Genomic DNA, 57,671 nt, shown 5'->3' on the forward strand with positions numbered 1-57,671 from the left:
TACTCAGTGCCATAATATGCACCATGTTGTTTTTTATAAAAATAACCTTAGTACAATAACATCATCTACACAATGCATACTTACCAGTAAAGGTGGCTTGCAAAGTATTATTTATTGATCAAACTAACCACTATCGAAGTACAAGGTTTTAGCCATTAACCTAGCTTGATGATTTGCACATTTGAGTACCATCATCGTGTGGCAACATCATGATAGAATAGTGTTATTTCAATTAAAAAATAAATGGAAATAACCTTATCTTTCCACGCAAAAAAAAATCCGCCACCTGCCTACGCATCTAAAAAAAATAAAATAATATTTTTATTTTCACTAAAGATAAGCACTATTAACCGAGAAAAATCTAATTTATGGTGTTTTTTCTCTGTTTAATGGCAAAGATTCAATCGATTAAAAACTACTATGCTGCCAATGATTGTAAAGGATTCTCTCTGGACAGGAAAAATTGATGATTATAGCTATGATTTAAATCGTGAGTGCATAACGTTAGCCTTTAATAACACATAACTTATGACTGGGTGTCAGTAAGGAAAACCATGACAAGTTCATCAACGAATAAACTGTCCCTATGGTCTCTCACTGCTTTGGTGGTGGGTTCCATGATAGGTGCCGGGATATTTTCTTTACCGGCGACCTTTGGACGCGCAACGGGTGGGTTTGGTGCCATTATCGCTTGGTGTATTGCAGGCGGTGGTATGTTAATGCTGGCCTTTGTTTTCCAAACACTGGCTCAGCGTAAACCCAATCTGGATTCCGGTGTATTCATTTATGCCAAAGAGGGATTTGGTGATTATCTTGGGTTTGCTTCAGCCTTAGGATTCTGGGCTGGTACCTGTATTGGTAACGTCTCTTACTTTGTACTGATTAAATCAACATTAGGAGCCTTCTTCCCCATATTTGGTGACGGTAACACCATCCCTGCGGTACTGGTGGCCTCGGTCATTCTGTGGGGCTTTCATATTCTATTACTCCGTGGGGTAAAAAGCGCTGCCGCCATTAATACCATTGCCACTGTCGCCAAAATCCTGCCTATCATCTTATTCGTTATTGTCCTGATCTTTGCTTTCAAAGGTGACCTTTTCGCACTCAACTTCTGGGGTGCACCACAAGTGGCTGCAAACGTTGGCGATTTATCTCATCTTAATGACTACGGTTATGTCGGGCATGCAGCGGCAGCTATCGTACCCACTGTTGAGCCTGAATCCTTGTTCAGCCAGGTACGCAGCACCATGCTGGTCACGGTATTTGTGTTCCTGGGTATTGAGGGAGCCAGTGTCTACTCCCGCTATGCCAAAGAACGCAGCCATGTCGGTATTGCAACGGTAATGGGGTTTATCGGCGTACTGTGCCTACTGGTGATGATCACCATGCTGTCTTACGGTGTAATGTTGCGTCCTGATTTGGCCGCGTTACGCCAACCTTCCATGGCGGGTGTACTAGAAGCTATCGTGGGGCGTTGGGGTGCTATCTTTATCAGTGTGGGCTTGATCGTGTCTGTACTCGGTGCTTATCTCTCTTGGTCACTGTTGGCGGCAGAAGTGTTGTTCTCCGCAGCAAAAAGCAAAAGCATGCCAAAGGTTTTTGGTACAGAGAACAGTAATGCAGTCCCTTCTTCCGCGGTTTGGTTAACCAACGTCACCATTCAAGTGTTCTTGATCCTGACCCTATTCAGCCAATATGCATTCCAACTGGCTCTGGAACTGACCAGTTCACTGACCCTGATCCCTTACCTGCTGGTTGGGGCATACGGGTTGAAACTGGCCTGGACCGGTGAAACCTACGAAACCGATAAAACCGATCACAAGAAAGACCTGATTATTGCGGTGATCGCCACATTCTACTCACTACTGATGCTGTATGCCGGAGGTATGAAATATCTGCTGCTATCAGCCATTATCTATGGCCCAGGCACCTTGTTGTACATTATGGCCAAACGTGAACAGCACGCAAAACTGTTTACTCCGGCTGAAATGGGACTCTTCATTATCGTTATGGTCGCCGCAGTTGTTGCCATCTACAACATTGCAACAGGCGTTATTACTATCTGATTGAGGCAAGTCATTATGTCGACTAAAAAAAAGACACAGACCAAGTTTGGTGTACATTCAGAAGTAGGGAAATTACATAAAGTAATGGTTTGTGCGCCAGGCAAGGCGCATAACCGGCTGACGCCAAGCAATTGTGATGAACTGCTGTTTGATGATGTGCTGTGGGTTGAACGTGCCAAGCGTGACCATTTTGACTTTATGACCAAGATGCGCGAACACGGCGTTGATGTGGTTGAGATGCACAATCTGCTGACGGAAACGCTGGCGCTACCGGAGGCCAGAAAGTGGATTCTGGATCAGCAGATTGTGCCAAATGAAGTGTCGTTGGGTATCCTGCGTGAAACCCGCAGCTTCTTGGATGGCTTGGCACCGCGCGCTCTGGCAGAAGTGCTGATTGGTGGCCTCTCCACCACTGAACTGGCAAAAGAAGGCTATGCTGACCACGAAGAGCTGAAGCTGATCCGCGAAGCGGTTGGTATTACTGAATACCTGCTACCGCCGCTGCCAAACACCTTATATACCCGCGATACCACCTGCTGGATCTATGGTGGCGTCACGTTGAACCCGCTGTACTGGCCTGCCCGCCATGAAGAAACTATCTTGACGACGGCTATCTACAAATTTCACCCAGACTTTGGTTCTGCCAACGTCAATGTCTGGTGGGGAGATCCAACCGTACATCACGGTACTGCAACCCTGGAAGGGGGGGACGTGATGCCGATTGGTAATAAAACGGTGCTGATTGGTATGAGCGAACGCACTTCGCATCAAGCGATCACTCAATTGGCCGCAGCCCTGTTCGCCAACAAGCACTCCGGTGTTGAGCGAGTGATGATTGCCGCGATGCCGAAACTGCGTGCTGCCATGCACTTGGATACGGTATTCACCTTCTGCGATCGTGATGTGGTCACGCTCTACCCTGCGATCGTCGATCAGATCAAAACCTTCTCCTTGCGCCCAGATGATGGTCCAACTGGCATGAAACTGAGCCGTGATAAAGGCACCTTTGTCGAAGCGATTGCTGGAGCTCTGAATCTGAAGAAACTGCGCGTCGTAGAAACCGAAGGTAACGATTACGATACCGAGCGCCAACAATGGGACAGCGGTAACAACATGGTTGCCCTGTCTCCGGGCGTGGTGCTGGCTTACGATCGTAATACCAAAACCAATACTCAATTGCGTAAAGAAGGGGTTGAGGTGATTGAGATTGTAGGTAGTGAATTGGGGCGTGGGCGCGGCGGCGGCCACTGTATGACTTGTCCAATTATCCGTGATACTATTGATTATTGATTGAAATAAATCCGTAGCATCTAGGTTGAGCCAAAGCCGGATAGCCTGTCTATCCGGCTTTTCTTTTTGTCCATGCTCGATGGAGTCGCTGTTAACAAAAAGCCCCTTATCGGGGCTTCAGACTGGCGATTTTTTACAGCGGATAACGTAATATCGCATTGAGATCGGCACCAGATGGCAGATCTTCGCTACGCACTGCCAATACCCTTGCTCCGGTTGCTATCGCCCGTTTGGCAATCTCATCGATAATCCCGTAACTGGCTTCATCACCGCTACCGCTGAAAGAGATCAAGCCGTCGTCATCAATGGTTCCGTTCATGCTGCTGTCGATATTAATCAGCAACAGATCGATGGCACCAAAAGTTGCCGCACGAGCCGCATCGGACAGATCCTGCGTCACCCGCCGTTCGCCGGAGCGGACTTCGAAGCGTGACTTTAGGGCATTCAACTGCGCCTGATAATAGTTTTCCAACAGTGGACGAACCTGGGACACCAGCTCAGATGCGCCCAAATGCTCAGCATTGCTGAAAAGAGTTTCATCAATAAGATTCGGTAACGAGTTGGTTGCACGATAAATAGCCGCTAAAGGTTCGGTAGTAACCAAAATAAGCGGATAGTCATGGTTGGCAAATATTGGGCGCAAAGCTTGGTCTATTTTACGGGTGTATTGTGCCAGCCGTACCTTATGGTGAACCGCACCATGATGATGATCGTTTAATGCAGCATCCCCCATGGCATCTCGCTTGTGGGTTGGCATATTCGGCACCGTAACTTCCACTGGCGGTACATCGGCAAAAAACTCGATCAGGCGCGCCTGATTCTCAGACAAAGCCAGAACATAAGCTGAGTGTGGGAATGTAAGTGCTCGTAATAAAGGTTTAAGGTAGAAACGCTCACTCACTTCAAGCTGACTGGGCAGTTCATTCGCCAAACGATAAGTCGTAATGCTGTCCGGCGTGGCTAGAATAGCCAAGCTGCGGGCATGCAGATCCCAAAAATCTTCATCTTTCAACACCGAATAAAGTTCTTCCTCCAACAGGGCTAAGCGGCGTTTATCCAAACCTTTATTCGCAACTTGCTGTAATGCCTGTTTAATAAAGTTACCCAGCTGAATTTTGCTGGCTTCTAATTTTTGGTGCAGCGGAGAAGTTTCAAGGTAGATGGAAATACAGGCATCAGAGCGGACATCGGATAAACGGGAGAATTCTTCACGACTTGGAATATCAACATATAGCATGGACCACCTCGCGAACTTACAGTTTAGTTGGGCTGTGTGATGTTACTCAGTTCGTACCCATTGGAACGGCTATAATCTTACTGACTAGAACTATGCCACACAGGCTGTGTGCACTTTTAGTATAGGGGATTTGAGCGGCAATAATGTAAAAACCACGTTAAAGAGATAATTCATTGTTTGTGTTGAATCCCCTTGCATAATCTCCTCCATTAGTGCGGACGAACAACCGCATCAGTCATAATGGCGCCCATTAAATGAAGGTGTGTCACTCAAGGCCTTGGTTGAATTTTTTATCATGAAAAACATAAATAGATGTAAGCAATTGCGGGAATGAGTAACGAGAAAATATAATATTTTCATTTTTAATACCGTCACTTTAATTAACGGTGACGGATCTTAGATTTTACGACAAAGATAATTTGATTAAGCACTTCCGTATGTACTTTGGAGCCACACTGAGCACCCGCGCGGCGGCATCATGATAGATATTTTCGCTTTCAGAACGGGCTGCTATTACGGACTTTGATCCACTCTTCGCTAATGGGATGAACGAAATGCAGCTCACTGGCATGCAGCATCAGCCGCGGAGTCCGTTCGGTACCCGGTAGCAGGCGACCGCCATAAAGATCACAGCCCCAAATAGGATGGCCCAACTGCTGACAGTGGATACGGAGTTGATGAGTGCGCCCGGTTTCTGGAGTTAGCTGTACCCGCGTCAATGGCAGTAACGTCCCATCTTCCAACTCATGATAAAAACGCTCAACGACCCGATAGCCGGAGCGGGCGGGCTTGCCGTGAGTTGCACAAATCGACATCCGTGGGAACAACGCAGGATCTTTGGCAATCGCTGCATCTATCACTCCCTCGTTATCGTCCAGATGTCCGCAGAGCAGTGCGCTGTACACTTTAGTCACTGAGCGCTGACTGAACTGTTGGCAAAGGGCGGCATTGATAGCCTTATTGCGGGCAATCACCATTAGCCCTGAAGTACCGAAGTCAAGACGGTGAACCAAGGTGCAGCCGGGAAATATCTGTACCAGCCGATAATGCACCGAATCGAGATTTTGTGGGTTTTTCCCCGAGAGGCTGAGCAGTCCGGCGGGTTTATTGATAAGCACCAAGTGATCGTCCTGATAAAGATTCTCGATCTTGTCATGACACGGCGGGGCAATAAAGGTATCGATAATCTTAGACATCAGGCTACCCGGATGGAGAGTGGGAGCGGATGATAACGAATTCTAAGCCGACTGGCGAATCTGGCTATTGTCCTAGCAACCTTTCACACAAACTACTTGAGTGCTCGCGAGAAAATGATTAAAGAGAGATATGGGTAAATTGGCGAGTACGTCATACTTTTCATCTCACTGTAGGAACAAGTCGATATATCAATGTAAACCAAAATTAATCAATAAAAAATAGACAGGTAGTCAATATCACATGACCATAATCATGGTCAAAATCAATCTTCGATGAAACATCGATATGACACCGACCAGAGAAATATGCCAATAATTTACGCTCCGGAAAAATAAATTAATTTTTACTATTTTTAATATAAAATGTAATAACTTAACCATCAGAATCAATATCAAAAAACAGTCCCATTCAAATTCACACTCATTACTTAAACTAGCATTAGGTCTTTCACCCTAAAAGTCCTCCTAATGTCAGAAGCCATTTACAAGAATAAACTAGATTATTCCCGCTTATCACAGAAGTTAGAAAAAACACAAAAAAACAACATAATAGATTGATAAATAAGAATAAATACCCATCCATTAATCTAAGGTGAAATAGATCATTTAGTTATCAATGACTATCGAAAAATGGGTGTTCACTTATTTAAAATAAATCCAAACATAAAAAGAAACTATTTGTCACACAGTGGCTTTGTGCTTTACACCGTATTGATTAGTTGTATGATAATACTCTCTTCGAAGAGAAATCGCGGTATAGAATTATTATGTGGAAATATTGATCTAGAACATTAAATCCGTGTTCAACTTGCAACAATGGATTTAATGTTCTAGGTTTTAATAGGATATTGATATTTTTTAGGAATAAACAATGACTAAGAAAAATGATACCAATGATTTTCGCTCAACACTTCTAGACTCTCGCTTCGGTTCTGAATCTATTCGTCATATAGCTGAAAGCAAACGTTTCCCTGAAAAAGAGATACGCGAAGATGTGGCTTTTCAAATTATCAATGACGAATTATTTCTCGACGGAAATGCACGGCAGAACTTAGCGACGTTTTGCCAAACGTGGGATGACGATAACGTGCATAAGCTGATGGATCTCTCAATCAATAAAAACTGGATTGATAAAGAGGAATATCCTCAGTCTGCAGCCATTGATATGCGCTGTGTCAATATGGTCGCCGATCTGTGGAATGCACCAAAGCAGAAAAATGGTCAGGCCGTTGGTACTAACACCATCGGGTCTTCAGAAGCCTGCATGCTCGGTGGAATGGCGATGAAATGGCGTTGGCGTAAACGCATGGAAGCCGCCGGTAAACCGACCAATAAGCCAAACTTTGTTTGTGGCCCTGTTCAGGTTTGCTGGCATAAATTTGCACGCTATTGGGACGTCGAAATACGTGAACTTCCAATGGAGCCAGGCCAACTATTTATGGATCCTCAGCGAATGATTGAGGCTTGTGATGAAAATACCATCGGGGTAGTACCAACCTTTGGTGTAACTTACACGGGTAATTATGAGTTTCCTAAACCACTTCATGATGCGTTAGACAAATTGCAACGCGAGACGGGTTTAGACATTGATATGCATATCGATGCAGCCAGTGGTGGCTTTTTGGCACCTTTTGTTGCCCCGGATATCGAATGGGACTTCCGTTTACCGCGCGTGAAGTCTATCAGTACTTCAGGCCACAAGTTTGGTCTGGCACCTCTGGGCTGCGGTTGGGTTATTTGGCGTGATGAAGCATCACTACCTGAAGAGTTGGTATTCAAGGTCGATTATCTGGGTGGACAGGTGGGGACATTCGCTATCAATTTTTCTCGTCCAGCGGGACAAGTTATCGCTCAATATTATGAGTTTTTACGCTTGGGTCGTGAAGGTTATACCAAAGTACAAAGTGCCTCTTATCAGGTTGCCGCCTTCTTGGCAGAAGAAATTGCCAAATTAGGTTCTTATGAATTTATCTGTTCCGGTGGTGTCGAGGAAGGTATTCCTGCGGTTTGCTTCCGCGTAAAAGAAGGCGCAAAACCTGGTTACACCTTGTATGACCTATCTGAACGTTTAAGACTGCGCGGTTGGCAAGTACCCGCGTTTGCCCTAAACGGCGGAATGTCTGATGTCGTAGTGATGCGTATTATGTGCCGACGTGGCTTCGAAATGGACTTTGCCGAATTATTATTAGAAGACTTTAAATCCTCGCTGAACTACTTAAGCCAGCACCCATCGCTGGGTGGATTGGCGAGCCAAAATAGTTTTAAACATACATAAAATCGGACACTCTTTCTTTTATACATAATTGCCCTGAAATATCTGCGTTGCAGCCATATGGCTGTGGCGCGGATAACAGGCTATATATCACATTGTTTATACCAAAATTAGGATGAGCGATTATGTCTAGTAATGCTCCCAATACAACCAAGTCAGCAGCTCCCGTGAAAAAACTGGGTATTGCTACGCTTGCGATTATGAATATTGTCGCCGTTGTCAGCCTCAGAGGATTACCTGCTGAGGCAGAATATGGTTTGAGTTCTATATTTTACTATCTATTTGCTGCCGTATTCTTCCTGATCCCAGTGTCCTTGGTTGCAGCCGAGCTAGCTACGGGTTGGCCAGAGAAAGGGGGTGTATTCCGCTGGGTAGGTGAAGCATTCGGCCCGCGTTGGGCCTTTCTCGCCATGTTTATGCTGTGGATTGAAGTGACGGTTTGGTTTCCAACGGCATTGACTTTTTCTGCTGTTTCACTGGCTTTTCTTGGCCCTGACCAAAAATGGGATGAGGCTCTGTCAGCAGATAAATTCTTTGTATTAGGGATAGTCCTATTTGTTTATTGGCTGGCGACTTTTATTGCTTTTAAAGGGGTAGGAACCTTTGCCAAGGTCTCTAAATGGGGCGGGATTATTGGCACCATTATTCCCGCCATTATCTTAATTGTGTTGGGCTTTGCTTATTTGATTTTTGGTGGCGCACCACAAATCAAATTATCGTGGGGGGAGATAATACCTGATTTTACCAACTTCGATAATATCGTGTTAGCCGCAAGTATTTTCCTGTTTTATGCTGGGATGGAAATGAACGCGATTCACGTTAAAGATGTTGAAAATCCAAAGCGTAATTATCCCATTGCTATCATGCTGGCTGCACTCGGTACGGTACTCATTTTTGTGCTGGGTACGTTAGCTATCGCGTTTGTTATTCCACAGTCTGATATCAGCCTGACACAAAGCCTGCTGGTTGCTTATGACACTATTTTTAAATGGGCGGGTTTGGAATGGCTTGGACCTATCGTAGCATTCGCATTAGCGATCGGTGTGCTGGCAGGCGTAGTCACTTGGGTGGCCGGACCCTCATCAGGTTTACTGATTGTTGCGAAAGCAGGTTATCTGCCTCGTTGGTGGCAACACACCAACAAAAATGGTATGGCAACACACATTTTGCTGCTACAGGCCGTGCTCGTTTCTCTGTTGGCCATATTATTCGTGGTACTCCCATCGGTACAGGCTGCCTATCAAATCATGAGCCAGCTAACCGTTATTCTTTATTTAATCATGTACATGCTGATGTTTACCTCCGCTATTTATTTGCGCTATAGCCAGCCTAATCGCCCTCGCCCGTATCGTATTCCCGGTGGTGATATCGGTATGTGGATTATTGGTGGTGCCGGGCTATTAGGGTCAATTCTTGCGTTCTTATTCAGCTTTATTCCGCCCAGTCAGATTTCTGTGGGTAGCCCAACCGAATACGTCGGCATTCTGATAGCACTGACCGCATTCTTCGCTCTTCTGCCGTTCCTTATCTACCGGATACGCAAATCTCATTGGCGTGATGAGAACAGTGATTTTGCACCGTTCACATGGCAAGTTGAGAATGGACATCCCGGTATTCAAAACATCTCAACCACGCATACCAGCGATGTCGCGATGGGAGCCGTTAGAACCACTGAACCCACGATATTACCGGCGATAAACGTACCTACGCAAAAGCGCTAACTCTCTATTCTACTGACAAGGGAGCCATCGCTCCCTTGGCTCGTAACATTCACTTTGGAGCCAATATAATGACTGTTGACCTGCATCGTTTACAACAGGTTACGATGGATACCTATTCCCGCTACTCCACATTGCCCGGTGGCGAAAACGCCAGTTATATTCCTTATCTGGCTGGGGTACCCAGTCACTTGGCAGCGGTGGCAATTGTCACCGTAAACGGCGATATTATTTCTCAAGGCGATGCTGAATTTCGCTTTGCGCTGGAGTCAATCTCAAAAATATGTTCGCTTGCCTTAGCATTAGAAGATGTTGGATCGCAGGATGTCCAAAACAAGATTGGGGCAGATCCGACGGGTTTGCCATTCAACTCAGTGATTGCACTGGAGCTGCATAATGGTAAGCCATTATCTCCATTAGTGAATGCTGGAGCGATGTCTACCGTGAGTTTGATTAATGCCCATGACCGTGAGAATCGCTGGGCTCGAATTCTAGAGATGCAACAACAGTTGGCCGGTGCCCCTATTACTCTCTCAGAGGAAGTGAACCATTCCGAACAAACCACCAACTTCCATAATCGCGCCATTGCGTGGTTGTTGTATTCAGCTGGTGCGATGTATTGTGACCCAATGGAAGCTTGCGATGTTTATACCCGCCAATGTTCAACCCTGCTAAATACCGTTGAGTTAGCCACAATGGGTGCCACACTTGCCGCTGGAGGCATTAATCCTATCACCAAAAAGAAAGTATTAACCGAGTCTAACACGCCATTTATTTTGGCTGAAATGACAATGGAAGGTCTGTATGGCAGTTCTGGTGACTGGGCATATACCGTAGGTTTACCGGGTAAAAGTGGCGTCGGTGGGGGTATCTTAACCGTGGTACCTGGCATCATGGGTATTGCTGCGTTCTCTCCGCCTCTCGACGCTATCGGTAACAGCGTTCGAGGGCAAAAAATGGTGGCATCTATCGCTCAACAATTGGGATATAACCTGTATCGAGGTCGTTAATCATCGGCAACCTACAGATTTCAATAAGCTAAAATAGACGTCTAGATATCTTCAATTTTGCAGTGTTGGCAGGATAAACATATGGATGGATGTGGGGATGGATGTGCTGTTGCTCATAACTCAATACAGCGTTCAGCCGGTATAATCCTCACATTTTCCTGAGTAATTTTTCAATATTCCATTCCCATAAACACTTTCCCGCCTCATAATTACAGATAAATGAAGTATCACCAGGCTAGATTGAATGAATATAATATATAACCGAGCATTTTTCATGCGCACGCAATATGCCTTTTTATTTATCGCATTGTTTAGTGCTTTTTTTATTAATCTACTACCGACGAGCAACTATTTTTCTAACTCGATGTTGAGTTCGATATTTCAGGTCATTGCTGGGGTAAACCTTCTCGTCAGAAAAAATAAAATCCTACCACTCATACCCATTGTTATTGGTGTGATTATTGAGCTATTTTTTAATGATAATCCAACCGCTGCATCATTTGTAAAAATTCTCTATCTGTATTTTTTTATTCTTATCGCTATAGTGGTGCTCAGACAAGTTATCTTCACCCGCAAGGTCTGTAGTGAATTGGTTTTTGCCGCACTGAGTGGTTTTTTATTAATAGGATATATGGGATTCTTCCTATTTTCTAGCATCGAAATATATTCGCCAGGTTCTTTTAAAGGCGTTTCTAGCGAAATACCCTTTCTAATGAATGATCTTTTTTACTATTCATTTATCAGTATATTGACCGTAGGCTATGGCGATATCGTTGCTGTATCATGGCCAGCAAGGAATGCCACTATTCTCATAGTATTAATCGGTTATATTTACTCCTTGGTATTTATTGCGAGGATTGTCAGCGATTTTTCCTCTTACAGCTTAGAACGAAAAAAATAAATTAATTGTTATAGTTCATCCCCTATAACTCCATAGGGGATGTCTTGCACGGAAATAGTAAACACCGTATTTAACCGAACTATTGATCAGATAGAGACAAAAACACATCCACCAGCACGCCCCGTCAGTCCCTACCGAATTCGTGGCGTTAGCCGCTGAACTCTTTTCTTCTGCCGATTTTATCGAACTGACACTGATACCCCACCCTTTTTTCATATTCCCCAACGAACGCCTTTCAATGGCTAATCAACAAGCCCTGACAGGAAACTCTGAGCATACTGTCCGGATGAATTTTGGGCTGGGTTACTGCTTGTCGTCAAATCAACATGATTATAGGCCGAGGGGTTATCACGGTTAAATGACCACTCGCCGATATAGGATATATCGTTCTTTTTGGCAAACTCGCCCACCCGTTTAGCATCGTTAAGCGTAAACATGGACAAGTCGTCATTGAGACCAATCATCGGTGTTATACCGACCTTAGGATACAGTTCTGCAATACCCAAGGAGGGATAAAATGGTGCCAATTGCTGAGCGATTCGGGTTGCCGCATCAGTTGCTGCTTTACCCATTTGGGTAGCATAGTTGGGGTCGTAATAATCCATTGCCATTCCATTGATAACAAATTTCAAACCTGCATTGGCGGCCTTTTGCACGATACCAATCCCAACCTCAGTGAGACCTGAAGGTAATGTAGGTAATGTGAAACTTAAAGTCACGGACGGGTAGGATGCCTGAATACTTTTAAGCGCCTGACAAATGCTATCAATATTGTACAGTCCATTCTCCAAGTCGAAGTCCAGTCCTTGAGCACAATAATCCTCTATAACCAAAGTGTAGGTATTAATCAGCGCTTCAACAGAAAAATTATAGGATATGTCCGGGTTTGATGCGCCACCAAAGGAAACAATGACGCTCTTTCCAGCTGCATTCAGGTCGTCAGCCAGTGGTTTTGCCCAATTCAATGGCATGCTTGGCTGGGCTGCCCAGCAGGCAGTATTATTAGCTGCCGCCAGTGTGATAAAAGCAAGGATTAACCCATCGGTTTTCCATTCAATCGCATTCTGCGAATATAAAGGATTGGGGCGGCCATTGGGGTAATTCTCCCAGTCTCCCCAATCAGCATTAACAGATACATCTATAAATGGAGTATAGCGAGTGACCATTTTATTCCTCACTTTATCATTAATAAGTTAAATGAAAAAATATTAACCTAGAGTTAATCTTGTATTTCTGTAACTCTGCATTTATTTATAATGCCTATCCATAATCCTATTCATAATATTTACTCTCGAAAAAATCATAGCTCAGTTTAAAAAAGTAGCTTCAATCTTATTTAAAGATTATTTCCCTCAGAATAAATAGTGATGCTGAAGGCTTATACTTCAAATTAATGAAATAAATATTTAGGCTTGTTTACTGGCGTGACACGCTGTCGCTTATCTTCTTTTCCCGTTGATTTAGCAATCGGATCCGACCATTTGGACATACTCCACCCGCTTAGGCGTAGAATCCGGTTTAAAGCTAAAACTTTTATGTCGCCCCCTGCCTAACCGGGAAGGGTTCTACAGATAAAAAACGCAGCTAGCTTCCTGGCTGCGTTGCCATAAGGCGAAAGCCTGGGGTGTTACGGCTGTCCTAGTTTCGCCAGCAAGGTCTCCACTTCACGGTTCACACTTTGCTGATCCTCATCGAGGCTGGCGGAAAATTGTAAGTTCCGCCGACAAAGAGCGTTCAGTTCCTCCTCAAGCGCCGTCGCCAGCTTCAGATCAGGTGTGTTCACCAGTAGGCTGAGAACCCAATATTTCCAAATAATATCATCAGTCTTCAGCACTGCCGCCACAGGCTCTTTGAGGGGGGTGCCGATACTCGCCAGAAATGGCGTCAGCTCTTGTGCTACAGGCCAGTTGTAGTCCTGCAGCCAGCTCAAAAGTACAGGTAGTATGGGCTTTACAGCAGGATAACCTGCACGCATAGCATGCTGCACCGCTTGCGTATCTGCTTTATTTTTCGGGATCATTGACAGCAAATCTGGCGATAACACCCCAAAATCAAACTCCGGACACATCTTCTTCAACAGTTCCATAAATACCTCTGTCTGGCGTTAATTAACTTGGCCCGTGCGCGCATTGCGCACGCCCGAAGTGCAGGCGTAGATGTTAATGTTGTCCCAGTTATTATTGGCGGGAGTATCATACTGACCCCGACTCATCTGCCATGCCAAAAGCGTATTGGGAGCCAGCGGCTGAATGGAGTAATGAGTTGCTGCGCCAGTCTGCACAGCTTGCGTCGCCACCAATATCGTTGAATTTAACACCTGAGCCCGCTGAGCGGGAGCCGCAGAGTTGGTGGATAGCCCATCGGCATCTGCCGGGCGTGGGGTAAAGTTTGCTGGTGTGTAATTACCATAGCGATATAACGTCGTCATCGGTCACGCTCCACATCATGATGGAATAGTGAATAAATAAAACACAGTGTCTGGATTAACGTAAGTAACTACGCAGAGAATTAAATTTTTCTTTAACTCTGGAGGTATTTTATCTTTAAATTAAAAACAGAGATTAATACCCCTCGATTAACATTAGACTATGTTTATTTTTTTTCAAAAAAAATAAATTAATAAATTACATCATATTTATTAACCACTTACATATTGCCTGGTTATTTTATGAATGGTGGTGCGGGGCTATTAAATTTAGCGTAAACAACAAATTAGATGCTTTAAATGCATTTTCACTCGATTGGGGCACTCCCCTATTTATCTGTCAATTTCTGAAGATGCCCGCATGAAATAGCAGAAGTCGTTAGCACCACTTTTCGTTGATGGGGTTCCGCACACGCCTTAATATTTAACAGCTACATCATTGATAAATAACATAAAAACGACATTAATACTGAATGTCAGTTTATTATTCGACTAAGCTGTTTTACTTATTATTCTCATTTCTTGAAAATGCGGGTAATCTACTTTTAGTATCAACCGCCATATTGTCATCAAAGTGTCTGTGATCAAAAAATATTTAAGTTCTTCTTGATAATCAAAACACTTAGCTAAAAAAGTAAACGATAGCCATGATAACAACAAAAATAGAGCAGATTAATAAATTTCCGGAATAATCTTTTAATGAGTCTAAATAGTCACTGCTGTTTTTATTTAATTTATTAATAGCTTCACTTTCATTGTCAGCCTCTACTTCAACATGGTGCTGTCTAAATCCTTTCTGCTTCATCTCCTTAATGATTTCACGTGTAACCACTTCTTTTTTCAGTACTCTTGATTTATCACGCTTTATAAAAAAACATATCTACTCATCATATACTCCATAAAAGCACAGAGTTTTATTTCTATGCCAGGATGGTATTAGTTAAGCTAACTTGCCTACGCTCATGCGGCAGAACCCATCAACTTCATATCAATATGGGGAATGCCATCTTCCAGATAGGACTCTGAGGTCGCTATAAATCCATAGCGGCTATAAAATTCACTTAAGTATAATTGCGCACCAATTTCAATAGGCTCTTCTGGCCACAAACGTTGACAATGCATCAGTGCCACTTGCAATAGCTGATGGCCTAAACCGTTGCCGCGCGCGCTACATTGAGTGGCGACCCGACCGATACTGACACTGGGATAACTGACGCCTGCGGGTAATAATCGGGCGGTTGCGATCAGTTCATCACCTTGATAACCCAATAAATGATGCACATCGCTGACACGATCTTTATTATCCAACTCAGAATAAGGACAGCTCTGTTCGACGACAAACACATCAATACGCAGTTTAATCAAGTCATACAACTGGTTGATATTAAGCTGAGAAAATGGCACACATTGCCAAACGATCATGATCAGACTCCTTTTCTGTTATCGAAATTTATAACAGATTAAGTATCTGACCTGCAATTCATTGATGGTAAGGCGATCTCAAAGACTCGCTTCAATCTCCTCACCATGAACTTTTGTTTTGCCACAGAATACCGCGATATCGTCAGAAATGTGGGGGCTGATCCTGATAACGACCTAAAGCTCGATTTATTCAGCAACTCCCTATTTATGTTACGATTATTAAAATATTGGGACATTTTTAAGCGTAAGACTTTTGCTTCGGTGTGGGTTGATGGTGTTCATTTTAAGGAAACAATATGGGTATCACTCGTCGTGATTTTTTAAATGGTGTGGCGATTGCCGTGACCGCCGGTATGACGCCATTTGAGGCGCTGAAGGCATCGCCGCAAACGGCGGCGCAGACACTGTATTACCCACCTTCCCTGACCGGGCTGCGCGGGAATCATCAGGGATCTTACGAAGCCGCACATATTCTCGGGCGCGAAGATAAAAAGGTCGACCCCTCCAGTTTGCCGGTGGAGGATGAGTTTGATCTGGTGATTGTCGGTGCTGGGATCAGCGGTCTGGCAGCTGCGTGTTTCTGGCAGGAACAGCATGGCAAACAGCAGCGGATTTTGCTGCTGGATAACCATGATGATTTCGGCGGGCACGCCAAGCGTAATGAATTCCATGTTGAAGATAAAACCCTGCTCGGCTATGGCGGCAGCGAATCTTTCCAGTCACCGCGCACCAACTTCAGCCCGGTAGCGATGGGGCTGCTAAAAACGCTGAACGTTGATATCGAGACGATGGCGAAAGACTTCAACCAACCCTTCTACCCGGATCTGCATCTGAGCCGTGGCGTGTACTTTGATCGCAAAAACTTCGGCGTCGATAAACTCGTCAGCGGCGATCCGGGCCGTGCGGTGGCCGATGATATTCCACCGGATCGTCTCAACGGGCGCGATATCCGTGATTTCATCAATGATTTTCCACTGCCAGAATCTGACCGCAAGGCGCTTATCGCCCTGCACACCGAAGAAAAAGATTATCTGCACGGGATGAGTCAAGAAGAAAAAGTCGCTTGGGTGGACCGGCACAGTTATACGCAGTTCCTGCGCGAGAAAGTCGGGCTGAGTGGGATGGCAATCCGCTATTTCCAGCAGCGCACTAATGATTTTCAGGCGGTAGGCATTGATGCCACGTCGTGCAGCGATGCGCGCATCTGCGCACTGCCGGGGCTGGAAAGCATGGGATTACCACCGCTGGATGCCGAATCGCTGGAAGATCTTGAACAGCCTTATATCTTCCACTTCCCTGACGGTAACGCCGGTTTAGCACGCCTGATGGTACGTCATCTGATCCCGCCGGTCGCTCCGGGCAAGACGATGGAAGATATCGTGCTGGCGAAATTCGATTACAGCCAGTTGGATAAGAGCGGGCAGCCAGTACGTCTGCGCCTGAACAGCACCTGCATGCACGTCGCTAACGTAGATCATGAGGGGAAACCGGCGGTTGAGGTGACTTACATGACAGGCACGCACTTGCACCGCATACGCGCCGGGCAGGCAGTGATGGCCGGGTACAATATGATGATCCCGTATCTGGTGCCGGAAATTGCCGAAGAACAGAAAGCCGCGCTGAAGGAAAACGTCAAAGCGCCGCTGTTGTATACCAAAGTGGTGATCCGCAACTGGCAGCCGTTTATCAAACTCGGCGTCCACGAAATTTACTCCCCCGGCGCGCCCTACAGCCGTGTGAAACTGGATTATCCGGTGGATATGGGCGGTTATCAGCATCCGCGCGACCCAAATCAGCCGATTGGCCTGCACATGGTATATGTACCCACGCTGCCGGGAAGCGGTCTTAGCCCGCGTGAGCAATCCCGCAAAGGCCGTGCACTGTTGCTCGGTACCTCTTTTGATGCGCATGAAAAAATGATCCGCAATCAGTTGCAGGGTATGTTCGGCGAGGTCGGTTTTGATCATCAACACGATATTATGGCGATCACCATCAACCGCTGGTCGCACGGCTACTCCTACTTCCTCAGCGGGATGTTCGACGACGAAGAACAGTCACAGAAAACCATTCAGCTCGCCCGTCAGCCGGTCGGGCGCATCACTATCGCTAACTCAGACTCCGACTGGAGCCCGTACGCTAACTCGGCGATAGACCAGGCATGGCGTGCGGTGAACGAACTGACGGCCATGAAGAAGGTGAACGCATGAAACAACTGATGATTTTCGCCACGCTGATGGCAACGGCAGGCTCTGCGATGGCGATGTCAGACGGTGAATATATCGCCAAAACCGCTGACTGCGTGGCCTGCCATACATCATCGACAGGAGCGGATCTTACGGGTGGCGTGCGTTTTGCGACGCCGCTTGGAGAAATTTACTCAACCAATATCACGCCAGACATTGAATACGGCATTGGCGGCTACAGCTTTGAGGAGTTTGACAAAGCGATGCGTCAGGGGATCGCCAAAGACGGACATCCGCTGTATCCGGCCATGCCGTACACCTCGTATGTGAAAATGAGCAGCGAGGATATTCGTGCGCTATACAACTATCTGATGAAAGAGGTGAAACCGCAGCCGGTCGCCAACCGCGATAATGAGATCCGTTGGCCGATGTCTATCCGCTGGCCGCTTCACGTGTGGAACCGCGTTCTTCTTGAGGAAGGCGAATACAAACCGCAGGCAGATCAAAGTGCCGAATGGAACCGCGGCGCGTATCTGGTTCAGGCTGCCGGACACTGCGGCGCCTGCCATACGCCACGCGGCTGGGCGCAGCAGGAGAAAGCCGTCGACGAAAAAAGCCCGGCGTTTCTCAGTGGTGGTGAACTGGATGGCTGGTTCGCACCTTCACTGCGCGGCCTTAACGTCAGTCAGCCGGAGCTGGTCACGCTGCTGAAAACCGGCCGCAACGCACAGGGTGCCGTCAATGGGCCGATGGGTGAAGTGATCACCAACAGCACGCAGTTTATGACCGATGCCGATCTCAACAGCATTGCAGTGTATCTGCTGAGCCTGAAAGCGGAAAGACAGGAGCAACTGGGGAAAAAAGCGGTGGCAACACCTGCTGGGCAGCAAACCTTTACGCGTTATTGCTCGACCTGTCACGGCGTGAAAGGTGACGGGAAGGAAAATACCATTCCTGCACTGGCGGGCAATCTGACGGTCAATGCTGAAAATCCGCAAACCTTGCTGCGGGTGATCCTCTATGGTGGTCAGACGCCGGTGACGGCAGAACATATGTCCAACACCATGCCGGCCTACGGCTGGACGTTGACCGATCAGCAGGCCGCAGAGTTAACCAACACCCTGCGCGCCAACTGGGGAAATCACGCGGCGGAAGTCACCACAGAGGATGTCGCGAAGGCGCGGAAAGCCGAGAGGTAACAATCAGGGGCAATCTACCCGGGATCCACTGACCACGTTGATGAGTGACATGTTGCAGGCTGGTGATACAGCGGCACTGGGTGCCTTTATCCGGGAGCTGGCTCACCGCGCCCCCAGCACGAGGAGACACTGACGCCATCGCCCGTCGTGGCTCCCGATGCACAACCCCACAATATCCCGATCCCGCCTCCGTTCCCCCTTATCTCTCTTTGCAAAGACGGGCGGCAGTCGAGCCCAGCCCATGTTTTTTAACCAAGGTTATTTGCTCACAGAATGGGCATTTGACCTCAACCTTGGCCATCAAAACCTCGCGGATAAAAATGAGGACTTTACCTGATAATCACCAGATTCAGTACTTGTCCCATATTTAAGGTCTTTGTGGAGTAGCGATGACATAATCTCGTGTGTCAGCATCTAGATTTGAAATACAACTTCAACCAATAATAGGAATGATTTTAAGTATCATTGTTAATTTCTTTCTATATAATTATTTTTTTGTCCTTGTCTGGCACCTTGTTTTCTTCTCTGACTTTTTTAAATCTGGCGTTTTAAAAGGATGTCGCTATGAAGTTACGTTTTCCCTCTCTCGGCTCTATTGCACTACTGGCATCATCCATGATGCTGGCGTTCTCCGTGAATGCCGCTTCAAATGACGAAAGTATCGTGGTTTATAATGCTCAACATGAAAATCTGGTGAAATCATGGGTTGACGGTTTTACCAAAGATACGGGGATCAAAGTCATACTGCGTAATGGCGGGGACAGTGAATTAGGCAATCAACTGATTCAGGAAGGCAATGCATCTCCTGCCGATGTTTTTCTGACCGAGAACTCACCGGCAATGGTTCTGGTGGATAATGCAAAACTATTCGCCCCACTGGATACGGCAACACAAGCGCAAGTGGCTAAAAAGTACCAGCCTGAACATGGACGCTGGACGGGCATCGCCGCACGCAGCACCGTGTTTGTCTATAATCCGGAAAAAATCAGCGAAGCACAGTTGCCTAAATCCATTATGGATCTGGCAAAACCTGACTGGAAGGGTCGCTGGGCGGCGTCACCATCGGGTGCGGATTTTCAGGCCATTGTCAGCGCGATGCTGGAGTTGAAAGGCGAAAAAGCCACGTTAGAGTGGTTAAAAGCCATGAAACGCAACTTTACTGCCTATAAAGGCAACAGCGCAGTGATGAAAGCGGTCAATGCAGGCCAAATAGATGGCGGCGTTATCTATCACTATTATCCTTTCGTCGATCAGGCGAAAACCGGTGAGAATAGCAACAAGATTAAACTGCATTACTTTAAACATCAGGATCCTGGTGCATTTATTAGTATTTCCGGCGGTGGGGTATTAGCTTCCAGTAAGCACCCGCAACAAGCTCAGGCATTCGTAAAATGGATAACCAGTAAGTCAGGTCAAGAAATCCTGCGTACTAGCAATGCGTTTGAATATGCGGTTGGCGTTGATGCAGCTTCAAACCCTAAACTGGTGCCACTGAAAGAGTTGGATGCGCCGAAAGTAGAAGCATCGAATCTGAACAGTAAAAAAGTGGTTGAATTGATGACGGAAGCAGGTCTGCTGTAATCGGGCTAACTGACGGATAAACAATATTTAAACACCCGCCGGTTCTGTCACCAGACCGGCATTTAACCCACCGAGTACCTTTACCTATTATGGCTAATATAAGTACCAATACAGCTCCGCGTTCAGGTCGTAATACACCGTTTTTGCAATATAGCCGCCGTCCCGCTACAGGGATGGTGGTTATTGCTATTATGTTTTCATTAGTCGCATTACTACCATTGATCTTTGTTATTGGTATTACGATTGATACGGGTTGGTCAACGGTCAAGGCACTGGTTTTTCGCCCTCGCATGGGAGAATTACTGACTAATACGGCCTTATTGGTGGCTTTCACTTTGCCACTTTGTGCTGTTATCGGTGTTGCGCTAGCTTGGTTGACCGAACGCACTACCCTACCCGGCAGGCTTATCTGGTCTTTACTGGCAATAGCACCGCTGGCTGTGCCTGCTTTTGTACAAAGTTATGCGTGGATTAGCCTGATACCCTCAATGCACGGACTCACCGCTGGGGTTTTTATCTCCGTCCTTGCTTACTTCCCATTTATCTACTTACCGGCAGCAGCCGTATTACGCCGCCTTGACCCAGGGCTTGAAGATGCAGCGGCCTCGCTGGGCAGCAAACCTTTAGCTGTATTCTTTCGCGTCGTACTACCTCAGTTAAAATTAGCCATTTGGGGCGGGTCACTGCTGATCGCGCTGCATCTATTGGCGGAATATGGACTGTATGCCATGATCCGTTTCGATACCTTTACTACGGCTATTTTTGACCAGTTTCAGTCTACTTTTAATGGGCCGACAGCCAATATGCTGGCTGGTGTTCTGGCTTTATGCTGTCTGGGTTTATTGTTACTAGAAGCCACAACGCGAGGTTATAACCGCTACGCGCGGGTCGGTTCCGGCAGTGCCCGCCGCCAAACTGCCTATGTGATGGGCCATTTCACCACACTCTTATGCCTGTTTTTACCCGTGTCACTGGCCGCACTCTCACTGGGGGTACCCTTTATTACCCTTACGCGCTGGCTCTATATTGGTGGTGTTGATGTTTGGCTGAACCCAGAGCTACTGCCTGCCGTCAGGCAAACGCTGACCTTTTCCTTGAGTGGTGCGATTATTATCACCTTGTGTGCCATACCAATGGCCTGGCTATCGATGCGTTACCCGAGTCGATTATATCGAGCAATGGAAGGTTGTAATTATGTTACCAGTTCACTACCGGGCATTGTCGTTGCTCTGGCGCTCGTCACCATCACGATCCGAATCGCACGCCCATTATATCAAACTGAATTTACTATTTTGCTCGCGTATTTATTGATGTTTACGCCCCGAGCCTTGATCAGTTTGCGAGCAGGTATAGCACAGGCTCCGGTCGAGTTGGAAAATGTGGCTCGCAGTCTGGGGAAATCCCCCACTCAAGCGATCTGGAGCACCACGATGAGACTGGCAGCACCTGGTGCAGCCGCAGGAGCGGTGCTGGTATTCCTCGCTATCTCAAATGAATTGACAGCCACATTGCTACTGTCACCGAATGGCACCCGTACCTTGGCAACAGGGTTTTGGGCCTTAACCAGCGAGATAGACTATGTTGCTGCAGCCCCTTATGCACTGCTGATGGTGGCGCTTTCCCTGCCATTAACCTGGCTTCTTTATTCTCAATCTCAACGCACGGCAGGACTATGAGTACGCTTCAACTTCAACAAATCGCCAAGTCTTATCAATCTGTTACCGTTCTGGACCATATTGATTTACAGGTAAGCACGGGGAGTCGCACGGCAATTGTCGGGCCTTCTGGCTCAGGAAAAACGACTTTGCTGCGGATTATTGCTGGTTTCGAAACACCGGACCACGGTAAGGTTATCTTGCAAGGCAAACCGGTATTTGATAGTTCGACCTATATACCTGCCCATAAAAGAGGCATTGGTTTTGTGCCACAAGATGGTGCGTTGTTCCCACATTTCACCGTGGCAGGCAATATTGGCTACGGACTGGAAGGGACAAAACAAGAAAAGACACGACGGATTAATGAGCTGATGGAGATGGTGTCACTGGATAGACGATTATCCGCACTGTGGCCCCATGAGCTTTCTGGTGGGCAACAACAGCGTGTCGCCCTTGCCAGAGCGCTAGCCCAGCGCCCGATGTTGATGCTACTGGATGAACCCTTCTCAGCATTAGATACTGCATTACGTGCTTCAACCCGCAAAGCTGTGGTTGAATTATTGGCTCAGGCCAATATTGCCTCAATACTGGTGACCCATGATCAAACGGAAGCGCTATCGTTCGCCTCGCAGGTCGCCGTCATGTGCGCTGGCAAGCTGGCACATGTTGGCTCACCGCAAGAACTTTATCTGCGCCCCGTTGATGAATCAACCGCAACATTCCTCGGCGAGACATTGATTCTTTCTGCCCATATTGATGCGGGCTGGGCTGATTGCGCACTCGGTAAAGTTTGCGTTGACAACCACCAAGTCCATGGACTTACGCGCATTATGTTACGACCGGAACAAATCATCATCACCCCTTTGCTCGCCGAGCATCATCACATGGCCCATTGTCTGGCCAAAGTCACCAACATCGATTTTGCCGGTTTTATCTCAATACTGACTTTGCATATCGTCGCCAGCGACGAAACCGTAGAGATCAAAACAATAAGTCGGGAAGGTATCAGTGTCGGTGTAATGGTTGATCTGACCATTATTGGGCAGGCGCATATATTTTCTCGCTGAGTGGGACGAAGCTCGGTAACCGAACACCACCGGATGTAAGCATCGACATGCAGCATGAAGTTTTCCAGCGTAATACCCGACCACTTGCTGCTATTGTGTCACTCAGGATCTCGGTTGAGATTTGATCTTACATACCCAATTTAGTTTTTAACACTTCATAAGGTGTTTTTCCACCATGTACTGAATGGGGGCGATGACAGTTATAAAATGCCTCCCATTCCGCTAGTTTTTCATGGGGGTCGACATCATCCATATAATCGATAAGCTGATAAAATTCCTATTTATCTGTCAGATGAGAACGTTCTACTTCTCCATTTAATCTCAGTGTCGCAGGTTTGATATAAACATGCTCCATCCCTAACTCATGAACATGCCAGTTAAATTTCACCTGGAACTCATGGCCATTGTCTGTCCTGATAGTCTTTATTCGGAAAGGAAACTTATTCACAACGTAATCAATAAAATCAATCACATTAGCTTGATTATGCCGCTCATAAATTTTTAAGGCACGTATCCGAGTCGCATCATCCATTGCGGTATATTGAAAACGCTTAATCCGTTGACCATTAGGGCTATTAAAAAACAAGAACTTAACATCAACCTGCACATGATGCCCGGGAACCTGTATCTCATAACGTTTGAACAGCGGCTTAGAGCGTTGTCGTTGATTTTGTGGGAGTTGATTTAGCCTGTTTCGCAGAAGCACGTAATAACAGCCAGAGCGCGATACCTTGATATTATGAAACCGTAATAAGTACCACGATATTCTCTGAGGTCCAGACTTTCATAATTACTAACATCGGAGTGTGTTAATCAATGGGGAGCAGGTCAGCTTAGCGTAGGTTTCATACCTATTGGACTTCAAACCCCTAAATACACACATCAAAAATGAAAATATAAAAACGGCACAATGTTATTGTTATGTTTTAATTGATTCAATTAGGTTAACAAAATATTTATCTCACCGTTTTAAGTATCAGATCTTATTAAATAGCTAAAGTTTTTAGTTTTCCAGCCGAAAATAGAGAGCTCTTCCCACGGCAGTGACAATGTTATTTGTCTTATTGCATCTGATTAAATTTTAGGTTGTACTATCTATGTTCGAACGATTAAAAATCTCTCAGGGATTAATGGGTGTATTGGCTCTATTCTGCATTATTCAAATTTTCTCCGGCTCTTGGAGCATTCTTGATGCCTCGGGCACGAATGACCGACTCACGCAAATCTCCTTAGGCTTTAACCAAATCATGGCAATGGATAATGCCTATGCTTCAGTTACCGAGATCCGTGAAGAGGTGCTCAAAGACGCACTGATGCTCGCCACACAGCCGCAAGATGCCAAAGCGCGTCAATCACTCGGTGAATTACGCCAAAATCTGACTGAAGTCGATCAGCAGATGGAGAAGTTTTATCAACTTTCTCAATCAAACCAAAATGAAATTGAACGCACTAAAAATGTAAAATCTCTCTATGAAAAAGCACGCGGTGATCTGCTGCAATTGATTATCAGCTTAGAAAATAACGATCTGGTCAAATTCCAGTCTATTATGCACAACCGCTCATCCACGCATTTTATGTCTGCACTGGATGACGCATCAGCCTATGTGGCCAATTCTATTATTACCCCTGCGGCCAACGCAGCTCAGGTCAGCTATCGCCAAATGCTGCCGCTTTCGCTCTCCTTTATGTTCGTATTTATTGTCCTGACCGGCGCGGTTTTGGTGTGGATAAGAAAATATGTGCTGAATAAAATCAATCAGGTTATCGACTATCAAGCGGCCATTGCGCACGGCAATTTATCGATTGAAATTGATGCCAATGGCAACAACGAAATTGGCAAACTGATGCAGGGATTGAAGCACATGCGTGATGAACTGGCGAATACGGTCAGCGCGGTGCGTGCAGGTACTCAGAATATCTATACTGGCGTGCAGGAAATTGCGGCAGGCAACAGCGATCTTTCCAGCCGTACCGAAGAACAGGCCAGCTCGCTTGAAGAAACCGCAGCCAGCATGGAACAGCTTTCTGCTACGGTAAAAAACAACTCCGACAGTGCAAATGCAGCAACATCATTGGTAAAACGTGCTTCAAACAGCGCCGTTAACGGCGGTGAAATCACCCGTAAGATGGTGATCACCATGAGTGATATTGCCGATAGCTCCCGCAAAATTGGCGATATCACCAGCGTCATCGATGGAATCGCCTTTCAAACCAATATCTTGGCGCTGAATGCAGCAGTCGAAGCGGCTCGTGCTGGAGAACAAGGCCGTGGATTTGCCGTCGTAGCGGGTGAAGTGCGAAATTTAGCGCAGCGCAGCGCTCAGGCCGCCAAAGAGATTAAAACTCTGATTGATGCATCTGTCTTGCGCGTCGATCAAGGTAATGATTTGGTTGAAAACGTCAGTGGCGCTATGACTGAAATTGTGACCGCCATTGGACAAGTCACCGAAACCATGCAAGAAATCTCCAACGCCTCAGAAGAGCAAAGCCGAGGGATCACCCAGATCGCGCAGGCAGTGAATGAAATGGATAAGGTCACCCAGCAGAATGCAGCATTGGTTGAACAGTCCGCTTCCGCTGCCAGCGCACTCGAAGATCAGGCCGATCGTTTGAATCAAACAGTAGCGATATTCAAACTCGCCGCGTCAGGTTCTGCGCCAGAGAAAATTCGAGTACAGCCAGATCAGGGCCGCCTGATGGCTGCCAATTGAAAACCCTGCCACTATACAGCCCCATAGTTGCCATACTCTGAGTGAAATATGGGTTTTGAGATTCAGGCGTACGAAAACGTACGGCTGAACCTCAAACCCCGATATCAAAGACATGGTGGCCTTCATAGTCATTTGTACCAATCAGGTATCCGTTGATCGGGATGTCGTGGCACAGCAAGTGGGGGTGCGGACGATTTCCTGGACTCTCAGGAAATAAAATATGTTTACTGAAGCGGAGAAAATTCGCGCTATTAAGCTCTACTTCAAATACGGTAAAAACTCGCTCCCGTAGTGCGTGAACGGGGGTTATCCCTCTAACTGCGTGAAGAAGGCATTACTGTCAGCCATTACCGGGTGATGAGGCCCATGACCGCCGGGGGACTTATTGTTCAGCAACGGTGGACTTATAAAGCCACCACAAAACCAAAATCCCGGCCATAACTGGCCCCTAACTTACTGAACTATAAATTTAATCCACCGGGGCCGAATCAGGTGTGGATAAGTGATATAACTGACCTTCTGACTGGTGAAAGCTGGTTGTATGTGGTTGCCTTTATGGATTTATATTCACGACGTATCGTAGACTGGCACATTGATAAGCGAATGACCGCTGATTTGATATGTAAGGGGCTGTTTGTCCATACCGAGTGGGGCTCACAATATACGAGCACTCGCTTTCAGATATTGCTCGCAGACGTTGGTCTGAGAAGCTGCATGGGGGATGTTGGTGCGTACTGGGATAATGCGGTAATGTAGCGTTTTTTGGGTAGCCTGAAATATAAATGGGTACTGCGGGTTAAACAACCTGCCCGTGCGCATATGGGATAGGATGTTGCTAATTATATTCGTTATTACAATACAGACAGAGCGCACACCGCCAATGGTGGATTATCACCGATGAGATATGAGCAACTGTCTTTCCGAAATGTGTCCTGATTTGATTGACCTGAACACAAACCGCCCGATATGACCGCAAGATAAAAATTGTTCCCGTGGTCGGGTGGCAAGAAGATTGAGTCGATGACATCCAGCCTCGTTTTGCTGGGACAGAAAAAGTCCCAGCCTTTTACCTGATGATGACCCGATGGATCAGCGTGCCTGTTATTTCGGTTTCCGAATGTCACCGGGCGAAACGGCAGAGCCTGGCACCGGTTCTTCAGCCATTTTTGTACCGCCCTCCGTCTGATCCACAGGCGCCAAAAACGCGGGCAAGTCGCCCCGCTTAACACCATTGATACAAGAACTCATCCTTCAGCAAAAGGAAGAACGGGGCAGGACGCGGCATTACGGGGCAGGAACAGTCAAAAAACAGCGAGGGATAAAAACAAAAAAACCGCCTCTCGGCGGTTAACGACATACTCATACTACTTTGTTTTACTTATACTATTTTCCATGGTGCCCGGGGCGGGACTTGAACCCGCACAGCCATAAGCCGAGGGATTTAAAAAAATAAAACATAACAAATGTAAATATAAAATTAAATATAATTATATTATATCAATTTTCTAAATGTGAGTATGTTTGGCTATATTTGCGCAGGGTTAGTTTGCGCCGCCATTAAAAATCAGTCATTTTCGAACTTGTCATAGGGATTCAATGTTAGTGCTGCATCCAGATGATCCGGAGCGAAATGTGAGTAACGCATAGTCATCACAATGCTGCTGTGACCGAGGATTTGTTGCAGTACCAGAATGTTGCCGCCCCCCATCATAAAATGGCTGGCAAATCTGTGCCGCAGTACGTGAGTACGCTGTCCTTTAGGCAGTTCTATCCCCGCCCTTTTTAGTGCATTTTTGAAAGCATCATAACAGGATGAAAACATTGGCCCTCGCCGTTTAGGCAAGCGGTCATATAAACGTTTGGATATGGGAACTGTACGATTACGCTTACTTTTAGTCTGAGTAAATGTGACACGATTCAGCATAAGTTGAGACTGAGAAAGCCCCTGCGCTTCGCTCCATCTCGTACCGGTAGCTAGGCATAAGCGAACCACATTACCCAGGTCTTTATTTTCCAACTCGTCACAAGCAACCAATAGTCGCTTTATATCGTCAGGATAGAGAAATGCGAGCTCCTGATCTCCCTCTTTAAACTGGCGTAAGCCATCCTGAGGATTATCACCCTCCCATTCTCCTAACCGTTTTAACTCTGAAAATACCGCCCGAAGATAAGAATATTCACGGTTAACCGTTGCTTGTTTCGGTGCCGCCTTGCCCTTAGCTTGCCATTTGCCGTTAAGCCGCTGTTCCCGATAAACAGCAAAAGCGTTCTTATCAAAATCCGTGACCAGTGGATCACCCGGGTCTATTCACCCAACCGTTCACAGATAGCCTCTAACTTTACCTTTCGGGGTTTCACCCGATGTTAGAGTTTGCCCGTGCATCTCGTACCAACGACTAACCAAATTGCTGAGTTTCAATGTATTACCAACCGAAGCCTCAACAACTTGATCTTTTTGCATCATACGACGCTCAAATGAGAGCGCCTCGCCTTTAGTAGCAAACTGCTTGCGAAGCCGTTCACCACGCCGTCCATTGGGATAGCACTCACAAATCCATTTGCCAGTGGTTAATGTACGAACAGCCACGTAGTTTTCCTCTTATGCCATCAGGCAACAACCAATTCATGTTCAGGATTGGCATCTAGTTGAGCCTGTCTAGCGAGAGCAAGGCTTTCCCTGTATTCGTGCGCATCAGCTTTTAATGTCCAATGGGTTTCAATATGCATATCATCAAGTAGCGATTTAATATCTGACAACGACACACTAAAGAACTCTTTACGCTGATTAACTTTATTAAGCTGAGCCTGTTTGAATTTTCTATGAAGCGCATTTTCGAGGGTAGGTGCATCTTCACTATAAATCATGGCGTGAACATCAAACGAGAATGGTACGCTTGCATCACCGAGTTCTTTTACACGATCCATCGGTTCTAAACGTCTGGTCATACCGATTTTAAATACATCTTCACCAAAGGAACCAATATTACTAATTACATAGACATGGCCAGCTCGTGTTTGTTGAGCCATAGATATTGCACGTTGATTTTTTGCTTCTGCCTCTTCATATTTCTTCTGTAGCTCATCTAACTGCTGTTGTAACACAGCCCGCTGTTCATCATTTGCAGCTTGTAGATCCTTAGTTGCTTTTTCGATAGCCTGCACTATCATTTTTTCTTCTTTTTCAGCATCTTTAATAGCTTTTTCATATTCCTTACGGGCTTTTTCTTCCTCCCTTAACTGTTCTTTAATTCTTCTTTGTTCTTCTTTTTCTTCTATGAGAATTTCATTTACAGCGACTGCCCATCGAAGCTCATTTAATCTTGCCTGCAAAAAAGTATCTGTTATTTTTGCATCTCTGAATGCACCACCGTTAAAATTAACAAGCGAAAATGCATCTCTTATTTCTTGTGATAATTTGCCATAATTGTTATGGCGGACTTTTGCCATAACAGTATCAACCTTGCCATTAAAGGCATCTAGTATAAAATTGATTGCTGTATTACGTCTGTTTGGCTCAACATACTGGCAGCTTGCCGCTTTATCAGCGCGCATCAGCGTTCTGGTTAGTTCTCTCGCCTTTTTCAACTCATTGCCAGCATCTTTAAATGAATATTCTTCTGCTAATTCATCTAATATACTTCTATTAGGAATAATCCACTCATCTCCATAGCCTTTTATTTTATTTTTCATTGCATTTGCTACTGACTCATAATTTTCAGCAAACTCTTTAGCCTCATACGCCGAACCTGCTATTTCTTTAGCCCTTTCTTCCGCATTATTCATTAAGCTAACTGCATTATCATTAGCATTACGGATAATTTCCTCAGCTTTTGTATGGGCCTCATCTAACTTCTCTTTTGCTTTAAGGCGAGTTTCGCGAACTTCGCGAGTAATTGCTATAGCCTCTTCACGCGCATTGCCCAGAGTTATTTGAGCTTGTTTATCAGCATCCATTATCGTTATCTCTGAACGCCTGTTTGCTTCATTAATTATTTTTGAAGACTTGTTATAAGCATCATGAAGTAGTTTTTTAACTGTTTCATTTGCATCTGAAATTATTTTATCTGCAAGTAATTCCGCATTGTAAGTCTCGGTATACTTCCATAAAGGGGCTGTATTTTCCTCTAACTCTATATACTTGTTATGTGAGGATGTCAGTTCACTTTTAAGATTTTCGACCTCTAACTTTATCTTTTCTTCATCAACTCTCAGTTGCTTGAGTAATTTCTGTTTTTTTATTATCAAATAAAACAGATATGGACTAACCACCCCTAAAATAATAAGAACAATAAGTACGAATTCCATTAACTCAACCTCCCATATTACTAGTTATTGTTCGACTTCAATTTAGGCTTCGATTGCGCGAACGCATCGCCAACCGCCTGTATATTTAGCCTTGCCGAGTCATCCATTGCTCGGTAATTCTCTACTAGTTTCAGCTCTTCTGTAGAGATAGTATCTGGAGGGGTTCGTTTCCCAGTCAGTATATACATGACGTCTAAACCATACTGAGCATTCAACAATGCGAGTGTGGCAGCATCAGGTACGGTTTCCCCTCTCTCATATTTGCCCCAAGTTCTGGTTGAAACACCAAAATTTGTCGCCATAGCCTCTTGGCTTTCACCCGTTTTTTCCCTTTCTTCACGCAGTCGTGCGCCAATTAGGAATAATAATTCCTCTTTTTTGTTTGGCATAGGAATAATGCTTCCTTGAATTGTGTTGTACAGGAACTTAGTGGATCACAATATACCATTATGAAACAAGTCGAACATGATCAACGCTCGCGATTACCGAAAGGAATCGCCTCAAAAAATCCTACCCCCATGTGTTTATCTGATGGTGAATGCTCTGAATTAGAAGCACTTGCAGCAAAAGAAAGTCGTTCAATTTCCAGTATGGCCCGTTTGGTTTACTTGCGCGGGATCGCTGCTATTCAGGCTGATTGATAAGGGGAAGTTATGGGTAATGTCACCATTAATATCACCGTACCCACGGGCTATGTCTCTCTGAGAGAATATGCCGTAATGACTGGTATCCCGTTCGCTATCTGCCTGGGAATGGTGCGCGATGGGCGGATTATTATTCGTCCGAAAATTAAAGCCGGTGACAAGGGTGAAGTTAACTTGGTCGCTATATTGAAAAATGCCATAGCCAATAGTTAGGGGAAAATACAATGCATGCCTTAAGTGTTATCAGCCGTAATGCATGGTTTTATCGCGGGTTCGTGATCAATTTCCGGCGCAGAACGGCTGTTAATTTACTTAACCGTTATGAGGTTTTTTTGGGCGATCAGTCTTTTGGTCTGTTTGATTCACAAGCGCAAGCAACTGGTTTTATTAATCAGTTGTACACCGAACGTGAGACGGGAGTAGCAGCATGAAATCACTTTGCCTACAGATAGCTAACGCCATACTGCTAACTTATATGACCGATATGGGAGAGTTAACCCGACGTGCAATAGAGAAAAATGGTGTCCTTTCCCTTAAAGCAAATCTTCACGCCCGCCAGAAAAAAGCCATCACCAGCAATACCATTGCGGGCTTAAGTATGATTACCGCCATAGCGTGGCAGTTAGGTGAAAACGAATTAGCGACTTTCCATCAACTGAAACTTCAACGCAGCAATTTCGTGAGTCAGGCGTGATACCTCAACTTTTCAATGAAGAGGTGCCAGCATGCCAGGGCAACTAATTGAATTGACCGGAGGCGCATTAATCATGCTGGCCGTGCTTATTTGGATTGCTGTTTTGTCTGTCCGCGCCGCAATTCGTGATCACCGCCACCGCACCAGTATCAAGAAAGAAGAAGTAGCACGCAAAGCGCGTCTGTAAGTTTAAACCGTATTAATTGTTCTCTCGTGAGGTGCGAATAATGGGGCAAATAAATACCGATGAATCACCACTCACAATGCAGGAATGGAATCAAAAAGTAGGTTTATGGCATTTAGACCGCATAAAGGAACTGTTTAAAAAAGATCCAGATGAAGAGTTTGAGCGACGTTTGGAGTCATTAAGCAGGGGTAAGACCAAAGGTATTATTTATTATGCCGCTGGGATAAAGAAAGACAGCCACAAAAGAAAAGCGGTGCGTAAAGCAGCGTTGGTTCTATGGATTGATTTGAATTCAATACCAAAAGACTTGTTATAAAGAAATAACGTTTTAGAGGGTTATTAAATATGGCGCATTTATCGCGTCGGGATTCCTATTATCTAAAGTTAAGGATTCAAATATGTCGAGTAGGAAAATTAAAAATGTTGATTTATTCAATGATGCCTTGATAAGTGAGCGCAGGAAGCAAACAATACTGACTTCTGCGCTTCTGGAAAATCTGGCAAATATCATTATTGCTCGTGCTTTATGCGTTAAAGAATCAGTGGAATTACTGCGCCAGGAATCCGATAAAATCCAAAATCAAATAAATCAGTAAGCGGCTAATGACAATAAATCGCTCTCCGCTGAAGTGGGCCAGTTCAAAGGCTCGTATTATGCCAACCTTACTTCAACATTTGCCAACCGGTAAACGATTGGTAGAACCGTTTGCTGGTTCCTGTTCTGTTATGCTGAATACGGATTATGATGAATATCTGATAACAGATATCAATGATGATCTGATTAACTTCTATGAAATAGCGAAAAGAGAAACGAGCGACTTAATCAATGTGGCTTCCTCACTGTTTCTTACGGCTAATTCCGACGAACAATATTATATTTTCCGCAAAATATTTAATGCACGAAACCGTGATGATATATCCAGAGCAGCAATATTCCTTTACCTAAATCACCATTGTTTTAATGGTATTTGTCGCTATAACCAACAAGGGCAATTTAATGTCCCCTATGGCAAATACAAAGCGCCTTATTTCCCCGAAGCAGAGATCCGTTTCTTTGCTGAAAAAGCCAAGAAAGCGACTTTCTTATGTTGTGATTTCTCCGAAGCACTGGAAATGGCTGTTACGGGGGATGTGATTTATTGCGATCCGCCTTATATCCCGGTATCCAGCACTGCTGACTTTACCCATTATCACACCGATGGTTTTAGCGCTGATCAGCAATTTCGTTTAGCCCGCCTACTGGCAAGGGCCGCTGAAAATGGCTGTCATGTTGTTGCCTCCAATAGCGATACCTCTATCAGTCGCGATCTCTATAACCGTTTCACCCTTCACTCGATTACGGCTCCGCGCTCTATCAGTTGTAAAAGTGATGGCAGAAAAAGTATTGGGGAAATTATTGCGACAATTCCGGCGCAATTATATGACTGAGCATGCCCGTGGCCGTATCACCCCCACATCACCGCTGCCTTATCTGGGCAACGGTGATGTTTCTATTGAATGGGAGCACTCATGGAATGCCCCGCGCCCAGCCATTGGTGGCTACCAATCTTTAGCGCCGGTCGCAGTGGTAGTAAAACCAAAATCTCACCCGCTGGTTATTCGCTATGTGAAGCGGCTGAATGCATTGGGGTATACAGAATTACGGGAGCCTAACCAGACATTACTTAAAATGCGCAGGGAACGCGCCGAGCTTGAGCGCCAAGCCTACTTGCGTGACAAACAACAATGGGCGGATACGGCGGAAGGTATAGAGGCCCGTATTGACGAGCAGCCTATTTTTATTAAGTCTCACTTTCAAAATAAAATTAGATGGTTACGTGAAAATCATGGCGATAAACATACCAATGCATTCTTAACCGGCACCGGCAAGAACGCATTGTTACGTCTGGATGCCGTGCGCCAATACCAAGGCGTTAGCAAGGGTCATATTTCTGAGTTAATGGCTTACTTTCAAGGTATCTATAGCCACCTTGCCGAGCTGACTAAACGCCGAGTTAAGTCGCTGGCGAATGATGTTGCTGGCCGTATTAATGAAATGTTCTGCACTGAGGTATCAACACCCACAGAAGAAACCCGCATTTTATCCGATGCCGAGTTATTGACCATTTATCGCAATATTGCGCTTGAAGTGTGGTCTTTACGGGTCAGGCCGTCGCACTGGCGTGAATTGGGGCCGAAGCCCGGCCAGCCAGATAAGCCTGTTGATCGCACAATCTATTATTCTGCTATTGCCCGGCTGATTAATGCGGATTGGTGGGAACGTAAATTGTGGCGGCTGCGTAATGACTGGCGAGAAAGTCAGTTACGCGCCGCTGGCATGATCCACAAGCGTGCCGCACCCTATGTCAGTAAAGAGGCATTGGCCGACTGGATAGAGCAAAAGCGCCGCAACCGGGAGTTCTTCAAGCGGCATGAATTGACTGATGGTGAGGGTAACACCGTTTCTTTAGAGGCAATGGTGGACGCCAGTATTAGCAATCCCACTATTCGCCACCATGAGTTAATGGCCTGCATGAAAGGGATCGAATTGGTTGCACAGGCGCGTGGTGATGTTGGGGTGTTGCCCGTCTAAATACCACGCCAACAACCAAAGCGGCCACGCTAACCCAAAATGGAATCACAGCACGCCACCACAGGCGCAAGCCTATCTCACCAAGCTGTGGGCCAACATCGGTTCAAAACTGGGCCGTAAAAATCTGCGCATTTATGGTTTTCGTGTTGCCGAGCCGCATCATGACGGTACACCGCACTGGCACTTACTGCTATTTATGAAACCGCAAGAACGCCACGCTATCACTGAGATTATGCGCGCCTATGCCGTCAAAACTGATCGCGCCGAATTAGGTAAGCGTACCAGCGCCCGGTTTACCGCTAAACGGCTGGATCCAAAGAAAGGCAGTGCTACCGCCTATCTCGCTAAATACATTAGTAAAAACATTGATGGTTACGCGCTGGATGGCGAACTAGACCATGAAACCGGCAAACTGCTGAAAGAAACGGCCCGCTTCGCTATGGCTTGGGCGTCACGCCACCGCATCCGCCAATATCAGCCAATAGGCACACCACCGATTACCGTCTGGCGGGAACTGCGCAATCAACTGGTCACTACGCTCAAGATTTCCGGCACCTATCAGCGCGGCAAGCCGTTATTGGTCGATCCGGCAATGGATGCCGTCACCGCCGCCGCAGATGTGGGCTGTTTTGCTACCTACATAATGAAGCAAGGCGGCGTACTGATCCCGCGTGAGGATTGCACCGTGCGCATCGCCTATCAGGACAATGAGCAGCCAACGCCTACGGCGAAACCACCGAGAAGATTTACGGCATCTATTCCCCCGCTTTTGGGCGAGGCGTCGCGCATATGCACCCGTCTAAAAAGCTGGAAGATTGTCGCCCGTAAAAAGGCGAAACCCGCCGTTACCGTGGGGGTTGATGTTTTTCAGGACGGCCCCGCCGTCCCTTGGAGTTCTGTCAATAACTCTCCGCGAGAGCAAAAAATAAGCGAACCGGACGAGGCTATAGACAGAACATCAGAAGAAAAAATCATCGATTTCGCCACGATCACCGACTCAGAACGTCGAGCATTGCTGCGCAGGATAAAAAGCGCCCCGGCACCAACGATTAAAACCAACTCATTGACGCCAGCCGAGGAATTGTCACGCCAGGTATCAGCCGAAAAGGCCGCCCAGGGCAAGAAAAAACTGCACAACTGGCACCCGTGACAACAAAAATCCGCGATTTTGCGGATTCAATCGGGCTTTCCATCAGCGAACAGCAGGCGCAATCACTCGCTTGCGGCGCAACGTTGACCATCGGCGGCCAGAACTGGCGGGCAAGAGGGGATTGTTGTTTGTACCAGTGCCAACCAACTACCGCCCAACGGGTATTTAGCGTAATGAGCCGGGTGGCGAAATTACGAGAGGGAGTAAACCGTGAAAGTCACCAATATTAATTACACCGACACCATTTGCACATTGTCAGCCGATGAACAGCGAGTTGCTCAAATGCTTGGCGATGCATGGAATCAATATTTACAGCTTTCGATTGAACACCCCTGTGAACGTGATGAGTTCTGCCGAGCCATTCACGATTGCCAGAGGATCATATTAGCCCGCCCGGCAATTCGCGGGCTGGCTGAAAAAGGGCAGGGGTACAAAAAATGACAACCGCAAGTGACCGTAAACGCGCCCAGCGCCAGCGTGATAAAGAGTTGGGTATAACTACGCTTACCCTGCGTTTGGATGCGCAGGAGTTGGCTATGGTGCAGGAAGGATGCGAACAGCGCCGCATTACTCGCCAGCCCTATGAGGTGACAGAGTATTTAGCCAGCCTGATTCGCCAGGATAATAAGCTACTGCATAAACAACTTGCCGAGTTGAAGAAAAGTAGCTGTACACGGTGCGGGGATACGTTGCCAGGTGATAAAGCTGGTTGCTGTTTGCAGGGGGATTCGGAGTGTTGGCAGACGTTGGGGTATAGGAAGTTGATGTTAGGGTATTGAAAATATTATTATTCCTGAACATTATAGAATGTGCAGGAATAATAATTAAAAGAGTTTCACCTAACATATCTGGATGACTTTATTGAATAGCTTTCACTATCTAGCTTTGATTCAAAAATATTTTTTATACCCACATCTCTTGCAATAGCTAGTAAACATTTTCTCTGGAAATCTGGCATCTTTTCACCTATATGTAGAGATTCAATTGTATCTGGATCATACTTTATTAATGTGTTCCCTTTCGAATGAGAATATCTTATTTCGTTCTCATATGCCCAGTCTGAATTTTTTGACTCTATTATTCTTAAAATATATCTGTCAGTTGCTTCTTTATTTTTATTTATAAAATGTTGCATGGCAAAATCAATTAAATCGATGACTGGATAATTATCAACATACTTAACAATGTATGGTCAAAAAGTTTTTCCTTCATCCAGGTCGAAAATTTTTTCTTTATTAAACTTTAGTGCAAAGCCCCGAAGACCATTAGCATAGTGCCCCCACATTAGACGATTTTCTAAAGGAGGTTTTTTATTGATATCTTTCGAGTTAGAAACAAAACAACACACACCAAGTTCATTATAATTATTAATGATTGCATCAAATGCCAACTTTATGACTGACAATAATTTATTTCTTAGTATATCAGACTTACCATTAACAAAATATTCTGTTAAGGCTGATAACGTATCATCTTTATTTTTAATTCCCAAATAACTATTTATTTCTCCATTCTTATTTATGGCACTGATAATACTTACCAATTTGCCATCACTTATCTCTTTTATTTCTTGCTTAATTCTACCTTCAAAAGGATCATTAAATTCCGATATTTTTGAAAACCAAAGAGATGTGTTATGAAGGGATGAAAGTTAATTGTCATTTAACGTAAAAAATTTATATAGCATTTGGTTATCACTTAGTTAAATTATGATTAAATCAACCTTATTTTTATTCTTTACGGCTTTTTTTAATGGCATGTTAATATTAATACCATGAACAAAATGTTTTATATGTTCATAATCTCCTTGGCAGCCGACGATAATTGATTTTAGAGCACCATTAGGTATTTTTAATTTATTTTCATTGTTGACGCATAGGTTGTTGAATTCGCCATTTTTGTTAGCTAACTTAGTTTTAGCAATAATCCTAAACTCATCTTCTACTATTAAGGATGTTTTTTCTTAAAACAAATAACATTGGTTCATTGCGTATTAATACGCTAAAATAAGCCGATTCATCATTATAATCAACTTGCCATGCAGAGCCAAAAACCTCATTATTAACATCAAATTCTAGACATATCCCTTTATGTACATTGGCATAACGCTCCCACATTTCAATATTATTATTCCTAAGCGTTAGGCAGTACACTCTAAATAGTTCAGCGTAAGCAACCCCTTGACCATAAGATATTTTTTCGTATATTTCCTGAATGTTATCAACTGAACTAATAATCGACTCATCAACGCCTAACAACCTAAGTTGCTTCTCAATTCCTTTTCTTAGAAAACTATTTTCTGTTAGCTTTGGAAATACAGGTTTCATATCCCATAAATCTTCAAAATCATTGGGATTAGAGCAATATATCGTGTTATCTAACAAAGTTTGTCTTAGATAATCTTCATCCTTGCTATCTTTATTAAATGGCTGATAATGATACAAACTGGTAACCCCGGTAAAAATAGCTTGCTGTGCTTGCAATTCTTTCATAGTTCTAACTTTATTTAATGTGTTGGAATTTATCAGAAAATAATAGTCATTCTGAATGTAACTTACCAGTACTCAAATCAAAAACTCTATTGCTTTAGGTCATCGATTGATTAAATAAGCAGAGCATGAGGGTGGGAGTAGGTTTCCGTATTTGAAAAAGATACAACACAAAGCGCCTCCACGCCACACAGAGAGGCGCTTTTTTATTTCACACACAGCGCGCGAATCGTTTCGAGCCAAAAAGGCAGGGTGATGCACATGCATTCAGGGGGTGATTTTGGGCATATATGAGGAGGATTGAAGCACCGCTCACACCTCTTTCCGCGCGCTCCCCCCGTCCGCGCTTTGTGTGACTAAATATTCAGTTTTTATGCAGTTAGACAGAGGCTAAAACCCAGTATTGGCGCGGCTTAGATAATGATTAGGGGCTGAATATAATTATGCGGATTGTTGCACATTGAACTTGCAGGGTTGCGGTGATCAGTTTGCCAGACAACAAGAGCAATTATCACTAAAATTTGCGGTAGCCGTTGCGGCTTGCACTTTTAAAGTCGTGACACGGCACAGAAATAAAATCAAGCACCTTGTGACATGTCACAAAGTAGTATATATATTAGGTATAATGACGATATCAACATTATTGGAACTCAGGTATATGCTTTGTAAAAAATGTAGCCAGGACATAGGTGAAAAATCCTCATTTTGTAATTTCTGTGGGGAAAAACAGTCTGCAGAACCTGAGAATTACAAAGGAATGAGTGAAGTAGTTTCTGAGTGCGTTGCTGAAAGAAATAAAATAAAAGACAAAACGGATCGTGAAATAGAAAATATAAAAGAACAGAAAAAAAAGAATTACATAATACTAATATTTATAATGGCGATTATTGCCATAATCGTTTTTTTTATTCTTTGGATAAAGGAATAAACATCACCGAAGACATCATATCTAATAACTCCGATCCTGTTGTAAATAGTAATGACTTCCTGCCATACGATCCCATATTACTATGCAAAACATTTGATGGTAGTAATATAATTAATGACACAAAAGGCTGGGCTGATGTTTCAGGAATGGGGTTCGGATGTGGTACGCCTTATAAGATATACCCTTTATTGCCCTCTGATAATCCTGCACAAAATGAGGATGATATTGCTTTTTATGTAATGGCAGATAATGGCGACGGGGGAAGCTTTGGCAGGTATGCTACCATTATGCTCAATGTAAATAAAAAAAATCATGAAAAGTTAAGACGAGCTAATTTCTTAGAGGCTGTCGCTTATTTTTATGATAAAGCATTAGGTATAAAATTAGATGATAAAACAAAGAAATTAATAAAAACCTTTCAGGAAGGGTTTACTCAGTCTGTGACTGTAGACGGAAGAGAGTTAATGGTTATTTTTAAGAGAGCGCCATATGTTAATAATAATGGAGTGGAATTTACAATGAGATTGTATCCAGTCGGGGTGGAAATACCTCCAGCACATCAAATTAACAGTATGAAAAAATAAGAATCTTAATTGCCTACAATATACTTTTGTAGGCAATTAGTATTACTCATATATTTACTTATTTTGTTGATAACAACTCATAAGGCCTAAACCTTATCACCTCTTCCCCAACCCACTCATTGAGTTCACTGAGCCGCTCCTATAGTGGAGCCAGTTCGTTGATGGCAAATACCTGACCCTACCCCAGAATCCTGCTCCATTCGGAAACAGAATTCCGGCATGATAAACACTCCCCTTGTAAGTATCCCACTTAAAAGAACCATTCACTTTTAGAGATCTTCCGACATACTGACTATGTCCCTTTGAGGAGATCGCTATGCGCAAAGCACGATTCACTGAGCACCAGATTATCGCCGTTCTGAAGTCTGTCGAAGCCGGACGTACTGTCAAAGAGGTCTGCCGCGAGGCCGCCATCTCTGAAGCCAGCTATTATAACTGGAAGGCAAAATATGGCGGTATGGAAGTGTAGTGGATCACAAAATCAGGACACCGGAATAACCTGTCTCCACTTTTCTTCATGCAGGCAAGGCGGTAAACCACCGTTGTTCGTATGAGGGCGATAAACGTTGTAATAACCATTTATCCACTGGTTTATATCGCGTACTGCATGGCTAAAATCACTATAACCACCTTTCGGAAGCCATTCACTTTTAAGGCTGCGAAAGACTCTTTCTATCGGCGAATTATCCAGGCAATTCCCTCTGCGACTCATACTTTGCATTACCCCATCACGCCAGAGTAATTTCCTGTATTTATTGCTTTTATATTGAACCCCTTGATCTGAATGAAACAGCAGACGGCCATCACGAGGTCGTGTTTCCAGAGCGTTACGCAAAGCCCGGCACACCGCATCAGCATCAGCGGTTAATGAGAGGGCTGAACCGATAATCCGGCGTGAATATAAATCAATAACAAGCGCGAGATAGCACCATCTGTCCTGCAGGCGAATAAAACTGATATCACCACACCAGACGCGGTTTGGTGTGGCGGGGTTAAACTGCCGGTTCAATAAGTTTGGTAATGCCGGACTGTTGTCTTCATTTACCCGGTAGCGATGTTTAACAGGCTGGCGACTAGTCAGCCCGCATTCCTGCATCAGTCGTCGCGCCAGCCATCGACCTGCATTAACGCCACTCTGGCGCAATATCTGACTGATTGCCCGACTACCTGCAGCACCACGACTGAGAGTCATGGAATTCTCTCACCCGACTTCGTAATTCAATTCTTTGTGCATTAACAGGACGCTTTACCTGCGCGTAATAAACGCTACGGTGAATACCGAATAAATGACAAAGGATCTGCACAGGCCAACTTTGCTTTTAGCCGTGTGATTAGCGCGATAACTTTCCGGGGGCTTCGCTCATCAGCACGGCAGCCTGCTTTAGTATTTCTTTTTCCATCTCAAGACGCTTTATCTGTGCTTTAAGCTGCTGAATTTCGCGTTGTTCAGGAGTAATGGCATTGCCAACGGGCTCAATACCTTGAATTTCCTGCTTATACAGCCGTATCCATTTGCGCAAATGGTCAGGGTTGAGTTCGAGCGCCTGAGCGACTTCCCGTACATCTCGCTGGTATTCAACAACCTGTTCGATAGCTTCGAGTTTGAACTCTGGGGAAAATGTGCGTTTAATCCGACGATTTTTGATCATGCATCACCTCACGTTCACTGTTTTAACATTAACAGGATTTCGAGGTGTCCTGAATTATTGATCCACTACAAAGTGAGCGTTGTATCTAATCCTGGGGGCAGGTCAGCCAGACTATCCTGCTCAAAAAAGCTTCGCCGCCAAGGTGTCGCCATTCTGTCACCACTTTTCAATTTTTGATGATCGCTTAAAACAAAAAAACCGCCTCTCGGCGGTTAACGACATACTCATACTACTTTGTTTTACTTATACTATTTTCCATGGTGCCCGGGGCGGGACTTGAACCCGCACAGCCATAAGCCGAGGGATTTTAAATCCCTTGTGTCTACCGATTTCACCACCCGGGCTCAGGAAAATTGGAGGCGCGTCCCGGAGTCGAACCGAGGTAGACGGATTTGCAATCCGTAGCATGGCCACTCTGCCAACGCGCCGTATTCTTCATTGCCTTACTACTCAAACTCGCTATTGCAAGCTTTATAAATTTGGAGCGGGAAACGAGACTCGAACTCGCGACCCCGACCTTGGCAAGGTCGTGCTCTACCAACTGAGCTATTCCCGCAACATCAGAACTTACTGATTTCTTTTGCTATCTTTCGGCATTCATTGCTGCCGTCTGATGCGATGCATTCTACTTACCTGACGCAATGAGTCAATAAGATTATCAAACAAAAATGTCCGTTTGCTGCTTTTTCCGGCGCTTCGATCAAGGTTCGAGCAAATCTTTCCAAGCCGCATTCAAATATTGAAACATTGACCAGAAAGTCAGTACCGCTGCAATGTATAACAAAACGAAGCCAGCAAGTTCGACCGACGCGTTTGGACGCCATAATAGCCCTACAAGCGACATCATTTGTGCAGTGGTTTTTACTTTACCAACCCAGGAAACCGCTACACTACTGCGTTTACCCAGTTCTGCCATCCATTCACGTAATGAAGAAATTATAATTTCACGGGCTATCATTGTGGCTGCTGGCAATGTAATCCACCAAGCATGGTAGTATTCCGCTACCAGTACCAGTGCAATGGCGACCATGACTTTATCAGCAACAGGATCCAGAAAGGCACCGAAACGCGTGGTCTGTTTCCAACGCCGAGCTAAAAACCCGTCAAACCAATCAGTTGCGGCTGCAAAAACAAAAATGCCTGCACACACCACCGGTGCCCATACGAACGGCAAATAAAATGCCAGTACGAAGAACGGGATAAGTGCAATACGGAACAAGGTAAGCCAAGTGGGTATATTCAATTGCATAATGCTTCGATAACTATCTGGCTAAAGTGGATATGATGAGTATGGTGCAATATTATGTTCAGTGTTTCAATGCATTGTAAATTTTTTCTGCCAATGCTTGTGAAATACTTGGCACTTTTGCAATTTCCTCGACGCTGGCGTTAAGTAAAGGTTGAAGTCCGCCCATATACTTCAACAGTATTTGCCGCCGTTTGGGGCCTACGCCCTCGATCAGTTCTAATGCGCTCGTATTTTTTACTTTTGACCGGCGCTGTCTGTGACCCGTAATTGCATGGTTATGCGATTCATCACGGATATGTTGGATTAAATGCAGTGCCGGAGAATCCGAAGGCAGTGAAACGCCCTCACCTTCAGCCACAAAAAACAGCGTTTCTAATCCGGCTTTGCGATCGCTTCCTTTCGCTACGCCAATCAACAGCGGTTTTTGCTTATCCCAAGGCACATTAAGCTCAGCAAAAACATCAATCGCCTGAGCCAACTGGCCTTTACCACCATCAATAAAGATAACATCGGGCACTTTCTGCTCATCAATCGCTTTGCCATAGCGCCGTTTCAATACCTGAGCCATCGCCGCATAATCATCACCTGGCGTGATGCCCGTAATATTGTAGCGTCTATATTCGGATTTCACAGGCCCATTCGCATCAAATACGACACAGGAAGCGACAGTTTGCTCTCCCATCGTGTGGCTGATATCGAAACACTCCATACGATTAATCTCATCAAGCTTAAGCGCTTGCACCAACGCTTTCATTCGCTGATGAATCGTTGACTGTTGTGACAATCGTGTCACCAGCGCTGTTGCCGCATTCGTTCGCGCCAACTTCAAATAACGCGCCCGATCACCACGAGGACGGCTTTGAATCTGTATTTTTCGGCCAGCCAATTCGCTTAACGATTCGGCAAGCAGATCTTTTTCTGTCAAAGTGAAATCAAGTAGGATCTCTCCTGGTAAGGTTCTAGACTGGCTACCTTGCAGATAAAATTGTCCAACAAATGTCTGCACAACCTCACTCAGCTCGGTGCCATTCGGCACTTTGGGAAAATAGCTGCGGCTACCCAGCACTTTCCCCTGCCTGATAAACAGAACATGTACGCAGGCCAGACCCGACTCGAAAGCTACGCCAATAACATCCAGATCTTCATGACTTCCCGAAACAAACTGTTTTTCAGTCACCCGACGAACCGCCTGTATTTGATCCCTTATACGTGCGGCTTCTTCAAAATGAAGCAAGTGGCTGGCTTTTTCCATGCGGGAAATCAATTGAGTAAGAACTTGCTGATCTTTTCCTGACAGAAACAACCGCACGTAATCAACCTGACGCTGATATTCTCCTTCACTCACCAAACCTGTAACGCAAGGCCCTAAACACCGCCCAATCTGATACTGCAAACAAGGTCGGGAACGATTTCGATAAACGCTATTTTCACACTGCCGAATGGGGAAGAGTTTTTGCAGCAATGCCAGGGTTTCACGCACGGCATAAGAATTAGGAAACGGACCAAAATACTCGCCCTTTTCATGTTTGGCTCCCCGATGTGTAGCAAGCCGCGGGTGGGTATCTGCGCTTAGAAAAATAAGTGGGTATGATTTATCGTCTCGCAGTAAGACATTATATCTAGGCTGGTAAAGCTTAATATAATTATGCTCAAGTAACAGTGCCTCGGTTTCAGTATGCGTGACCGTGACGTCTATCTGGGCGATGTTCTTTACCAATGTCTCGGTTTTGCGGCTGTTTACCTGCGTACGGAAGTAGCTGGTCAGTCGTTTTTTCAGATCTTTCGCTTTGCCAACATAGATAACAGTGCCCTTTGCATCGTACATACGATAAACACCGGGCTGGCTGGTTACTGTTTTTAAAAACTCTTTCGCATCAAAGCATTCAGTCACTATTAGACAACGTCTCCGCATTAAACAACCCGTGGCGTATTGCCAAGTGGGTTAACTCTACATCACCACTAATATTAAGCTTACTAAACATTCGATAGCGATAACTATTTACCGTCTTGGGACTCAGATGCAACTGCTCCGAGATCTCATTGACTTTCTGGCCTTTCGTTATCATTAACATAATCTGCAACTCTCGCTCTGACAGACAGGCAAAAGGTGTATCAACCTGAGGTTCAAGCTGACTTAGCGCCATCTGTTGAGCAATATCAGACGCAATGTAACGTTGCCCTGAATGAACCGCACGAATGGCATTAATGACATCCTGGGGGGCCGCACCTTTACTCAGGTACCCTCCCGCTCCAGCTTGCATGACTTTAGCCGGTAAGGGGTTTTCCGTGTGAATAGTTAACATGATGACTTTGATATCAGGGGAGAAACGTAAAATTTTCCGAGTGGCTTCCAACCCACCGATGCCCGGCATATTCATGTCCATTAAAACGATATCAACCGAATTGCTCCGACACCATTTTACCGCATCTTCACCACATTGCGCTTCGCCCAAGACTTTGATACCTCTGATATCTTCCAGAATGCGTCGTATCCCTGCGCGCACCAGTTCGTGGTCATCAACAAGAAGAACGCTAATCAAAGAAAATTCTCCAAAAAAATAAGGGCGTAACCTAATTACTCTTTGTTTACGGCTGTGATATTACTTGTTTTCAACCAAAGAATGAATACAGAATAATTGCAAATTTACTTCTCTGTTTTTTGACGAAATTTATTTTTACCGCGATCACTTTTTATGTTCCAATTGTTTAATCAGTAGGTTTTATTAGTGATCAGATAACAGACAGAAAATACATCATAAAGAATTGATTAATTTTACAACATAACTTACTACAATAACTAATTATTAGTGCAATAAATAATTTCCAATAAGTTATTTTTTTAATTAAAAAAAGGCAAGATATTGATACAAGTATGAATAATTCATTTACATGCAACTAAGTGACATATAAGAATAATTCCTAGCAGCAGCCTCATCGCTCCCCAAAAGTACAACATAAAAAAGCGCGATGGTCATTGAACCCTCATGACTTAAACAGAATGCCTGCCGTGAACTTTATGAAGTTAATTAAATAACCGCACAATTTCTTACTTATTTAGCATAAAAATTCAACCATACAATAAAAGCGGGAATTATCCGAATACGAAAAAAATGTTCGATCACTCTGTATATCATAACAATTAAACCTCACTCACTGAGTTATTCACTCCTCTGTGGTATAATGTCGTAACTGTAAAAATGCTGCATTGAACTCTAAAAACGGCCTCTTTTTTAGGGATAATCACGCGGCAAACCATGTCCATTAGGAGACACCATGAGTAACTCAGAATTCACAACTTCCGCCGACCTCGAAACCCTGGCCCACGAGGTTACTTGCCTGAAAACAACCTTGACGCTCATGCTAAAAGCAATCGGTCAGGCCGATGCGGGGAAAGTTATTCTGAAAATGGAAGCATCGTTGCCTCAAATTGAGGACAAAGCCCAGCAAGAAGTATTCAAGAATACTATCGCACAAATCAAACACGTATTCCGCAAATAGGCTAGGTATCTTCGCAGGCCCGAGAGTGTCTGGGCCTGTCTATAATTTAGGGTTTTCTACTTACCAACCAATAACTTATTGCTCTCTCTGATTGATACACTCTGGTATCCAAAATATCGCTATTTTTTATTCAAATAATTTCTCTTAACAGTTGCACCCTAGACTAAAATCGTGGACACGCTATTGTTCTCTGACAGCTAAAGTTTATCTTAGTAGATAGTTAATGAAAGAAGTGTTATGGGCGTAGAAAATGCAAAAGCGGCACTTGATTGACAAGCCACAACATTGATGGGGAAAGAGCGCACTCTAAATATTAATGTGACGATATGCGCAGAATCTGCTTATATTTCCGTCAAAAATCAGCAGAGCCGAACCGTGATAATCCAAATTCAGCTCTGATAGTGAGTCGATTCGTCACCCATACTCGGTGTGAATCAGACTATCTTGGGTTGCCCATCAGAAGCCGTCGTTCCACCATCGACAGGGATATTCGCGCCGTTGATAAAGCTGGCGTCATCGCTGGCGAGGAAAGCCATTACGGCGGCGATTTCCTCAGGCTCGGCTGCACGTCCGAGCGGAATACGTTCATTAAACTTGTCGCGGATTTCTTGTGGCCAACCGTTCGTCATATTGGTTTTAACCAAACTCGGACATACCGAGTTGATTCGCACTCCGTCAGCACCGTGATCCAACGCCATTGCACGCGTCAGATTGACCACCGCGCCTTTTGCAGCACAGTAGTATGCAGCGCCCCAATCCCCACCCAAGCCGGAAACGGAAGCCGTATTGACGATACTTCCTTTACTTTTTAATAGGTAAGGTAAGGCAAATTTTGAACAGAATACCACGCCATCAATATCAACACCGGCAATCCGACGCCAGTCTTCGACACTAGTTTCTAATACACTTCCAGCAACATGCACACCAGCATTATTCAGCAACACATCGATTCTGCCGAACTTTTCAGCAATGTTATCCATCATCAGTTTAACGGCAACATGATCGGAAACATCAATAGGGTAAGCCAGCGCTTTCCCCTCAGGCAATGAGGACGCTACGGCTTCCGCCGCATCTTGATTCCAATCAGCCAACACAACAATGGCACCTTCGGAAGAGAAACGACGGGCTGCGGCTTCACCCATCCCATTACCACCACCCGTAATAACGACCACTTTGTTTTCAAATCGCATTTGTTGCTCCCTTTATTTTAACTTGCCGATTTATCACACAAATAAAGTCATGCCGTTACCTTATAATGTTTTCTCTTCTTATACTAACTCTAAACAGGTATAAAAAATTTAGCGCTAAAAAGAGCGCTATTTCAGTATAAAAGGGCTAAATATAGTGAAATAGAAAAATATAAAAATCATACAAACCAAATGGTTAGCCTAATACTAATAACATAAAGTGATAAATTAATCGGCCACAAGTGAGTGAGGTTTATTGAATTGAATTGAATTGGATTGGATTGGATTGGATTGGATTGGATTGGATTGGATTGGATTAGTGAAAAAATAAAACTTGGTGAACGATCTATCCTGATAGATATTTTGGATGCAAGTCAATCCGTACCAAATCCTAGCCGGGCATTGAAGAAATCAATAATTAAAATAATTTCAATAATATAGACTTCCCCTCGAGCAAATCTCGTCGTTGAAAACCTCAAATTCAGGTAACCAAACACGATAGAGAAATCATTGTATTCATGCAATATAATTTATAAATATAAACTCCACTCCACATGAAAACAATAAACAATAAACAATAAACAATAAACAATAAATAATAAATAATAAATAATAAATAATTAACATCTAAAATAATAAAATTCGAGTTAATTTAAATAAGGCTTGGAAGGCGGAATTAAAAAAAGCCGGAATAGATAATTTCAGATTCTATGATTTAAGATACACTTGGGCGAGTTGGTTAGTTCAATCCAGCGTTCCTATTTCTGCTTTACAAGAAATGGGTGGATGGGAATCAATTGAAATGGTGAAAAGATATGTGTATTTTTCACCAAATCATTTAAATGAACATGCCAGATAAATAGAAGAAATATTTAATGACTGTGTCAAAAATATGTCCAATGGAATAGATTTTAAATTAGAATTTAATACTAACTAATTGATTTTGTTGGTGGGTCGTGGCGGGTTCGAACCGCCGACCAATTGATTAAGAGTCAACTGCTCTACCAACTGAGCTAACGACCCAACGAATGGAATTATTCTCCTGTTAACTGCCAGTGTCAAACACTTCATCTCATTTTTTACCGTAATCGATTAATTATGCCGCATGTTGCGATTAATTGTTCTGGTAACTCAAGCGATTATTGTGAGTTGTCAGGGAACATGTTGTAATTCTGATTACTGTGATGGAGTTAACAAATTTCATTGAGCGAAATATAAACAGTAGAAAATGAACGACACGAAGAATATTGTATAAAAATTGTTACTTAAATATTAAATCTATCCTATGTTACTAAGTGCATAGTCCGAGTTAGACAGGCAGAGTAAATAATCCAAAGAGCCAATTTAGAGCTCAAAAAACATCACTATACAGGAAGAGGGAATGGGAAAGATGGTAGACCAATCCAAGATAGCCACAAGCACACGGCAAGAACCTGAAGAGCATCTTCAGCGCAACCTATCCAATCGGCATATTCAGTTAATTGCCATTGGCGGAGCCATCGGTACCGGGTTGTTTATGGGCTCGGGGAAAACCATCAGTCTGGCAGGACCTTCGATCATTTTCGTGTACATGATTATCGGCTTTATGCTGTTTTTCGTGATGCGAGCGATGGGCGAACTGCTACTGTCCAATTTGAATTACAAATCTTTTAGCGACTTCGCTGCCGATCTGTTAGGGCCATGGGCCGGTTTTTTCACTGGCTGGACCTATTGGTTCTGTTGGGTCATCACCGGGATTGCTGATGTCGTCGCCATTACCGCCTATGCCCAGTTCTGGTTCCCCGGGTTTTCACAGTGGATAGCATCATTACTGGTGGTTTTGCTGTTACTCTCGCTGAATCTGGTCACAGTAAAAATGTTTGGGGAGATGGAATTCTGGTTTGCGATGATCAAAATTGTGGCGATCGTCGCCTTGATTTTTGCCGGGTTGACCATGGTGCTGATGAGCTATCAGTCGCCGTCAGGCACCGTCGCCTCGTTCAGTCATTTGTGGAATGATGGTGGCATGTTCCCGAAAGGAATCAGCGGTTTCTTTGCCGGTTTCCAGATTGCCGTATTTGCGTTTGTCGGAATTGAGCTGGTGGGAACCACGGCGGCAGAAACCAAAGATCCAGAGGTAGTATTGCCTCGCGCCATTAACTCCATTCCTATTCGGATTATCATGTTCTATGTCTTCGCTTTGATCATGATTATGTCCGTCACTCCTTGGGGTTCTGTCGTGGCGGATAAGAGTCCGTTCGTCGAGTTATTTGTCTTGGTTGGCCTGCCTGCTGCTGCCAGCGTCATTAACTTCGTGGTGCTAACCTCCGCAGCATCCTCGGCTAACAGCGGCGTTTTCTCCACCAGCCGTATGCTGTTTGGTCTAGCAAAAGAAGGCGATGCGCCGAAACAGTTTGGCATTTTATCTCGTCGTTCGGTGCCAGCATCTGGGCTGACTTTCTCCTGTATTTGTCTACTTGGCGGAGTCGTACTGATTTATTTGATTCCTAATGTCATGACTGTCTTTACGTTGGTTACAACCGTATCGGCAATTCTGTTTATGTTCGTTTGGACTATTATCCTGTGTTCATATCTGGTCTACCGTAAACGTCGCCCAGCGCTGCATAAGAAATCCATTTATAAAATGCCGGCCGGTATTCTAATGTCGTGGGTTTGTATGGCATTTTTTGTCTTTGTGCTGGTATTGCTGACCTTGCAGGAAGATACCCGTCAGGCGCTGATTGTCACACCGCTGTGGTTCGTTCTTTTAGCCGTATCTTATTCGATACTGAAAAAACGCAGAACCCGCTTATTTGATAATAAATAATTTGTAGCCGTTAATAAAAAGCGTGGCGTCAGGATTATTCCAACGTCACGCTTTTTTATTATTTTAAATAACAACCGATGATAATATTAATTATCGGTATGGCTTCAGCCATTATCTATATTGCTTATTTATCGTTTTTCAACACCTTCACGGTGTAACGTCCATCCGCCTGGCGATAAGCGCCGTGGATATCTGTTTCGAAGCCTGGATAATGCGCGCCGATCTCGCACAGCATTTGCAGGAACTCCAGTACCGGACGGCTTTCCTCGGTAAGCATTTCACCCGGCATGACCAGCGGAACACCCGGAGGATATGGCAGGATCATGTTGGCATTGACTTTGCCCACCATGTCTTCCAAATAGACTTCTTCCACTTCGCCGTGTAGTTCCTTCTGGAAGGCTTTGAACGGGTTCATTACCATCGTCGGCAACACTTCAAAGGCACGGTACATCAGGTCTGGCAGGTTATGGTGTTTTACCAGATTGTGAATATTCTGAGCCAGTTCCTGGATCCGCATGTTTTCATAAAACTCTGGTGCCTCTTTGTACAGCGAAGGCAGCATGTTTTTCACCCGCAGGTTCAGATCGAACGAGCGTTTAAAGTCAGTCAGACCCCGTAGCAGGCTGAGGGCTTTGGTTTTGTCGATGCCGATACTGAACAGGAACAGCAGGTTATACGGGCCGGTTTTCTCAACAATGATGCCGTGCTCATCAAGGTATTTCGCCACCAGACTGGCTGGGATACCAAACGACTCCATTTCACCCTCTTTACTCATCCCCGGTGTCAACATGGTGACCTTGATCGGGTCGAGGTACATATGCTCGTTATCAATACCTTTGAAACCATGCCAAGCACTGTCGGAGCGCAATGGCCAGCATTCCGCTTCATCAATGTGTTCTGGCTGCCAAACATCAAAGAACCAACCTTCAGATTCGACATTCAGACGTTTGATTTCTTTACGGAACTTAATAGCTCGTTCAATTGAACCGTTAATCAAACGCTTACCGGCATTGCCTTTCATCATCGCCGCTGCGGTTTCGGTTGATGCCACGATGCCGTAGTGCGGTGAAGTGGTGGTGTGCATCATGTAGGCTTCATTGAAGGTTTCTTCGTTGATGTCACCTTTCACGTGGATCATTGAAGCCTGCGAGAACGCCGCCAGCAGTTTATGGGTGGATTGGGTTTCATAAATCACCTTCCCTTCCACACGGCCACCGCTCATACCACATTTGCCTTTATAAATCGGGTGGAAATTGGTGTAAGGCACCCAAGCGGAGTCAAAATGGATAGATTTCACATCCAAGGTATTCTTGATGAAATCGGTGTTATACAGCAGACCGTCGTAGGTCGAGTTGGTGATCACCGCATGTACTGGCCAAGTGGCGTTTGGCGTTTCTTTCACTCGTTTAGCGATAGTGGTGCGAGCAAATTCGCTCTGTGGAATACCACCGAGAATGCCATAAGCATTACGGGTCGGACGGAAATAGATCGGCGTAATGTCACTCATCATCATCAGATGTGTCAGTGATTTGTGGCAGTTACGGTCAATCAGCACTGTGCTGCCAGCAGGTGCAGAGTACATACCAACAATTTTGTTGGCGGTAGACGTCCCGTTAGTCACCATGTAGCTGCGTTCTGCATTGAATACGCGGGCAATATACTCTTCAGCTTCTTTGTGCGGGCCGGAGTGATCCAGCAGTGAACCCAACTCAGAAACCGAAATTGAAACGTCGGATTTCATCGCGTTAGGGCCAAAGAAATCGTAGAACAGGCTACCAACCGGGCTTTTCTGGAAGGCGGTTCCCCCCATATGACCCGGAGTACAGAAGGTGTATTTTCCTTCACGTACATATTTGAACAACGCCTTGGTCAGCGGAGGCAGGATGGTATCAATATACTCATCCGTGTTTTGTTTAATCTTGTCGGCAATGTCGTTGGCCGCACCGAGCGCATATTCAAAGAAACGCACCTGCATACGCAGATCGTTCAGGCTGACGTCCAGCGTTGAATAGGTATTGGCAAAGGCATACAGCGGCATGTTTTCATTCAACAGGCTGATTTCTTCACATAACTCAAGATTGTATTTATCCCAGTCGAAGATCACCCCACACAACCGGGCATTATTCTCGATCAATTTGAGCAGGTCTTCACGATCGTTCGGATAAACGATGCGGAAATCCAGTTTTTCCAACGCATTGTGTAATTCGCGGATAGGTTCTTCTTTAAAGTAGACACCCATGTGATTCATGATGGCGATAACGTTCATAATCATTTCTCCAGGTAAAGCGAGGCCCCTTGCCATCACGGATGGCAATGACTACTGCAAGGGGCTGAATTAAGAAGTGGGTCAGTTCGTGCTTAGTGCGCTTTGGCCGCTAATTCGTCTTTCAGAGCCGCGGCGGCGGCAACCTGACGGGTATTCATTTTCCGGGCGTAGAACATCAGGATGATCAGGCTGACGATAAAGGTACCGGACAGTTCGAAAGAGCTGGCGCCCATCAAAGCGATGAAGCAGAAGCCACAGCCACAGATAGAAGCGATCAGACTCAGCAAGTTGCGGACGTTGACGCCTTCAAAGCGAATCAAATCTACACAGGAATAGAAGTAAGGCAGCATGGTCAACAGCACCGCAATACCGGTCAGTTCACTAAACAGGTCGGATGCTTTACCGCCGCCAGAGTTCATCATGGTGATCAGCACCATCAGCGCAGTCATTTTGCAGCTGGCCAACAGCAGGCCTTTTCTCGGGATGCCGTTTTTATCCAGTTCGCCGTACACTTGCGGGAAGTTACCGTCGTTGGCAGCACGAACCCCAGCCTGGCCAACCAGCATCATCCACGAACCGAGTGAAGTCAGGCAGGCAAAGGCGGTGAAGGCAGAAACCAGTGGTGCAGCCCAGTGACCCATAATGGTAGAGGCACTGATGGCGAACGGCGCGCCACTCGCGGCCATTTGGCTTGCTGGGAACATACCGCTCATCACCTGAGTTGCTGCGATGTAGATAATCCCGGCTAGACCGGTACCCATCATGGTCGCCAGTGGAACGGTACGTTTCGGGTTTTTCACCATGCCGGTACTCACGGCGGCAGACTCTACGCCGATAAACGCCCACAGACACAGCAGAATACTTTTGATTACTGCGTGGCTGTCGGTGGTGCCGGAAGTGTTCCAGTTGGCGTGATAGGTTGCAGCGTCAAACCAGTGCCAGCCGGCTACCGCCGTCACGACCACGGGAATCAATACCAACACCAGGCCGAGAGTAGTCAAACGGCTAACCCAAGTCCCACCGAGCAGGTTAATAAAGGTGAATATCCAGACGACAGCGATACAGGCAATACCTGCCGATACCGGATTATTCAACGCAGGGAAGAAGGTTGAGAGATAAGAAACGGCGGTAATGCCAATGGCCAAATTACCGATCCAGTTCGCATGGTAATACAGCACGCCGGTCTGGAAACCAAATGCCGGAGAAATCTCACCGGCGTAAGCAATAGGACCGCCCTGCTGAGGATTTTTAGTGGCCAACCGCGCATAGACATAAGCCAGCGACATCGCACCAATAATTGATATTACCCATCCCCAAATGGCGATAGAACCGATACTTGCCAGGCTCGCGGGTAATAAGGCAATGCCGCTCCCCATCATATTACCGGCAACCACTCCGGTGCAGGCAATAAGCCCTATTTTCTTCGATGAAGCCATGCTCAGTTTCTCCTGATTTTAATTTCTTATAAGTCTTGGTCGTTATGCAGTTTTGCTAATGACCGAACTTGATGGTCAGGATGCTAATGATCGGCGGGAATAAAGTCCTAAAGATAAAGTGATATTACGCTCATGATCATACAAATGATAAATTGAGGTTTTTCATTAACAAATAAAGAAATAAACACTATCTCAAGAAAATATAAATACACAATAAAAACATGACTTTACATTTGTTATTTTATATAACAAATGTAAAGTGTCGGGAGTAACTCACCAACTAATTGATTTATTTTATTTAACAAATGAAGACGAAAAAATAACACCGCCGCTTAAATAAAATAATGCGACGGTGTCGATAGGAATTATTTATTAGGCGTGTAGTTATCGAGGTAGGGAACTACTGTATATATGGAGGTATGGAAGACAGCATTACGGATCCAATGTAAGGTATTCTCTCCTGGCCGTAAATTAAATGCGGTAATATAAGCATCCGCGGCCAGATGGTTTAATCCCTGCATTTCATAAACCTTACCCAGTAAAACATAATTCATCCATGACATCTGCAACTCGATACCTTTGTGTATTGCCTGATAGGCCTCATCGGTTTTCCCCTCCCCCAGCGCCTGTATCGTATGGATTTGCTGAATAATGGGACTGTCTTTTAATGCCGGTAGCGTATCCAGATAGACTATCTCTGTGCGCAGTTGCGCCAACTGTACAGGGTCAAAAGGTTGATAAGAGTGACGCAGTAAGTCCACCAGCGCTTTCTCTGCTGCCACATAAATGAAGTCAGGGGAACTTTTTATCATCTCTCCCAACATGCTGCTGGCGTGGGTCAGGGAATCGATATCCCCTTGGATCAAAAACTGATGCGCCTGATAATACTGCTGCAAAACTGGGCCAGAGTTCGGCAATAACTGTATTAAACGCTGCTGTAACGCTGCCGGCCACGGCTGCTTGAGTGCAATAGACAGGCTGCTGAGGAAGTCTTCCTGAATTTTTAGCTGATTGTCAGCGGTAACAAAGTAACGCTTATCCAACATGATTGAGCTGTCCGCATTGTCCACCAGACGTACCGACAGGAAGCACTGCTGGGCGCGATAATGGCGTTGGTTGACGAACTCAATAGTCAGTGATTTTCCCGAACTGCTTGGTCCAGTGTAGTTATAATTGGTCTGATCGTGTACCAAGAAGGTGGAATAGGTATTCAGCGAATCCGTTACCACTTCGCTCAGGCCAGCAACATAGGAAAGTTGTGACGTCCAGTGACTGCAACTATTACCACCCTGAATACGGATATCAATATCACGCGGATTCATCAGCATAGGCATAGTGGATTGCGGTACGCGTTGCGACAAGGTTGCTATAGCGACAAACACCACGCAGGTGCTCAACGCGGCAAGAAAAGCCACCCACACCCAGAACGGTGATTGGCGGTAAAAAGACGGTTTTGACTTTTTCGCTGCCGATTTTGTCACGTTTGATTTTGGCGGCTCATAGTCCTCACCGTCGTCTTCACTGCCATCTTCCGGCTCATGAGTGATTACCGCCACCCTAGGCACAGCCGGTATTACTGCCTTTTCCCCTTCACACCACATCACCGGTGCAACCAGCTTATAGCCGCGCTTGGGTACAGTAATCAAGTATTCCGGGCTGTGGCTATCACCGTCTTTCAGGTATTTGCGCAGTTCGGAAATACTCTGGGTCACCACATGGTTGGTGACGATATTGCGCTTCCAAACGTTATCGATCAGCTCATCGCGACTCAACACCACATCCGGATGCCGGGCGAAATATTGCAGCATATCGATTAAGCGGGGCTCCAACGACAGTTGGCGTCCATCACGGCTTATTTTGTTGTCTGCGGGAGTAACCAACCACTCACCAACGCGAAAAACAGGTTCTTGCATAGTACAAATAACTCAAAAGGAGGGCGGCAAGCGCGGGATGATACCATATGAACGCCCGTCCTGCGTCAATACGGCGTTTGAGGGCTAATAACCAGACCTCTTCACAGAAATTTGCTTGTATCGCGTTAACACCCACCGATCAACAAAAGTGGCGCTGACATTCTTTAACGCTCTGATTTTTCTGGATAAATCAATCTATAGCGAGGGGGGAGAATCAGAAAGGCGCTCACTGCCGGTTGGTACGGACAGTGAGCGGATTAAGACCATTTAGACGGTTTTGAATTCGGCTTCCGCTTTATGGAAGCGATCGGTCACAATTTTCGATGGTTCGCGTCCCAGCAAGCTCACGACCACAATAGCGATACTGGCGAAAATAAAGCCCGGAATGATTTCGTACAAACCCAACCATGCGAACTTGTTCCAGACGATCACTGTCGCAGCGCCCACCACCATTCCAGCCAGTGCACCGTTACGCGTCATACGTGACCACATGACAGAAATCAGGACGACTGGCCCAAAGGCAGCACCGAAACCAGCCCAGGCGTTACTCACCAAGCCCAGCACCTTGTTTTCTGGATCTGCCGCAATCGCAATCGCAATCACCGCCACCAGCAGAACCATCATACGTCCAACCCAGACCAACTCTTTCTGACTGGCATTCTTGCGCAGGAAAGCTTTGTACAGATCTTCAGTAATGGCACTGGAACACACCAACAATTGGCAGCTTAACGTACTCATTACCGCAGCCAAGATAGCAGACAGCAAGATGCCAGCAATCCACGGGTTAAACAGCAGCATTGCCAGTTCGATAAAGATACGTTCGCCGTTTTCCGATACGCGACCCGCCTGATCCGGATTTTCCTGGAAGTAAGCAATACCAAAGAAGCCCACAGCGATGGTGCCAGCCAGACATAAAATCATCCAAACCATACTGATACGGCGAGCCTTGCGGATGGTGTAATGGGAGTCCGCCGCCATAAAGCGCGCCAGAATATGCGGCTGGCCGAAATAGCCAAGCCCCCAGCCCAGCAGTGAGAGGATCGCGACAATATTCAACCCTTTCAGCATATCCAGATTCGCGGCATCTTTGGCTTTGATCACCATGACCGACGCATCAATGCCCCCCACCGCCAGTATCACGATAATTGGCGTTAATATCAGCGCAAAAATCATTAAGGTCGCCTGAACGGTATCCGTCCAACTCACCGCCAGAAAACCACCAATAAAGGTGTAGGCGATGGTTGCCGCAGCACCGGCCCACAGCGCCGTGCTGTAACTCATGCCAAAGGTACTTTCAAATAACAACGCCCCCGCCACAATCCCTGAGGCACAATAAATGGTAAAGAACACCAAAATGACCACTGCCGAGATCACCCGTAGTAATTTGCTTTTATCTTCGAAACGGCTGGTGAAATAATCAGGCAGCGTCAGCGCATTATTATTGGCTTCGGTTTGCACACGTAAGCGGCCAGCGACCAGTTTCCAGTTAAGGTAGGCACCGAGCGTCAGACCAATGGCGATCCAACTTTCGGAAATCCCTGAGAGGAATATTGCGCCGGGCAAGCCCATCAATAACCAGCCGCTCATATCGGATGCACCCGCAGACAACGCGGTCACCACACTGCCTAAACTGCGTCCGCCCAAAATATAATCATCAAAGTTATTCGTCGCCCGGTAGGCCATTAGGCCAATAATTATCATGCCAAAAATATAAACAAGAAATGTCACCAACATCGGTGTGTTCATCATCATGCAACGTCTCCATAGTGCGTCTTATACGTTTTAATACATCCCGCTATTTGATGGCGTAATGTCTTGTCTCTGGGCGAATACCGGAACGTGGCATTAGGTTGCACCGGAGATAGTTTATCAGCGAAACTAGTTTATCGGATTTGCTATCCTAGTGGACTCTCTTCTCCCGCAACAACAAATTAAACAAAAAATTTACAGAAAATTTACTCTGCGTCACATTTACTTTGATTCGAGGTTACACCATTCATCAAAAAATGAGTTGCACCCTAACTAAAATCCGCGTAATCCCTGTATTGAGTCATGTTAATCCTCCTCATAACTCAAATTAAGCCGTAGTCCCGCTCAGACAAAATGTTAAAAACAGGACTGATTTCACAGTTCATTCATCGCACTGATTTAACACGGTTGCACAAAGTTGCAACATGCCGG

The 57,671-nt window shown here is 45.2% G+C and carries 49 protein-coding genes, 4 tRNA genes and 8 pseudogenes; 33 read left to right on the top strand and 28 right to left on the bottom strand.

The features are described 5' to 3' along the window. Window positions 1-554: 554 nt before the first annotated feature. On the top strand, window positions 555-2,066 hold the full coding sequence (locus DJ39_RS12805) for an amino acid permease (protein WP_038240816.1): 1,512 nt from the start codon (window positions 555-557) through the stop codon (window positions 2,064-2,066). A 15-nt stretch (window positions 2,067-2,081) separates the two neighbouring features. Beyond that, window positions 2,082-3,356, top strand: coding sequence for an arginine deiminase (arcA, locus tag DJ39_RS12810; RefSeq protein WP_038251443.1), 1,275 nt, complete (start codon window positions 2,082-2,084; stop codon window positions 3,354-3,356). Window positions 3,357-3,489: 133 nt separating this feature from the next. Here arcA and DJ39_RS12815 read toward each other — a convergent pair whose 3' ends face one another. Both DJ39_RS12815 and DJ39_RS12820 read right to left on the bottom strand, forming a co-directional pair. Continuing rightward, window positions 3,490-4,593, bottom strand: coding sequence for a baeRF11 domain-containing protein (locus DJ39_RS12815; protein ID WP_004721797.1), 1,104 nt, complete (start codon window positions 4,591-4,593; stop codon window positions 3,490-3,492). A gap of 497 nt (window positions 4,594-5,090) precedes the next feature. Further along, window positions 5,091-5,789: an RluA family pseudouridine synthase gene (locus DJ39_RS12820; protein WP_004721799.1), complete on the bottom strand. Its 699-nt coding sequence runs from the start codon at window positions 5,787-5,789 to the stop codon at window positions 5,091-5,093. Window positions 5,790-6,660: 871 nt separating this feature from the next. Here DJ39_RS12820 and gad point away from each other — a divergent pair. From gad to DJ39_RS12840, 4 genes are all read left to right on the top strand, one after another. Then, complete coding sequence (gene gad / locus DJ39_RS12825) at window positions 6,661-8,064, top strand: glutamate decarboxylase (protein WP_004721801.1); 1,404 nt, start codon at window positions 6,661-6,663, stop codon at window positions 8,062-8,064. Window positions 8,065-8,186: 122 nt separating this feature from the next. Continuing rightward, window positions 8,187-9,782, top strand: a complete 1,596-nt coding sequence (gene gadC / locus DJ39_RS12830) for a glutamine/gamma-aminobutyrate antiporter GadC (protein WP_038240812.1) — start codon at window positions 8,187-8,189, stop codon at window positions 9,780-9,782. A gap of 68 nt (window positions 9,783-9,850) precedes the next feature. Next, window positions 9,851-10,789, top strand: coding sequence for a glutaminase A (gene glsA, locus DJ39_RS12835; RefSeq protein ID WP_004721805.1), 939 nt, complete (start codon window positions 9,851-9,853; stop codon window positions 10,787-10,789). Between the two features lie 274 nt (window positions 10,790-11,063). Continuing rightward, window positions 11,064-11,690 carry a potassium channel family protein gene (locus DJ39_RS12840; RefSeq protein WP_004721806.1) on the top strand — a complete coding sequence of 209 codons (627 nt, stop codon included), beginning with the start codon at window positions 11,064-11,066 and terminating at the stop codon, window positions 11,688-11,690. Between the two features lie 242 nt (window positions 11,691-11,932). Here the strand turns inward: DJ39_RS12840 and DJ39_RS12845 are convergent, their stop codons facing one another. The 5 genes from DJ39_RS12845 to DJ39_RS12865 all read right to left on the bottom strand — a co-directional run bounded on the left by DJ39_RS12845 (window position 11,933) and on the right by DJ39_RS12865 (window position 15,537). Continuing rightward, window positions 11,933-12,856, bottom strand: coding sequence for a chitinase (locus DJ39_RS12845; protein ID WP_004721808.1), 924 nt, complete (start codon window positions 12,854-12,856; stop codon window positions 11,933-11,935). A 461-nt stretch (window positions 12,857-13,317) separates the two neighbouring features. Next, window positions 13,318-13,776 carry a DUF5071 domain-containing protein gene (locus tag DJ39_RS12850; RefSeq protein ID WP_004721810.1) on the bottom strand — a complete coding sequence of 153 codons (459 nt, stop codon included), beginning with the start codon at window positions 13,774-13,776 and terminating at the stop codon, window positions 13,318-13,320. Between the two features lie 18 nt (window positions 13,777-13,794). After that, window positions 13,795-14,118, bottom strand: a complete 324-nt coding sequence (locus tag DJ39_RS12855) for a hypothetical protein (RefSeq protein ID WP_004721813.1) — start codon at window positions 14,116-14,118, stop codon at window positions 13,795-13,797. 619 nt (window positions 14,119-14,737) lie between these two features. Then, entirely contained in the window at window positions 14,738-14,920 is a 183-nt protein-coding gene (locus tag DJ39_RS12860; RefSeq protein WP_004721816.1) for a hypothetical protein, read from the bottom strand. 155 nt (window positions 14,921-15,075) lie between these two features. Then, entirely contained in the window at window positions 15,076-15,537 is a 462-nt protein-coding gene (locus tag DJ39_RS12865) for a GNAT family N-acetyltransferase (protein ID WP_004721817.1), read from the bottom strand. 296 nt (window positions 15,538-15,833) lie between these two features. Between DJ39_RS12865 and DJ39_RS12875 the strand changes: the two genes are divergently transcribed. The 5 genes from DJ39_RS12875 to DJ39_RS12895 all read left to right on the top strand — a co-directional run bounded on the left by DJ39_RS12875 (window position 15,834) and on the right by DJ39_RS12895 (window position 23,222). Continuing rightward, a complete protein-coding gene (locus DJ39_RS12875; protein WP_004721820.1) occupies window positions 15,834-17,744 on the top strand; it encodes an NAD(P)/FAD-dependent oxidoreductase in 1,911 nt (636 codons plus the stop codon). Further along, on the top strand, window positions 17,741-18,919 hold the full coding sequence (locus DJ39_RS12880) for a cytochrome c (RefSeq protein ID WP_038251446.1): 1,179 nt from the start codon (window positions 17,741-17,743) through the stop codon (window positions 18,917-18,919). The genes DJ39_RS12875 and DJ39_RS12880 overlap by 4 nt, the downstream gene beginning before the upstream one ends. 564 nt (window positions 18,920-19,483) lie before the next feature. Beyond that, window positions 19,484-20,500, top strand: a complete 1,017-nt coding sequence (locus tag DJ39_RS12885; RefSeq protein ID WP_004721824.1) for an iron ABC transporter substrate-binding protein — start codon at window positions 19,484-19,486, stop codon at window positions 20,498-20,500. 89 nt (window positions 20,501-20,589) lie between these two features. After that, window positions 20,590-22,176 carry an ABC transporter permease gene (locus tag DJ39_RS12890; protein ID WP_038251448.1) on the top strand — a complete coding sequence of 529 codons (1,587 nt, stop codon included), beginning with the start codon at window positions 20,590-20,592 and terminating at the stop codon, window positions 22,174-22,176. After that, the gene (locus DJ39_RS12895) at window positions 22,173-23,222 is read left to right on the top strand and encodes an ABC transporter ATP-binding protein (RefSeq protein WP_038240789.1); all 1,050 of its coding nucleotides are present in this window, start codon (window positions 22,173-22,175) and stop codon (window positions 23,220-23,222) included. The genes DJ39_RS12890 and DJ39_RS12895 overlap by 4 nt, the downstream gene beginning before the upstream one ends. A gap of 127 nt (window positions 23,223-23,349) precedes the next feature. On the opposite strand, the pseudogene DJ39_RS12900 reads toward DJ39_RS12895, so the two are convergent. Beyond that, window positions 23,350-24,000 (bottom strand): annotated as a pseudogene (locus DJ39_RS12900) (integrase core domain-containing protein); the annotation flags it as partial. 319 nt (window positions 24,001-24,319) lie between these two features. Between DJ39_RS12900 and DJ39_RS12905 the strand changes: the two are divergent. The 3 genes and pseudogenes from DJ39_RS12905 to DJ39_RS18475 all read left to right on the top strand — a co-directional run bounded on the left by DJ39_RS12905 (window position 24,320) and on the right by DJ39_RS18475 (window position 26,869). Then, on the top strand, window positions 24,320-25,933 hold the full coding sequence (locus tag DJ39_RS12905) for a methyl-accepting chemotaxis protein (RefSeq protein ID WP_004723384.1): 1,614 nt from the start codon (window positions 24,320-24,322) through the stop codon (window positions 25,931-25,933). Window positions 25,934-26,153: 220 nt separating this feature from the next. After that, window positions 26,154-26,239: pseudogene (locus DJ39_RS18470) on the top strand (sulfite reductase); the annotation flags it as partial. Window positions 26,240-26,389: 150 nt separating this feature from the next. After that, window positions 26,390-26,869, top strand: a pseudogene (locus tag DJ39_RS18475) (DDE-type integrase/transposase/recombinase). Window positions 26,870-27,497: 628 nt separating this feature from the next. Here DJ39_RS18475 and DJ39_RS12915 read toward each other — a convergent pair. The 3 genes and pseudogenes from DJ39_RS12915 to DJ39_RS12925 all read right to left on the bottom strand — a co-directional run bounded on the left by DJ39_RS12915 (window position 27,498) and on the right by DJ39_RS12925 (window position 30,627). Next, window positions 27,498-28,520 (bottom strand): annotated as a pseudogene (locus DJ39_RS12915) (phage integrase). A gap of 20 nt (window positions 28,521-28,540) precedes the next feature. Continuing rightward, window positions 28,541-30,238 (bottom strand): SNIPE associated domain-containing protein, encoded by a 1,698-nt coding sequence (locus DJ39_RS12920; RefSeq protein WP_004723288.1) that lies wholly within the window; start codon window positions 30,236-30,238, stop codon window positions 28,541-28,543. Between the two features lie 20 nt (window positions 30,239-30,258). Then, on the bottom strand, window positions 30,259-30,627 hold the full coding sequence (locus DJ39_RS12925; protein WP_038251450.1) for a helix-turn-helix domain-containing protein: 369 nt from the start codon (window positions 30,625-30,627) through the stop codon (window positions 30,259-30,261). A gap of 60 nt (window positions 30,628-30,687) precedes the next feature. Between DJ39_RS12925 and DJ39_RS12930 the strand changes: the two genes are divergently transcribed. From DJ39_RS12930 to DJ39_RS12975, 13 genes are all read left to right on the top strand, one after another. Continuing rightward, window positions 30,688-30,879 (top strand): hypothetical protein, encoded by a 192-nt coding sequence (locus DJ39_RS12930; protein ID WP_038251452.1) that lies wholly within the window; start codon window positions 30,688-30,690, stop codon window positions 30,877-30,879. Between the two features lie 12 nt (window positions 30,880-30,891). Continuing rightward, entirely contained in the window at window positions 30,892-31,095 is a 204-nt protein-coding gene (locus tag DJ39_RS12935) for a hypothetical protein (RefSeq protein WP_004723290.1), read from the top strand. 11 nt (window positions 31,096-31,106) lie between these two features. Continuing rightward, entirely contained in the window at window positions 31,107-31,313 is a 207-nt protein-coding gene (locus DJ39_RS12940) for a hypothetical protein (RefSeq protein WP_004723291.1), read from the top strand. Further along, window positions 31,310-31,576, top strand: a complete 267-nt coding sequence (locus tag DJ39_RS12945) for a hypothetical protein (protein ID WP_230596569.1) — start codon at window positions 31,310-31,312, stop codon at window positions 31,574-31,576. Before DJ39_RS12940 ends, DJ39_RS12945 begins: the two co-directional genes overlap by 4 nt. A gap of 31 nt (window positions 31,577-31,607) precedes the next feature. Further along, the gene (locus tag DJ39_RS18150) at window positions 31,608-31,763 is read left to right on the top strand and encodes a hypothetical protein (RefSeq protein ID WP_004723293.1); all 156 of its coding nucleotides are present in this window, start codon (window positions 31,608-31,610) and stop codon (window positions 31,761-31,763) included. A 40-nt stretch (window positions 31,764-31,803) separates the two neighbouring features. After that, a complete protein-coding gene (locus tag DJ39_RS12950) occupies window positions 31,804-32,079 on the top strand; it encodes a hypothetical protein (protein ID WP_004723294.1) in 276 nt (91 codons plus the stop codon). An 82-nt stretch (window positions 32,080-32,161) separates the two neighbouring features. After that, window positions 32,162-32,359, top strand: coding sequence for a DUF2732 family protein (locus DJ39_RS12955; RefSeq protein ID WP_004723295.1), 198 nt, complete (start codon window positions 32,162-32,164; stop codon window positions 32,357-32,359). Window positions 32,360-32,366: 7 nt separating this feature from the next. Then, window positions 32,367-33,191, top strand: a complete 825-nt coding sequence (locus tag DJ39_RS12960) for a Dam family site-specific DNA-(adenine-N6)-methyltransferase (RefSeq protein WP_038251454.1) — start codon at window positions 32,367-32,369, stop codon at window positions 33,189-33,191. Continuing rightward, entirely contained in the window at window positions 33,184-34,335 is a 1,152-nt protein-coding gene (locus DJ39_RS18335; protein ID WP_254661335.1) for a replication endonuclease, read from the top strand. Before DJ39_RS12960 ends, DJ39_RS18335 begins: the two co-directional genes overlap by 8 nt. After that, a complete protein-coding gene (locus DJ39_RS12965) occupies window positions 34,313-35,485 on the top strand; it encodes a replication endonuclease (RefSeq protein ID WP_254661334.1) in 1,173 nt (390 codons plus the stop codon). The genes DJ39_RS18335 and DJ39_RS12965 overlap by 23 nt, the downstream gene beginning before the upstream one ends. Then, window positions 35,482-35,715: a hypothetical protein gene (locus DJ39_RS18275; RefSeq protein ID WP_230596570.1), complete on the top strand. Its 234-nt coding sequence runs from the start codon at window positions 35,482-35,484 to the stop codon at window positions 35,713-35,715. Before DJ39_RS12965 ends, DJ39_RS18275 begins: the two co-directional genes overlap by 4 nt. Then, a complete protein-coding gene (locus DJ39_RS12970) occupies window positions 35,696-35,926 on the top strand; it encodes a hypothetical protein (RefSeq protein ID WP_038251456.1) in 231 nt (76 codons plus the stop codon). Before DJ39_RS18275 ends, DJ39_RS12970 begins: the two co-directional genes overlap by 20 nt. Then, window positions 35,923-36,264, top strand: coding sequence for a hypothetical protein (locus DJ39_RS12975; RefSeq protein ID WP_004723299.1), 342 nt, complete (start codon window positions 35,923-35,925; stop codon window positions 36,262-36,264). The genes DJ39_RS12970 and DJ39_RS12975 overlap by 4 nt, the downstream gene beginning before the upstream one ends. Before the next feature lie 56 nt (window positions 36,265-36,320). Here DJ39_RS12975 and DJ39_RS12980 read toward each other — a convergent pair whose 3' ends face one another. From DJ39_RS12980 to DJ39_RS12990, 3 genes are all read right to left on the bottom strand, one after another. Continuing rightward, window positions 36,321-36,620, bottom strand: coding sequence for a hypothetical protein (locus DJ39_RS12980; RefSeq protein ID WP_038251457.1), 300 nt, complete (start codon window positions 36,618-36,620; stop codon window positions 36,321-36,323). Between the two features lie 57 nt (window positions 36,621-36,677). Beyond that, window positions 36,678-37,028 (bottom strand): DUF2971 domain-containing protein, encoded by a 351-nt coding sequence (locus DJ39_RS12985; protein ID WP_004723300.1) that lies wholly within the window; start codon window positions 37,026-37,028, stop codon window positions 36,678-36,680. Between the two features lie 391 nt (window positions 37,029-37,419). Next, on the bottom strand, window positions 37,420-37,977 hold the full coding sequence (locus DJ39_RS12990; RefSeq protein ID WP_004723301.1) for a hypothetical protein: 558 nt from the start codon (window positions 37,975-37,977) through the stop codon (window positions 37,420-37,422). A 457-nt stretch (window positions 37,978-38,434) separates the two neighbouring features. Between DJ39_RS12990 and DJ39_RS12995 the strand changes: the two genes are divergently transcribed. Together DJ39_RS12995 and DJ39_RS13000 are read left to right on the top strand one after the other, a co-directional pair. Further along, entirely contained in the window at window positions 38,435-38,902 is a 468-nt protein-coding gene (locus DJ39_RS12995) for a hypothetical protein (RefSeq protein ID WP_038251458.1), read from the top strand. Next, window positions 38,887-39,486: a hypothetical protein gene (locus DJ39_RS13000; protein WP_038251459.1), complete on the top strand. Its 600-nt coding sequence runs from the start codon at window positions 38,887-38,889 to the stop codon at window positions 39,484-39,486. Before DJ39_RS12995 ends, DJ39_RS13000 begins: the two co-directional genes overlap by 16 nt. 58 nt (window positions 39,487-39,544) lie before the next feature. Here DJ39_RS13000 and DJ39_RS18280 read toward each other — a convergent pair. Further along, window positions 39,545-39,661 (bottom strand): annotated as a pseudogene (locus DJ39_RS18280) (phage portal protein); the annotation flags it as partial. A gap of 141 nt (window positions 39,662-39,802) precedes the next feature. On the opposite strand from DJ39_RS18280, the pseudogene DJ39_RS13005 reads away from it, so the two are divergent. After that, window positions 39,803-39,949: pseudogene (locus DJ39_RS13005) on the top strand (transposase); the annotation flags it as partial. A gap of 18 nt (window positions 39,950-39,967) precedes the next feature. Here DJ39_RS13005 and DJ39_RS18000 read toward each other — a convergent pair. The 7 genes and pseudogenes from DJ39_RS18000 to uvrY all read right to left on the bottom strand — a co-directional run bounded on the left by DJ39_RS18000 (window position 39,968) and on the right by uvrY (window position 44,924). After that, window positions 39,968-41,135, bottom strand: a pseudogene (locus DJ39_RS18000) (IS3 family transposase). A 258-nt stretch (window positions 41,136-41,393) separates the two neighbouring features. After that, a tRNA-Leu gene (locus DJ39_RS13020) sits at window positions 41,394-41,479 on the bottom strand. 10 nt (window positions 41,480-41,489) lie between these two features. Continuing rightward, a tRNA-Cys gene (locus DJ39_RS13025) sits at window positions 41,490-41,563 on the bottom strand. Between the two features lie 52 nt (window positions 41,564-41,615). Further along, a tRNA-Gly gene (locus DJ39_RS13030) sits at window positions 41,616-41,691 on the bottom strand. 144 nt (window positions 41,692-41,835) lie between these two features. After that, window positions 41,836-42,384 (bottom strand): CDP-diacylglycerol--glycerol-3-phosphate 3-phosphatidyltransferase, encoded by a 549-nt coding sequence (gene pgsA, locus DJ39_RS13035; RefSeq protein WP_004723140.1) that lies wholly within the window; start codon window positions 42,382-42,384, stop codon window positions 41,836-41,838. A 58-nt stretch (window positions 42,385-42,442) separates the two neighbouring features. After that, window positions 42,443-44,275, bottom strand: a complete 1,833-nt coding sequence (uvrC, locus tag DJ39_RS13040) for an excinuclease ABC subunit UvrC (protein WP_038240786.1) — start codon at window positions 44,273-44,275, stop codon at window positions 42,443-42,445. Then, entirely contained in the window at window positions 44,268-44,924 is a 657-nt protein-coding gene (gene uvrY, locus DJ39_RS13045; RefSeq protein WP_038240783.1) for a UvrY/SirA/GacA family response regulator transcription factor, read from the bottom strand. Before uvrY ends, uvrC begins: the two co-directional genes overlap by 8 nt. Before the next feature lie 733 nt (window positions 44,925-45,657). Between uvrY and DJ39_RS13050 the strand changes: the two genes are divergently transcribed. After that, entirely contained in the window at window positions 45,658-45,882 is a 225-nt protein-coding gene (locus tag DJ39_RS13050) for a DUF2594 family protein (protein ID WP_038240779.1), read from the top strand. Between the two features lie 434 nt (window positions 45,883-46,316). Here DJ39_RS13050 and budC read toward each other — a convergent pair whose 3' ends face one another. After that, window positions 46,317-47,072, bottom strand: coding sequence for a meso-2,3-butanediol dehydrogenase (gene budC, locus DJ39_RS13055; protein ID WP_004723133.1), 756 nt, complete (start codon window positions 47,070-47,072; stop codon window positions 46,317-46,319). A 634-nt stretch (window positions 47,073-47,706) separates the two neighbouring features. Between budC and DJ39_RS17555 the strand changes: the two are divergent. Then, window positions 47,707-47,928: pseudogene (locus DJ39_RS17555) on the top strand (tyrosine-type recombinase/integrase); the annotation flags it as partial. Between the two features lie 88 nt (window positions 47,929-48,016). Here the strand turns inward: DJ39_RS17555 and DJ39_RS13060 are convergent. Further along, window positions 48,017-48,092: transfer RNA gene (locus DJ39_RS13060), tRNA-Lys, on the bottom strand. Between the two features lie 367 nt (window positions 48,093-48,459). On the opposite strand from DJ39_RS13060, the gene cycA reads away from it, so the two are divergent. Further along, complete coding sequence (cycA, locus tag DJ39_RS13065) at window positions 48,460-49,875, top strand: D-serine/D-alanine/glycine transporter (protein ID WP_004723128.1); 1,416 nt, start codon at window positions 48,460-48,462, stop codon at window positions 49,873-49,875. Window positions 49,876-49,999: 124 nt separating this feature from the next. On the opposite strand, the gene cadA is transcribed toward cycA, so the two are convergent. From cadA to putP, 4 genes are all read right to left on the bottom strand, one after another. Continuing rightward, window positions 50,000-52,141 (bottom strand): lysine decarboxylase CadA, encoded by a 2,142-nt coding sequence (cadA, locus tag DJ39_RS13070; RefSeq protein WP_038240777.1) that lies wholly within the window; start codon window positions 52,139-52,141, stop codon window positions 50,000-50,002. Window positions 52,142-52,233: 92 nt separating this feature from the next. Beyond that, complete coding sequence (gene cadB / locus DJ39_RS13075; protein ID WP_004723124.1) at window positions 52,234-53,577, bottom strand: cadaverine/lysine antiporter; 1,344 nt, start codon at window positions 53,575-53,577, stop codon at window positions 52,234-52,236. A 365-nt stretch (window positions 53,578-53,942) separates the two neighbouring features. Further along, window positions 53,943-55,490: a lysine decarboxylation/transport transcriptional activator CadC gene (gene cadC / locus DJ39_RS13080; protein ID WP_004723121.1), complete on the bottom strand. Its 1,548-nt coding sequence runs from the start codon at window positions 55,488-55,490 to the stop codon at window positions 53,943-53,945. 267 nt (window positions 55,491-55,757) lie between these two features. Continuing rightward, window positions 55,758-57,242, bottom strand: a complete 1,485-nt coding sequence (putP, locus tag DJ39_RS13085) for a sodium/proline symporter PutP (protein ID WP_004723120.1) — start codon at window positions 57,240-57,242, stop codon at window positions 55,758-55,760. Window positions 57,243-57,671: the final 429 nt, after the last annotated feature.

This window comes from Yersinia ruckeri ATCC 29473 (assembly GCF_000754815.1).
Lineage (GTDB): Bacteria > Pseudomonadota > Gammaproteobacteria > Enterobacterales > Enterobacteriaceae > Yersinia > Yersinia ruckeri.

Coding starts and splice junctions, on each gene's coding strand:
- budC (WP_004723133.1), bottom strand. CDS start 47,072: ATGCGATTTGAAAACAAAGTGGTCGTTATTACGGGTGGTGGTAATGGG.
- cadC (WP_004723121.1), bottom strand. CDS start 55,490: ATGCAAGAACCTGTTTTTCGCGTTGGTGAGTGGTTGGTTACTCCCGCA.
- DJ39_RS18150 (WP_004723293.1), top strand. CDS start 31,608: ATGCCAGGGCAACTAATTGAATTGACCGGAGGCGCATTAATCATGCTG.
- putP (WP_004723120.1), bottom strand. CDS start 57,242: ATGATGATGAACACACCGATGTTGGTGACATTTCTTGTTTATATTTTT.
- DJ39_RS12990 (WP_004723301.1), bottom strand. CDS start 37,977: ATGAAAGAATTGCAAGCACAGCAAGCTATTTTTACCGGGGTTACCAGT.
- cadB (WP_004723124.1), bottom strand. CDS start 53,577: ATGGCTTCATCGAAGAAAATAGGGCTTATTGCCTGCACCGGAGTGGTT.
- DJ39_RS12895 (WP_038240789.1), top strand. CDS start 22,173: ATGAGTACGCTTCAACTTCAACAAATCGCCAAGTCTTATCAATCTGTT.
- DJ39_RS12905 (WP_004723384.1), top strand. CDS start 24,320: ATGTTCGAACGATTAAAAATCTCTCAGGGATTAATGGGTGTATTGGCT.
- DJ39_RS12975 (WP_004723299.1), top strand. CDS start 35,923: ATGACAACCGCAAGTGACCGTAAACGCGCCCAGCGCCAGCGTGATAAA.
- DJ39_RS12930 (WP_038251452.1), top strand. CDS start 30,688: ATGAAACAAGTCGAACATGATCAACGCTCGCGATTACCGAAAGGAATC.
- DJ39_RS12945 (WP_230596569.1), top strand. CDS start 31,310: ATGAAATCACTTTGCCTACAGATAGCTAACGCCATACTGCTAACTTAT.
- DJ39_RS12855 (WP_004721813.1), bottom strand. CDS start 14,118: ATGACGACGTTATATCGCTATGGTAATTACACACCAGCAAACTTTACC.
- DJ39_RS12940 (WP_004723291.1), top strand. CDS start 31,107: ATGCATGCCTTAAGTGTTATCAGCCGTAATGCATGGTTTTATCGCGGG.
- glsA (WP_004721805.1), top strand. CDS start 9,851: ATGACTGTTGACCTGCATCGTTTACAACAGGTTACGATGGATACCTAT.
- DJ39_RS12890 (WP_038251448.1), top strand. CDS start 20,590: ATGGCTAATATAAGTACCAATACAGCTCCGCGTTCAGGTCGTAATACA.
- DJ39_RS12850 (WP_004721810.1), bottom strand. CDS start 13,776: ATGGAACTGTTGAAGAAGATGTGTCCGGAGTTTGATTTTGGGGTGTTA.
- DJ39_RS12880 (WP_038251446.1), top strand. CDS start 17,741: ATGAAACAACTGATGATTTTCGCCACGCTGATGGCAACGGCAGGCTCT.
- DJ39_RS12925 (WP_038251450.1), bottom strand. CDS start 30,627: ATGCCAAACAAAAAAGAGGAATTATTATTCCTAATTGGCGCACGACTG.
- DJ39_RS12860 (WP_004721816.1), bottom strand. CDS start 14,920: ATGAAGCAGAAAGGATTTAGACAGCACCATGTTGAAGTAGAGGCTGAC.
- DJ39_RS12820 (WP_004721799.1), bottom strand. CDS start 5,789: ATGTCTAAGATTATCGATACCTTTATTGCCCCGCCGTGTCATGACAAG.
- cadA (WP_038240777.1), bottom strand. CDS start 52,141: ATGAACGTTATCGCCATCATGAATCACATGGGTGTCTACTTTAAAGAA.
- DJ39_RS12920 (WP_004723288.1), bottom strand. CDS start 30,238: ATGGAATTCGTACTTATTGTTCTTATTATTTTAGGGGTGGTTAGTCCA.
- DJ39_RS12950 (WP_004723294.1), top strand. CDS start 31,804: ATGGGGCAAATAAATACCGATGAATCACCACTCACAATGCAGGAATGG.
- DJ39_RS12845 (WP_004721808.1), bottom strand. CDS start 12,856: ATGGTCACTCGCTATACTCCATTTATAGATGTATCTGTTAATGCTGAT.
- arcA (WP_038251443.1), top strand. CDS start 2,082: ATGTCGACTAAAAAAAAGACACAGACCAAGTTTGGTGTACATTCAGAA.
- DJ39_RS12980 (WP_038251457.1), bottom strand. CDS start 36,620: ATGCAACATTTTATAAATAAAAATAAAGAAGCAACTGACAGATATATT.
- DJ39_RS12965 (WP_254661334.1), top strand. CDS start 34,313: ATGTTGGGGTGTTGCCCGTCTAAATACCACGCCAACAACCAAAGCGGC.
- DJ39_RS12885 (WP_004721824.1), top strand. CDS start 19,484: ATGAAGTTACGTTTTCCCTCTCTCGGCTCTATTGCACTACTGGCATCA.
- gadC (WP_038240812.1), top strand. CDS start 8,187: ATGTCTAGTAATGCTCCCAATACAACCAAGTCAGCAGCTCCCGTGAAA.
- DJ39_RS12805 (WP_038240816.1), top strand. CDS start 555: ATGACAAGTTCATCAACGAATAAACTGTCCCTATGGTCTCTCACTGCT.
- DJ39_RS12875 (WP_004721820.1), top strand. CDS start 15,834: ATGGGTATCACTCGTCGTGATTTTTTAAATGGTGTGGCGATTGCCGTG.
- cycA (WP_004723128.1), top strand. CDS start 48,460: ATGGTAGACCAATCCAAGATAGCCACAAGCACACGGCAAGAACCTGAA.
- DJ39_RS12840 (WP_004721806.1), top strand. CDS start 11,064: ATGCGCACGCAATATGCCTTTTTATTTATCGCATTGTTTAGTGCTTTT.
- pgsA (WP_004723140.1), bottom strand. CDS start 42,384: ATGCAATTGAATATACCCACTTGGCTTACCTTGTTCCGTATTGCACTT.
- DJ39_RS12865 (WP_004721817.1), bottom strand. CDS start 15,537: ATGATCGTTTGGCAATGTGTGCCATTTTCTCAGCTTAATATCAACCAG.
- gad (WP_004721801.1), top strand. CDS start 6,661: ATGACTAAGAAAAATGATACCAATGATTTTCGCTCAACACTTCTAGAC.
- DJ39_RS18335 (WP_254661335.1), top strand. CDS start 33,184: ATGACTGAGCATGCCCGTGGCCGTATCACCCCCACATCACCGCTGCCT.
- DJ39_RS12935 (WP_004723290.1), top strand. CDS start 30,892: ATGGGTAATGTCACCATTAATATCACCGTACCCACGGGCTATGTCTCT.
- DJ39_RS12815 (WP_004721797.1), bottom strand. CDS start 4,593: ATGCTATATGTTGATATTCCAAGTCGTGAAGAATTCTCCCGTTTATCC.
- DJ39_RS12955 (WP_004723295.1), top strand. CDS start 32,162: ATGTCGAGTAGGAAAATTAAAAATGTTGATTTATTCAATGATGCCTTG.
- DJ39_RS12960 (WP_038251454.1), top strand. CDS start 32,367: ATGACAATAAATCGCTCTCCGCTGAAGTGGGCCAGTTCAAAGGCTCGT.
- DJ39_RS13050 (WP_038240779.1), top strand. CDS start 45,658: ATGAGTAACTCAGAATTCACAACTTCCGCCGACCTCGAAACCCTGGCC.